The 55,778-nt window shown below is 64.1% G+C and carries 54 protein-coding genes (2 of these 54 only partly in view); 29 read left to right on the top strand and 25 right to left on the bottom strand.

Going from position 1 to position 55,778, the window contains the following annotated elements:
• Positions 1–174, bottom strand: partial view of a glutamine-hydrolyzing GMP synthase gene (gene guaA, locus FLO80_RS01935; RefSeq protein WP_111362021.1) — the 5' portion only. 1,383 nt of this gene lie to the left of the window's left edge; the window shows 174 of its 1,557 coding nt (coding positions 1–174); its start codon is at positions 172–174; its stop codon lies beyond the left edge, outside the window.
• A 269-nt stretch (positions 175–443) separates the two neighbouring features.
• On the opposite strand from guaA, the gene FLO80_RS01930 reads away from it, so the two are divergent.
• Positions 444–1,988 (top strand): trimethylamine methyltransferase family protein, encoded by a 1,545-nt coding sequence (locus FLO80_RS01930; RefSeq protein ID WP_111362022.1) that lies wholly within the window; start codon positions 444–446, stop codon positions 1,986–1,988.
• 69 nt (positions 1,989–2,057) lie between these two features.
• On the opposite strand, the gene FLO80_RS01925 is transcribed toward FLO80_RS01930, so the two are convergent.
• The gene (locus FLO80_RS01925) at positions 2,058–2,396 is read right to left on the bottom strand and encodes a DUF6477 family protein (protein ID WP_111362023.1); all 339 of its coding nucleotides are present in this window, start codon (positions 2,394–2,396) and stop codon (positions 2,058–2,060) included.
• Between the two features lie 262 nt (positions 2,397–2,658).
• On the opposite strand from FLO80_RS01925, the gene FLO80_RS01920 reads away from it, so the two are divergent.
• Positions 2,659–3,747 carry a DUF6456 domain-containing protein gene (locus FLO80_RS01920; RefSeq protein WP_111362380.1) on the top strand — a complete coding sequence of 363 codons (1,089 nt, stop codon included), beginning with the start codon at positions 2,659–2,661 and terminating at the stop codon, positions 3,745–3,747.
• A 23-nt stretch (positions 3,748–3,770) separates the two neighbouring features.
• Here the strand turns inward: FLO80_RS01920 and FLO80_RS01915 are convergent, their stop codons facing one another.
• Complete coding sequence (locus FLO80_RS01915) at positions 3,771–4,502, bottom strand: VIT1/CCC1 transporter family protein (protein ID WP_111362024.1); 732 nt, start codon at positions 4,500–4,502, stop codon at positions 3,771–3,773.
• 215 nt (positions 4,503–4,717) lie between these two features.
• On the opposite strand from FLO80_RS01915, the gene lipA reads away from it, so the two are divergent.
• Entirely contained in the window at positions 4,718–5,671 is a 954-nt protein-coding gene (gene lipA, locus FLO80_RS01910; RefSeq protein WP_111362025.1) for a lipoyl synthase, read from the top strand.
• A 52-nt stretch (positions 5,672–5,723) separates the two neighbouring features.
• Complete coding sequence (locus FLO80_RS01905) at positions 5,724–6,998, top strand: tetratricopeptide repeat protein (RefSeq protein WP_246156515.1); 1,275 nt, start codon at positions 5,724–5,726, stop codon at positions 6,996–6,998.
• A 61-nt stretch (positions 6,999–7,059) separates the two neighbouring features.
• On the opposite strand, the gene FLO80_RS01900 is transcribed toward FLO80_RS01905, so the two are convergent.
• Together FLO80_RS01900 and FLO80_RS01895 are read right to left on the bottom strand one after the other, a co-directional pair.
• Positions 7,060–8,349, bottom strand: coding sequence for an MmgE/PrpD family protein (locus tag FLO80_RS01900; protein ID WP_111362026.1), 1,290 nt, complete (start codon positions 8,347–8,349; stop codon positions 7,060–7,062).
• Between the two features lie 109 nt (positions 8,350–8,458).
• Positions 8,459–8,914, bottom strand: coding sequence for a type II toxin-antitoxin system RatA family toxin (locus FLO80_RS01895; RefSeq protein ID WP_111362027.1), 456 nt, complete (start codon positions 8,912–8,914; stop codon positions 8,459–8,461).
• A gap of 69 nt (positions 8,915–8,983) precedes the next feature.
• Between FLO80_RS01895 and hpt the strand changes: the two genes are divergently transcribed.
• From hpt to FLO80_RS01875, 4 genes are all read left to right on the top strand, one after another.
• The gene (hpt, locus tag FLO80_RS01890) at positions 8,984–9,538 is read left to right on the top strand and encodes a hypoxanthine phosphoribosyltransferase (protein ID WP_111362028.1); all 555 of its coding nucleotides are present in this window, start codon (positions 8,984–8,986) and stop codon (positions 9,536–9,538) included.
• Entirely contained in the window at positions 9,535–9,723 is a 189-nt protein-coding gene (locus FLO80_RS01885) for a hypothetical protein (protein ID WP_111362029.1), read from the top strand. Before hpt ends, FLO80_RS01885 begins: the two co-directional genes overlap by 4 nt.
• A 138-nt stretch (positions 9,724–9,861) precedes the next feature.
• Positions 9,862–10,341 (top strand): c-type cytochrome, encoded by a 480-nt coding sequence (locus tag FLO80_RS01880; protein WP_188078190.1) that lies wholly within the window; start codon positions 9,862–9,864, stop codon positions 10,339–10,341.
• A gap of 64 nt (positions 10,342–10,405) precedes the next feature.
• On the top strand, positions 10,406–11,293 hold the full coding sequence (locus FLO80_RS01875) for a c-type cytochrome (RefSeq protein ID WP_111362031.1): 888 nt from the start codon (positions 10,406–10,408) through the stop codon (positions 11,291–11,293).
• Positions 11,294–11,300: 7 nt separating this feature from the next.
• Here FLO80_RS01875 and FLO80_RS01870 read toward each other — a convergent pair whose 3' ends face one another.
• The 3 genes from FLO80_RS01870 to FLO80_RS01860 form a co-directional block, all read right to left on the bottom strand.
• Positions 11,301–11,768, bottom strand: a complete 468-nt coding sequence (locus tag FLO80_RS01870) for a CinA family protein (RefSeq protein ID WP_111362032.1) — start codon at positions 11,766–11,768, stop codon at positions 11,301–11,303.
• Entirely contained in the window at positions 11,765–12,265 is a 501-nt protein-coding gene (locus FLO80_RS01865) for a phosphatidylglycerophosphatase A family protein (RefSeq protein WP_111362033.1), read from the bottom strand. The genes FLO80_RS01870 and FLO80_RS01865 overlap by 4 nt, the downstream gene beginning before the upstream one ends.
• A 99-nt stretch (positions 12,266–12,364) precedes the next feature.
• On the bottom strand, positions 12,365–13,495 hold the full coding sequence (locus tag FLO80_RS01860) for a bifunctional 2-C-methyl-D-erythritol 4-phosphate cytidylyltransferase/2-C-methyl-D-erythritol 2,4-cyclodiphosphate synthase (RefSeq protein WP_111362034.1): 1,131 nt from the start codon (positions 13,493–13,495) through the stop codon (positions 12,365–12,367).
• 165 nt (positions 13,496–13,660) lie between these two features.
• Between FLO80_RS01860 and dusB the strand changes: the two genes are divergently transcribed.
• The 5 genes from dusB (at position 13,661) to ntrX (ending at position 20,920) form a co-directional block, all read left to right on the top strand.
• Positions 13,661–14,644: a tRNA dihydrouridine synthase DusB gene (dusB, locus tag FLO80_RS01855; protein ID WP_111362035.1), complete on the top strand. Its 984-nt coding sequence runs from the start codon at positions 13,661–13,663 to the stop codon at positions 14,642–14,644.
• The gene (locus tag FLO80_RS01850) at positions 14,641–15,741 is read left to right on the top strand and encodes a two-component system sensor histidine kinase NtrB (RefSeq protein ID WP_111362036.1); all 1,101 of its coding nucleotides are present in this window, start codon (positions 14,641–14,643) and stop codon (positions 15,739–15,741) included. The genes dusB and FLO80_RS01850 overlap by 4 nt, the downstream gene beginning before the upstream one ends.
• A 12-nt stretch (positions 15,742–15,753) precedes the next feature.
• A complete protein-coding gene (locus tag FLO80_RS01845; RefSeq protein WP_111362037.1) occupies positions 15,754–17,124 on the top strand; it encodes a response regulator in 1,371 nt (456 codons plus the stop codon).
• Between the two features lie 99 nt (positions 17,125–17,223).
• On the top strand, positions 17,224–19,491 hold the full coding sequence (locus FLO80_RS01840; protein ID WP_111362038.1) for a sensor histidine kinase NtrY-like: 2,268 nt from the start codon (positions 17,224–17,226) through the stop codon (positions 19,489–19,491).
• Between the two features lie 25 nt (positions 19,492–19,516).
• Positions 19,517–20,920 (top strand): nitrogen assimilation response regulator NtrX, encoded by a 1,404-nt coding sequence (gene ntrX / locus FLO80_RS01835; RefSeq protein WP_111362039.1) that lies wholly within the window; start codon positions 19,517–19,519, stop codon positions 20,918–20,920.
• 101 nt (positions 20,921–21,021) lie between these two features.
• On the opposite strand, the gene FLO80_RS01830 is transcribed toward ntrX, so the two are convergent.
• The 3 genes from FLO80_RS01830 to FLO80_RS01820 form a co-directional block, all read right to left on the bottom strand.
• Positions 21,022–21,438 carry a hypothetical protein gene (locus FLO80_RS01830; RefSeq protein WP_111362040.1) on the bottom strand — a complete coding sequence of 139 codons (417 nt, stop codon included), beginning with the start codon at positions 21,436–21,438 and terminating at the stop codon, positions 21,022–21,024.
• Between the two features lie 108 nt (positions 21,439–21,546).
• Complete coding sequence (locus FLO80_RS01825; RefSeq protein ID WP_188078189.1) at positions 21,547–22,419, bottom strand: LysR family transcriptional regulator; 873 nt, start codon at positions 22,417–22,419, stop codon at positions 21,547–21,549.
• Positions 22,420–22,780: 361 nt separating this feature from the next.
• Complete coding sequence (locus FLO80_RS01820) at positions 22,781–23,248, bottom strand: hypothetical protein (RefSeq protein ID WP_146610989.1); 468 nt, start codon at positions 23,246–23,248, stop codon at positions 22,781–22,783.
• 127 nt (positions 23,249–23,375) lie between these two features.
• Here FLO80_RS01820 and trkA point away from each other — a divergent pair, with 127 nt between their 5' ends.
• From trkA to FLO80_RS01790, 6 genes are all read left to right on the top strand, one after another.
• Positions 23,376–24,755 carry a Trk system potassium transporter TrkA gene (trkA, locus tag FLO80_RS01815; protein ID WP_111362043.1) on the top strand — a complete coding sequence of 460 codons (1,380 nt, stop codon included), beginning with the start codon at positions 23,376–23,378 and terminating at the stop codon, positions 24,753–24,755.
• A gap of 4 nt (positions 24,756–24,759) precedes the next feature.
• Positions 24,760–26,274, top strand: coding sequence for a TrkH family potassium uptake protein (locus tag FLO80_RS01810; protein WP_111362044.1), 1,515 nt, complete (start codon positions 24,760–24,762; stop codon positions 26,272–26,274).
• A gap of 132 nt (positions 26,275–26,406) precedes the next feature.
• Positions 26,407–26,646, top strand: a complete 240-nt coding sequence (hfq, locus tag FLO80_RS01805) for an RNA chaperone Hfq (protein ID WP_088648030.1) — start codon at positions 26,407–26,409, stop codon at positions 26,644–26,646.
• 2 nt (positions 26,647–26,648) lie between these two features.
• Complete coding sequence (gene hflX / locus FLO80_RS01800; protein WP_111362045.1) at positions 26,649–27,962, top strand: GTPase HflX; 1,314 nt, start codon at positions 26,649–26,651, stop codon at positions 27,960–27,962.
• Positions 27,963–28,314: 352 nt separating this feature from the next.
• Positions 28,315–29,517: a hypothetical protein gene (locus FLO80_RS01795; protein WP_146610990.1), complete on the top strand. Its 1,203-nt coding sequence runs from the start codon at positions 28,315–28,317 to the stop codon at positions 29,515–29,517.
• Entirely contained in the window at positions 29,514–30,071 is a 558-nt protein-coding gene (locus FLO80_RS01790; protein ID WP_111362047.1) for a hypothetical protein, read from the top strand. The genes FLO80_RS01795 and FLO80_RS01790 overlap by 4 nt, the downstream gene beginning before the upstream one ends.
• A gap of 77 nt (positions 30,072–30,148) precedes the next feature.
• Here FLO80_RS01790 and FLO80_RS01785 read toward each other — a convergent pair whose 3' ends face one another.
• Complete coding sequence (locus FLO80_RS01785; RefSeq protein WP_111362048.1) at positions 30,149–32,626, bottom strand: penicillin acylase family protein; 2,478 nt, start codon at positions 32,624–32,626, stop codon at positions 30,149–30,151.
• A 119-nt stretch (positions 32,627–32,745) separates the two neighbouring features.
• Here FLO80_RS01785 and FLO80_RS01780 point away from each other — a divergent pair, with 119 nt between their 5' ends.
• Entirely contained in the window at positions 32,746–33,618 is an 873-nt protein-coding gene (locus FLO80_RS01780; protein ID WP_111362049.1) for an NAD(P)-dependent oxidoreductase, read from the top strand.
• Positions 33,619–33,643: 25 nt separating this feature from the next.
• Complete coding sequence (locus FLO80_RS01775; RefSeq protein WP_246156514.1) at positions 33,644–34,084, top strand: ion channel; 441 nt, start codon at positions 33,644–33,646, stop codon at positions 34,082–34,084.
• A gap of 4 nt (positions 34,085–34,088) precedes the next feature.
• Here the strand turns inward: FLO80_RS01775 and FLO80_RS01770 are convergent, their stop codons facing one another.
• Positions 34,089–34,424: a DMT family transporter gene (locus FLO80_RS01770; protein WP_111362050.1), complete on the bottom strand. Its 336-nt coding sequence runs from the start codon at positions 34,422–34,424 to the stop codon at positions 34,089–34,091.
• Positions 34,425–34,642: 218 nt separating this feature from the next.
• Between FLO80_RS01770 and FLO80_RS01765 the strand changes: the two genes are divergently transcribed.
• Positions 34,643–36,829: an NADP-dependent isocitrate dehydrogenase gene (locus FLO80_RS01765; protein ID WP_111362051.1), complete on the top strand. Its 2,187-nt coding sequence runs from the start codon at positions 34,643–34,645 to the stop codon at positions 36,827–36,829.
• A gap of 55 nt (positions 36,830–36,884) precedes the next feature.
• On the opposite strand, the gene FLO80_RS01760 is transcribed toward FLO80_RS01765, so the two are convergent.
• Entirely contained in the window at positions 36,885–38,138 is a 1,254-nt protein-coding gene (locus FLO80_RS01760) for an MFS transporter (RefSeq protein ID WP_246156513.1), read from the bottom strand.
• A 122-nt stretch (positions 38,139–38,260) separates the two neighbouring features.
• On the opposite strand from FLO80_RS01760, the gene FLO80_RS01755 reads away from it, so the two are divergent.
• Positions 38,261–38,542 (top strand): hypothetical protein, encoded by a 282-nt coding sequence (locus FLO80_RS01755; RefSeq protein WP_111362052.1) that lies wholly within the window; start codon positions 38,261–38,263, stop codon positions 38,540–38,542.
• Positions 38,543–38,590: 48 nt separating this feature from the next.
• On the opposite strand, the gene FLO80_RS01750 is transcribed toward FLO80_RS01755, so the two are convergent.
• From FLO80_RS01750 to FLO80_RS01740, 3 genes are read right to left on the bottom strand one after another with little or no spacing between them, the layout of a single operon-like run.
• The gene (locus FLO80_RS01750; protein WP_111362053.1) at positions 38,591–39,235 is read right to left on the bottom strand and encodes a DsbA family oxidoreductase; all 645 of its coding nucleotides are present in this window, start codon (positions 39,233–39,235) and stop codon (positions 38,591–38,593) included.
• Positions 39,222–40,754, bottom strand: a complete 1,533-nt coding sequence (locus FLO80_RS01745; protein ID WP_111362054.1) for a class I adenylate-forming enzyme family protein — start codon at positions 40,752–40,754, stop codon at positions 39,222–39,224. The genes FLO80_RS01750 and FLO80_RS01745 overlap by 14 nt, the downstream gene beginning before the upstream one ends.
• Positions 40,755–40,805: 51 nt before the next feature.
• Positions 40,806–42,632 carry an extracellular solute-binding protein gene (locus tag FLO80_RS01740; RefSeq protein ID WP_111362055.1) on the bottom strand — a complete coding sequence of 609 codons (1,827 nt, stop codon included), beginning with the start codon at positions 42,630–42,632 and terminating at the stop codon, positions 40,806–40,808.
• 314 nt (positions 42,633–42,946) lie between these two features.
• Between FLO80_RS01740 and FLO80_RS01735 the strand changes: the two genes are divergently transcribed.
• The 3 genes from FLO80_RS01735 (at position 42,947) to FLO80_RS01725 (ending at position 44,984) form a co-directional block, all read left to right on the top strand.
• Positions 42,947–43,129, top strand: coding sequence for a hypothetical protein (locus tag FLO80_RS01735; RefSeq protein WP_111362384.1), 183 nt, complete (start codon positions 42,947–42,949; stop codon positions 43,127–43,129).
• A gap of 78 nt (positions 43,130–43,207) precedes the next feature.
• Positions 43,208–43,981 carry a 3-hydroxybutyrate dehydrogenase gene (locus tag FLO80_RS01730; protein WP_111362056.1) on the top strand — a complete coding sequence of 258 codons (774 nt, stop codon included), beginning with the start codon at positions 43,208–43,210 and terminating at the stop codon, positions 43,979–43,981.
• Positions 43,959–44,984, top strand: coding sequence for a patatin-like phospholipase family protein (locus tag FLO80_RS01725; RefSeq protein ID WP_111362057.1), 1,026 nt, complete (start codon positions 43,959–43,961; stop codon positions 44,982–44,984). Before FLO80_RS01730 ends, FLO80_RS01725 begins: the two co-directional genes overlap by 23 nt.
• A 19-nt stretch (positions 44,985–45,003) precedes the next feature.
• On the opposite strand, the gene FLO80_RS01720 is transcribed toward FLO80_RS01725, so the two are convergent.
• The 3 genes from FLO80_RS01720 to FLO80_RS01710 all read right to left on the bottom strand — a co-directional run bounded on the left by FLO80_RS01720 (position 45,004) and on the right by FLO80_RS01710 (position 47,758).
• A complete protein-coding gene (locus tag FLO80_RS01720) occupies positions 45,004–45,780 on the bottom strand; it encodes a DUF502 domain-containing protein (protein ID WP_111362058.1) in 777 nt (258 codons plus the stop codon).
• Positions 45,781–45,935: 155 nt separating this feature from the next.
• Positions 45,936–46,859, bottom strand: coding sequence for a pseudouridine-5'-phosphate glycosidase (locus tag FLO80_RS01715; protein WP_111362059.1), 924 nt, complete (start codon positions 46,857–46,859; stop codon positions 45,936–45,938).
• Positions 46,856–47,758, bottom strand: a complete 903-nt coding sequence (locus FLO80_RS01710) for a PfkB family carbohydrate kinase (protein WP_111362060.1) — start codon at positions 47,756–47,758, stop codon at positions 46,856–46,858. The genes FLO80_RS01715 and FLO80_RS01710 overlap by 4 nt, the downstream gene beginning before the upstream one ends.
• Before the next feature lie 365 nt (positions 47,759–48,123).
• Between FLO80_RS01710 and rpsB the strand changes: the two genes are divergently transcribed.
• Positions 48,124–48,936, top strand: coding sequence for a 30S ribosomal protein S2 (rpsB, locus tag FLO80_RS01705; RefSeq protein ID WP_111362061.1), 813 nt, complete (start codon positions 48,124–48,126; stop codon positions 48,934–48,936).
• 84 nt (positions 48,937–49,020) lie between these two features.
• Positions 49,021–49,902: a translation elongation factor Ts gene (gene tsf, locus FLO80_RS01700; RefSeq protein WP_111362062.1), complete on the top strand. Its 882-nt coding sequence runs from the start codon at positions 49,021–49,023 to the stop codon at positions 49,900–49,902.
• Positions 49,903–50,297: 395 nt separating this feature from the next.
• Here the strand turns inward: tsf and FLO80_RS01695 are convergent, their stop codons facing one another.
• The gene (locus tag FLO80_RS01695; RefSeq protein WP_111362063.1) at positions 50,298–51,053 is read right to left on the bottom strand and encodes a helix-turn-helix transcriptional regulator; all 756 of its coding nucleotides are present in this window, start codon (positions 51,051–51,053) and stop codon (positions 50,298–50,300) included.
• Positions 51,054–51,385: 332 nt separating this feature from the next.
• Entirely contained in the window at positions 51,386–52,606 is a 1,221-nt protein-coding gene (locus FLO80_RS01690) for an acyl-CoA dehydrogenase (RefSeq protein WP_111362064.1), read from the bottom strand.
• Positions 52,607–52,712: 106 nt separating this feature from the next.
• Here FLO80_RS01690 and FLO80_RS01685 point away from each other — a divergent pair, with 106 nt between their 5' ends.
• The gene (locus tag FLO80_RS01685) at positions 52,713–53,621 is read left to right on the top strand and encodes a LysR substrate-binding domain-containing protein (RefSeq protein ID WP_111362065.1); all 909 of its coding nucleotides are present in this window, start codon (positions 52,713–52,715) and stop codon (positions 53,619–53,621) included.
• A gap of 262 nt (positions 53,622–53,883) precedes the next feature.
• Here the strand turns inward: FLO80_RS01685 and phoB are convergent, their stop codons facing one another.
• The 3 genes from phoB to FLO80_RS01670 all read right to left on the bottom strand — a co-directional run.
• Entirely contained in the window at positions 53,884–54,573 is a 690-nt protein-coding gene (gene phoB, locus FLO80_RS01680; protein ID WP_111362066.1) for a phosphate regulon transcriptional regulator PhoB, read from the bottom strand.
• A gap of 4 nt (positions 54,574–54,577) precedes the next feature.
• Complete coding sequence (phoU, locus tag FLO80_RS01675) at positions 54,578–55,297, bottom strand: phosphate signaling complex protein PhoU (RefSeq protein ID WP_111362067.1); 720 nt, start codon at positions 55,295–55,297, stop codon at positions 54,578–54,580.
• Between the two features lie 307 nt (positions 55,298–55,604).
• Positions 55,605–55,778 carry the 3' portion of a sensor histidine kinase gene (locus FLO80_RS01670; protein WP_111362068.1) on the bottom strand. 870 nt of this gene lie beyond the right edge of the window, so only the last 174 of its 1,044 coding nucleotides appear in the window; its start codon lies off the right edge, out of view; its stop codon occupies positions 55,605–55,607.

Here is a 55,778-nt window from a genome sequence, read left to right as displayed (position 1 = left end):
CGGTCCGCCCGAGAGGATCACCGCGCGGGGCGCGAAATCGCGCAGGAAGGCGTCGGTCACGTTCTGGTAGGGGTGGATTTCGCAATAGGTGTCGAGCTCGCGCAGGCGGCGCGCGATCAGCTGCGTCACCTGGGAGCCGAAGTCGATGATCAGAAGGCGGTCATGTGTGCTCATGGCCCGGGATTAGGCCAAGCCCGCGAAAGGCGCAAGCGTGATGATCGTCAACCGACCCATTCTTCATCTTGCCCCAAATACTCCCGCCGGAGGCCCCCGAGGCCGCAGGCCGAGATGAAAAAGCGCGCGGGCCGCAAGGTCCGCGCCCATTACAGGAGCGGCCGGGATGTCGCATTTACCCGTCAAAGGACGCATATGCGCCGCAGGGTCGCCTTTCGCTGCGCTAAACCCGTGAAACAGCAGCGGCACAAAGGTCAGGACAACATCGCATGACAGACACCACCACGCGCAAGCGCGCCCGCTCGGGCGGCGGGGCGGCCCGTCGGGCCGAACGTGGCGCGGTTTCCTTCGAGACCGCGCGCTTCATCACCCGCAACATCCCCGATTACGAAGTCCTCGGCGAAGAGGCGCTCGATATCATCGAGGCCAATGCCGAGACCATCCTCGAAGAGGTCGGCGTCAATTTCGTGAACAATCCCGGCGCGCTGCAACGCTGGCGCGATGCGGGCGCGGATGTGAAGGGCGAGCGGGTGCATATCCCGCGCGGCCTTGCCCGCAAGCTCTGTGCCACCGCGCCGTCGCAATTCACCCAGCACGCCCGCAATCCCGAACGCGATGTCGAGGTCGGCGGGCGCAACCTCGTGCTGGCGCCGATCTATGGCCCGCCCTTCGTGCGCGACACGGCCGGGGGACGGCGCTATGCGACGATGGCGGATTTCGAGAAATTCGTGAAGCTGGGCTACATGTCGAAATGGCTGCATCATTCCGGCGGCACCGTCTGCGAGCCGACGGATATCGCGGTGAACAAGCGTCACCTCGACATGCTGCGCGCCCATATGACGCTGTCGGACAAGCCGTTCATGGGGTCGGTCACCGATCCCGACCGCGCCCGGGACAGTGTCGAGATGTGCGGAATCCTGTTCGGCAAGGATTTCGTGGCGCAGAACACGGTGATGACCTCGCTGATCAACATCAACTCGCCGCTGACCTTTGACGATGTGATGATGGGCGCGCTCGAGGTTTATGCCGAGGCCGGGCAGGCCTGTATCATTTCGCCCTTCATCGTGGGCGGGGCGATGGCGCCGGTGTCGATCGCGGGCACGCTCACCCAGGTTCTGGCCGAGGTTCTGGCGGGCGTGGCCTATAGCCAGCTCGTGCGCCCCGGCGCGCCGGTGATCTTTGGCGCCTTCGTTTCGTCGATCGACATGAATTCCGGCGCGCCGACCTTTGGCACGCCCGAGGCCAGCCACATCACCTATGGCGCCGGGCAACTGGCGCGGCGGCTGGGGTTGCCGTTCCGCTCGGCCGGGTCGTTCTGCGGCTCGAAACTGCCGGATGCGCAGGCGGCTTACGAGACGGCCAACAGTCTCAACATGGGGTTGTTGTCGGGGGTCAATTTCATGCTGCACTCCTGTGGCTGGCTCGAAGGCGGGCTGGTGGCGAGTTTCGAGAAATTCGTGATGGATGCCGATCAGCTTGGCACGCTGCACCAACTGGCACGCGGCATCGACATGAGCGAGGATGCACAGGCGATGGATGCGATCCGCGAGGTCGGCCCGGGCGGGCATTACCTTGGCTGCGCCCATACGCAGGCCAATTTCAAGACCGCCTTCTGGAAATCCGAGCTTCTCGATTACAAGCCGTTCGAGACCTGGGAAGATGAGGGCGCGCGCGATACACAGGCGCTGGCCGCGGCGCGGGTCGAGAAACTGATGGCCACCTACCAGGCGCCGGCGCTCGATCCGGCGATCGCCGAGGCGCTGGATGCCTATGTCGCGCAGAAGAAGGCGGCCGAGCCGGACGCATTCATGTGATTTCCACCTGAGAGATGGCGACAGGGCGGGCCCGCAAGGCCCGCCTTTTGCTGTGTCTGTCCCGGTCGGTTACTCGGCCGGGGTCAGCGTGGCCAGCGGCCCGGACATCTCCGTTGCCTCGGGCGAACGGCAATGCCGGGCGATACCTGCCTCGGCCAGCATCGCGATCAGCACATCGACGTGATGCACGATGGAATACCCCGCATAGCCCGCGACGCGCTGATCGTTGAGGTCGGATTCGATCTCGATCAGGCGGCGCAGGGCGGTGTCGGTCCGCGGCGTCTGACCCGGACCCATCACGCGGCGCAGATGCGGGGCGCGGCAATATTCCGTGGCGCCCGCGCGGGCCGCCTGGATCAGCAGCCGGGGACGTCTGAGACGGTCGATCACGCGAAGTAGGTCGGTCATGGCGGTCCTCGTTTTTTGCGTTGAAAGACCCATCCTTGGCACAACCTGAAAGGGCGTTGCGTCCACCGGGGGGCGAGCGCGCGGCGGGTTCAGGGTTGTTTATCTTTTAGAAACAATTCTGTCCCAGGGCGGCTTTGTTAACCAAACCGTAATAAATGCAGCCCTAGGTTGTGGATAACCCTGTGGATAAACATGGCACTGAAGAACCGGGGACGAAGGAAGGCAAATGTCTGGACATGCGAATGCGCAAGACCGGGGGGACATGCCCGGTTGGGTGCCCGAGGCGGCGCGTCACTACCTGGTCCATACCGAATGTGGGCTGTCGATCCGGGCGATTGCCCGGTCGGTGGCGCGGCATCCTTCGACGGTTCTGCGCCAGGTGCGCCGCTGGGAAAGTTTGCGCGACGATATCCTGATCGACGAGGCGCTGATCCGGCTGGCCCGGGTTGTTCCTCGCGATCCGCGGAGTCCCAAAGTCAAGGAGCCAAGTGACATGACCCTGCAAGACAGGCCCATCGCGGCCACCCCGGACGATGAAACATTCGAGGTCGAAGCGCGGCGCGTGCTGCGCCGATTGTGTGAACCCGGCGCCGTTCTGGCGGTGGCGCCCGAGATGGACAAGGCCGTCGTGGTGCGTGACATAGCGGGCGGCGGAACCACCCGCACCGCCGTGGTGGAGCGCGCGATGGCACAGGCGCTGGCGGTCAAGGACTGGATCGCCTGTGTCGAGCCGGGCCGCGTCGCGCGCTATCGCATCACGCAGGCCGGGCGTGCAGCCCTTGGCCGAATGCTGGCGGCGCAGGAGAACGCGGCGCATGGGGCGGCGCAGGGGTTTGCCGAGGCGCAGAGCGGTTTTGACGGCCCCGGGCTTGCGGTGGCGGGGCGACCGGCGGTGCGCAAGAAGCCGCGCTTTGCCCCGGGCGATTCGCCGATGGCGGCGCTGGCGCGGCGGCGCGACCGGGACGGGGTGCCGTTCCTTGGCGCGAATCTGGTGGCCGCGGGGGAGCGGCTGCGCGAGGATTTCGAACTGGCACAGATGGGCGCGCGGGTGAGCGGGAGCTGGGATCATGTGCTGAGCGGCGTGATCGACGGGGGCAGGGCAGGGGCGGGCGCCGATGCGACAGGCGGATCAAGCGCTGCGCGCGCCCGGGTCGAGGCGGCGCTGCGCGATCTTGGTCCCGGGCTGGGCGATGTGGCGCTGCGCTGTTGTTGTCATCTCGAAGGGTTGGAGCAGGCCGAACAGGCGATGGGCTGGAGCGCGCGGTCGGGCAAGATCGTGCTGCGCATCGCGCTGCAACGGCTCAGGCGACATTACGCGGAGCTGGGCGATGCGGCGGGGATGATCGGCTGAGGCGGGCCGGTAAGGTGGGCGGCTCAGCCGCCGACGATCCAGCCCACGGCATAGGCCACCGCGCCACAGGTTGCCCCGACAGCGAGGGTTTCGCCAAGGGCGCGCAGCGCCTGTTGCCCGGTTGCCCGCCAGCGCAGCACCCCGAGTGCGACAAGCGCCGATGCGCTGGTGATCAGCGACCAGGTGAAGGTCGCGGGTTCGGGGGGCATCAGGAAATAGGGCAGGAGCGGTGCCGCGCCGAAGACCACGAAGCTCGCGAAGGTGACGAGACCGTTGAGCGCGGGGCTGTGGCCTCTCGGGTCGGTCATGCCATAGCCATAGGTGATCGTGAGGTCGGCCAGCATCTGCGGATTGCGGCGGAAAATGGCGCCGGCCTCGGCCGCGTCGGCGGGTGACAGGCCCCGGCGTTCGAAAATGGCGGCGAGCGCGTCGGATTCGCGAGTCGGGTCGGCCGCGATCTCGTCCAACTCGGCGCGGCGGCGCGCGTGATAGAGGTCATGCGAGGACCGGGTCGAGAGAAATTCGCCGAGGCCCATGCTGACCGCGTCGGCAAAGAGATTGGCCAGCCCGAAGACCAGCACCGCGAGCGCGCCGATCTCGGCCACGCCCTCGGCCATGGCACCGGCAAAGCCCGCGACGATGGCAAAGGTCGTCACGATCCCGTCATTGCCGCCATAGGTGATCTGCTTGAGATATTCGCGCATGTGGCCACGCGCGAGCGTGTGATTTTCGGTCGTGCCGGAATGCTGGGTCATGGCTTTCCCCCGTGGGCCATTGCCTTGCTGGTCTTGGCTGGCATGTGCCTGCCCGTTCGGGGGCGGTTTGGCAAGATGCAGGATCGACGCGGGCGGCGCGGCAGGGCACCGGGTGGCCCATGCCCGGTATGCGCGAAACTCGGGTGGCAGCCGGGGCCGTAGGGGCGTATAAGGGCAGGGAAATCAATGACCGCCGCCCCAAAAGGACCCGGCCCATGCGTGATCTGAAACTGCCCGACCAACGCCACCCGGAAAAGGCCCATCGCCCCGACCGGGCCCAGCCCAAGAAACCCAGCTGGATCAGGGTCAAGGCCCCGTCCGGCAAGGGCTATGCGGAAACCCACCGGATCATGCGCGAGAACAAGCTGGTGACGGTCTGCGAAGAGGCCGGATGCCCGAATGCGGGCGAATGCTGGAGCCAGGGCCACGCCACGATGATGATCATGGGCGAGGTCTGCACCCGCGCCTGCAGTTTCTGCAACATCGCAACCGGAAAGCCGCCCGAGGAACTCGACGTGTTCGAGCCGGGCCGCGTGGCCGATGCCGTGCAGAAACTTGGCCTCAACCACGTGGTGGTCACCAGCGTCGACCGCGACGATATCGAGGATGGTGGCGCGGAGCATTTCGCCCAGACCATCCGGGCGATCCGCCACCGCAGCCCCGGCACGACGATCGAGATCCTGACCCCCGATTTCATCCGTTGCGCCCCCGAGGCGCTGGAGGTCGTGGTCGCCGCGAAACCCGACGTGTTCAACCACAACCTTGAAACCGTGCCGGGGCTCTATCCCGAAGTGCGCCCCGGCGCGCGTTATTTCCATTCCCTGCGGCTGTTGCAGCGGGTAAAGGAACTGGACCCGACGATGTTCACCAAGTCGGGGATCATGGTCGGCCTCGGCGAGGACCGGCAGGCGGTGTTGCAGGTGATGGATGATATGCGCGCGGCGGATGTCGATTTCCTGACCATCGGGCAATATCTGCAACCCACGCCCAAGCACCACGCGGTGGATCGATTCGTCCATCCCGACGAGTTCGCGGCCTATGAGAAATCGGCCTATGGCAAGGGGTTCCTGATGGTGTCGGCCACGCCACTCACCCGGTCATCCTATCACGCCGGGGATGATTTCGCGCGGTTGCGCGAGAACCGGTTGAAGAAGCTCGCGGGGGGATAGGCAGGGGCGGCGTTGCCCCCTAGTGTGGGGCAGACCCTGACACGAGGCGCCCATGCTGAGAGATCATTACGGAAATCCGTTGCACACCCAAAGCGACGCGGCGCGGGATGCCTATGTCGAGGGGCTGACCGCTTATCTCGAGGCGCAGCCGGGGGTCGAAGCGGCGGTGCGCCGGGCGATCGCGGCGGATGAGGGGTTTGCGCTGGCCCATGTGCTGGGTGCGCGCAATGCGCAGAGTTATGCCCGGATGGGCGAGGCCAGGGAGCGGATCGCGCGGGCGCGCGAGGCGGGCAAGGCGTTGAGCGGGCAGGCGGGTGCGCATCTGGCGGTCTTCGATCACCTGATCAACGGGCGGGTGCGCGAGGGGTATGCCGCGGTGCGCGCGCATCTGGCCGATTTCCCGCGCGATGCGCTGGTGGCGCAGACCTCATTGGGGGTGTTTTCACTGATCGGGTTTTCCGGGCGGCCCGGGCGCGAGGCCGAACACCTGGCGCTGGCCGAAGCGCTGGCCCCGGCCTATGGGACCGATGGCTGGTTTCTTGCGCAGCTTGCTTTCGCGCAGATGGAGGCCGGGCAGCTTGGTCCGGCGGAGACATCCATCGAGGCATCATTGGAGCGCAGCCCGCGATCCGGGCACGGGGCGCATATCCGAGCGCATCTTTTCTATGAGAGAGGCGAGACCGGGGCGGGGCTCGATTACCTGACGGAGTGGATGACGGGGTATGACCGGGCCGGCCTCATGCATTGCCACAATGCCTGGCATTGCGCGCTCTGGGCGCTGGCCAGCGGGGATGCGGCGCGGATGTGGGCGATTGCCGATGCCGATCTCGCCCCCGAAATGTCGCAAAGCCCGCCGCTCAACGTGCTGACCGACCTGGCCTCGCTCTACTGGCGGGCGGGGCTGGCCGGGATGGATGTCGCCCCGGAGCGGTGGGCACAGCTGTCGGATTACGCCACGCGGGCGTTTCCGGCCCCGGCGCTCGGCTTTGCCGATATCCACGCGGCGATGGCCCATGCGATGGCCGGGCGCGAAGAACCGCTGGGCCGGATCGTCGAGGGGGCCAAGGGTCCGGCGGCGGACCTTGTCTCGCCCTGCGCGCGGGCCTTTCGGGCGATGGCGGTGCAGGACTGGACAGGCGCCGAGGCCGAACTGGTGCCGCTGATGGCGTCGCATGAACGGCTGGGCGGGAGCCGGGCGCAACGCGATCTGCTAGAGCATACGCTGATGCATGTGCTGATCCGGCAGGGCAAACCGGATGAGGCGCGCCGCCTTCTGGCGATGCGGCGCCCGCTCATTGATGCGGCGCGCATGGTGGCGGGACACTGACCAGCAGGAGCGCACCGCTCGACCGCGGTGTCCGGGCACTTCATCACGGTTTTGCGCGCGCTCAGAGCGCCACTTCACGCGCGAGCCTGGCGGGCGCGGCGGCGCCTTCGACCAGATCACGCAACCGCGCGGCGCGGGTTGCCCCGACAAGCGAGTCGGCCTTGGCGATGATCTTTCGCGCCCGTTCCTTCAATGGCGGCACCGCGTCGAGATCGTGAAATGCCGTTTGCACGTCGCCCGAGGTCAACTCGACCTCGAGCCGGGCCTGCATCTCGCCCAGCGCTTCATCCTCGCGCACCTCGACCCGATTCCGCAGTGCCACAAGTGCCGGTTCGGCACAAAGCGCGTCGGTGTAACTCTCCAGCCGGGCGGTGTCGTGGCCGAGGAAATGCATCGGCAGGACGGTGGTATAGGAAAACTTGGCCCCGAGCCCGGTTTCGGGCGCGGGCTGGTTGCACACGCTCATCCAGCGCGGGTGGGTGGCCACCCGGATCGCCGCGATCTCGTCGGGTGCGGCCTCGATATCGGCGGCGGCTTCCAGCGCGGCATGGAGCCCGTGACAACAGGCATGGAACTTGTGACTGATCGTTTCGAACATCCAGACCGTGCCAAGCCCGTCAAACGCCGCCTCGTCCGCCACGCCGTGATGCGTGGGCCCGAAGCCGAGCGGCCCTTCGAGCGCGCCCAATCGCGCCTCGATGCCGAGCCGCGCGAGCATTGCCGCCTCGACGCCGTTGGCGGCGGAAAGTCCGGCGTTGAACGGCTTGCCCATGGTGCCGAACTGCGATTTGAGCCCCGAGGCCCGGGTCGCCACCAGCCCCAGCGCGGTCTCCATCCGGTCCTGCGAGAGGCCCATCAGCCGCCCCGCCGCGACGGTGGCGCCCACTGCGCCCGCCGTGGCGGTCTGGTGATATCCCACCTGGTAATGATCGCGCCCCAGCCAGACACCGAAGCGGATCGCGGCCTCCATCCCGATCAGCGCGGCCTCCTGCATCTCGGCGCCGGACCGGCCGCGATGCTCGCCCATGGCGAGCGCCGCCGGGATCACGCCCACCGAGGGATGCCCGATATGGGCGAAATGGGTGTCGTCGTAATCGAGCGCGTGGGAAATCGTGCCATTGACCAGTGCCGCCATCCGCGCCGGTGCCCGTCCGCCGCCGATAAGCCCCGCCTGTGCCGCGCCGCCTTCTTCGCGCGCCATGGCGCGCATGACGCCGGACACCGGCTCGCCCGCGCCCGCGATTCCCACGGCCATCCAGTCGATCAGCGACAGCCGCGCCACCGCGCGCACCGCCTCGGGCGCGTCACAGGGGGCCAGTGCAAATGCCGCAAGCTGTTCCGAAATTCCCATCTCACTCTCCCAAGCTCATGTGGTGACACTACCACCCGGATGGCGGGTCGAAAGCCCCATCCCCTTCATCTTGCCAAAAATACTCAAAAAATCCGCCTACAACCACGCCTCAGGGCGAACCGTAAAGCGCCTCTGCGCGGAGCTCGAAGGCCCGAACGATGCGTTGCATCGCCTCGTTGAAAACCAGTCCGATGGCCTTTTGCAGCATGAAGTTGCGGAATTCGAAATCGACGAAGAATTTCACCTCGCAGCGGCCCTCGCCGACGTCGCGGAAATTCCATGTCGAGCGCATGTAGCGGAACGGTCCGTCGAGATACTCGGTCTCGATCCGTTCCTCGTCGCGGTAGAGCCGCACCCGGCTGCCGAAGCGTTCGCGGAAGACCTTGAAGGAAATGACCAGATCGGCCTGCATCTCGTCACCGCCATCCGCCATCGGCGTGACCGAGCGCACCCGCGCAGCGGCGCACCATGGCAGGAACTGCGGATAGGATGCCACATCGGCCACCAGGTCGAACATCTGGCGGGCGGTATAGGGCAGAACCCTTGTTTCCGAGTGGGTCGGCATGTCGCCCCCAAATCGCGTGACACTGGGCGCCCGTTTCGTATTAATGGGGCGGGGATTCAAGAGGGTAACATGCCGCAACGCACATATGTGATCGACGAAATGATCTCGGCCAAGTCCATCGCCGCCCGGATTGAGGCGCTGGCCCGCGAGATCCGCGAGGAGTTCCGCGATACCGACAAGCTTGTCGTGGTGGGGCTGTTGCGCGGATCTTTCGTCTTTATCGCCGATCTCGTGCGCGAGCTTGACCTGCCGGTCGAGGTCGATTTCCTCGAAGCGTCGTCTTATGACAACGCCATGGAATCGAGCCGCGAGGTGCGCATCCTCAAGGATCTGCGCGGCCAGATCGAGGGCCGCGACGTGCTGGTGGTCGAGGATATCGTCGACACCGGGTTCACGCTCGATCATGTGCTGCACCTGCTGGGCAGCCGTCACCCCAAGAAGCTCAAGACGATCGCGCTGCTCGACAAGCCGTCGCGCCGCGAGGCACCGGTTCGGGCCGACTGGATCGGGTTCGAGATACCGGATGAATTCGTCGTGGGTTATGGCATCGACTTTGCCCAGCGCAACCGCAACCTGCCCTACATCGGCAAGGTGCGCTTTACCGGCGAGGATGTCCCGGCATGATCCCGACGCGGTTTTTCCTGCGCATGTCCCGCTGGGCGCGTCACCCGCCGCCCATGTGGAAGATCAAGCTGGTGTTTGCCATCGCGCTTGCCGGGCTCTTGATCGCCGGGATCGAGCATTTCATCGGCTGGCCGGATTTCCTGACCCTCGATCCGCGCCCGCCACGGGTGCCGCGGATGCAATGATCCTGTCATCACCCCATCACGATTGCGCGAGATATTGTTCGCAGGTGCACAGCGGGACTTGCAAAAATGCGCCTTCGCGCATTGGCTTGGCACGGTATACTGATTACAATTCAAGATTGCAGACTGGGAGGTCTAAACATGATGAAGACATTCACCGGATTGACGGCGCTGGTTCTGGCCGGGGCGGTGGCCACCACGACATTGGCGCAGGACGACGCCGCGATCAAGGCGGCGGTCGATGCGCGCCAGGCGCATATGTCGCTCTTTGCGTTCAACATCGGGCTGCTGGGCGGCATGGCCAAGGGCGAGATCGATTATGACGCCGATGCGGCCAGCGCGGCGGCGGGCAATCTCGCGGCGCTGGCGCGGGTCGATCAGTCGCGCTATTGGCCCCAAGGGTCGAGCACGCTCGACCTTGACGCCGAGCAGACCGCGGCCCTTCCGGATATCTGGGACGAAGGCAGCGATATCGGCGCCAAGGCCATGGCGCTTGTCGAATCGACCACCGCGATGGAAGCGGCAGCGGGCAACGGGCTTGATGCGCTGCGCGGGGCGATTGGCGCGGTCGGGTCGAGCTGCGGCGATTGTCACAAGGCCTATCGCCAGCCCAACAACTGATCTTCTGGCGCAACAAGCTGGAAATGGGGCGGCCCGGCGCCGCCCCTGTTTTACCTGAGGTTCGATGTATAAAGCGTTGAGATATATCGTCATTCTCGCTCTGATCGGCGTGGGGGTCTTCTGGGTCGTGACCCGCCCGGCACAGGTTGACGCAGCGCAGGTCGCACAGCTTTCGACGGATGCGGCGCGGGGCGAGACGGTGTTCTGGGCCGCAGGCTGCGCCGCGTGTCACGCGGCCCCCGGGGCCGAGGACGAGGAGCGGCGCGTCCTGTCGGGCGGCATGGCGTTCCCGTCGCCTTTCGGCACGTTTCATGCGCCCAACATCTCGCCCGATCCCGACCACGGCATCGGTGGCTGGTCGGTCGCGGACCTGGCAAGCGCGATGCTGCACGGCACCGCCCCGGACGGGGCGCATTACTACCCGGCCTTTCCCTATGCCTCTTACGCGCGGGCCACGCTTGATGACGTGGGCGATCTGCATGCCTACCTGATGACCTTGCCCGCCAGCGACACGCCGAGCCGGCCGCATGACGTCGGCTTTCCGTTCAACATCCGGCGCAGCCTTGGCGGGTGGAAGTGGCTCTTTGCCCATGATGACTGGATCGTGCCGGTCACCGGCGAGACGCTTGAGCGTGGGCGCTATCTTGTCGAGGCGCTTGGTCATTGCGGTGAATGTCACACCCCGCGCAACGCGCTTGGCGGGCTCGATTACGGCCGCTGGCTCCAGGGCGCGCCCAGCCCCGATGGCAAGGGCCGCGTGCCCGCGATCACCCCCGACAAGCTCGACTGGTCCGAGCGTGACATCGCGGCCTATCTCTCGACCGGGTTCACGCCGGAATACGATGTGGCGGGGGGGCATATGACCGAGGTGGTCAAGAACCTCGCCCATCTGCCCGAAGATGATCTGAGCGCCATCGCCGCCTATCTCAAGGCGGTGCCGCCCGGTTCGTGAGCCATGGTCAAGACAGCGCCGACAGGAGCATGAACAGCGCGTGATCGCGCGCGGCCTTGCGCACCCAGTCGCGACCGCGGGGGCCGAATTCCTGGGTTTCGGACTGCGTGGCGTGCCCCGCGCGCGCAAGACCGAAACAGACCCGGCCCTCGGGTTTGAACTCGGACCCGCCAGGACCGGCGATGCCGGTGATCGAGATGGCAAGCTGCGCGGCGGAATGTGCCAGCGCGCCTTGGGCCATTTCGCGCGCGACCTCTTCCGAGACCGCGCCGAATTGGGCGAGCGTCTCGGTGTGCACGCCCAGCATGTCCTGCTTGGCGGCGTTGGAATAGGTGACGAAACCGCGCTCGAACACGTCGGAGCTTCCGGCGATATCGGTCAGCGCGGCGGCGACCATGCCGCCGGTGCAGCTTTCGGCGGTGGCGATCATCAGCCCGTGGGCGCGGGCGGCTTCGAGGACATGGGCGGCGGTCATGCGCCGAGGATGCCATGCGAGAGATACGCCGCCAAGCCCACGGTGAGTGCGGCGGCGATCCCGGCAAGGATATCGTCGAGCATGACGCCCATCGGCCCGTGCTGGCGGTCGGCCCAACCGATCGGGCCGGGCTTGAGAATATCGAAGAATCGGAAAGCCACGAAAGCGGTCACCCAACCGGGCCAGAGCGCCAGCGCCTCCCAACCGGCATGGCCCGCATGGGCGGCGCCGATCAGCACCGGCAAAAGCGCGATCCACTGGCCTGCGACCTCGTCGATGACGATCTCGGACGGGTCGTGATCGGGTTTGTCCCGGGTCTCGACGGCGGTGGCCCACCATCCGGCGAGGATGGCAACGGGGATCAGCAGGGCGATCAGCAGCCAGCCGCCGAGGAAATTGAGCCCGAACGCGGCGATGACGGCGGCGGCCGAGCCCCATGTGCCGGAAAAGGGCCGGAGATAGCCGATATAGAAGAAGGTGGCGATGAGGCGGGTCATGGGCAGGGGGCTTTCGCGTCGGGCTTTGTGGATGGGGCGGAGGCGAGGGGCCAGCCCCTCGCGCTCCCCGAGGTATTTGGGGTCAGATGAAGCAGGGGGTCATGGTTTGACCAGCGTGGCGGTGGCAATGGCGGCGATGCCTTCCTCGCGGCCGGTGAAGCCGAGGCGTTCGGAGGTGGTGGCCTTGACCGAGACGCGGGCGGCGTCGATGCCGAGGATGTCGGCCATGCGGGCCTGCATCGCGGCGGCGTGGGGGCCGACCTTTGGGCGTTCGCAGATGAGGGTGCAGTCGACATTGGAGAGGGTGAAGCCCTGCTTGTGGGCAAGATCGGCGGCGTGACGCAGGAAGACATGGCTTTCGGCGCCTTTCCATTGCGGATCGGAGGGTGGGAAATGGCGCCCGATATCGCCCATGGCCAGTGCGCCATAGATCGCGTCGCTCAGCGCATGGAGGCCGACATCGGCGTCGGAATGGCCCTTAAGCCCGCGATCATGCGGCACGGCCACGCCGCACAGCATCACGTGATCGCCCGGCCCGAAGCGGTGCACGTCATAGCCATGACCCAGCCGGATATCCATCTGTCCCCCCAGGATGCGTTCGGCCCGCGCGAAATCCTCTGCGTGGGTGATCTTGAGATTGTCCTCATGCCCCGGAACGATTGCGATCTCAAGCCCCGCGGCGCGGGCGATCTCGACGTCGTCGGCGGCGTCGCCTGCGTGGGTGCGGTGGGCGGCGAGGATCGCGGCGAAGTGAAAGCCCTGCGGCGTCTGGGCGCGGTAGAGGCCCGCGCGGTCCCGCGTGCCGGTGACCTGTCCATCGGCGCCGTGCCAGAGCGCGTCGGTCACGGGCAGGGCAGGGGCCGCGCCGGGGCTGGTGTCGAGCGCGGCGATCACCCGGTCGATGACCGCTTGTGGCAGGCAGGGGCGCGCGACATCGTGGATCAGGACGAGATCCGGGGGATCGGCGGCCAGCGCCTCCAACCCGCGCCGCACCGAGGCGGCGCGGCTGGCGCCGCCCGCCGTCACCTCGATGCCCGGAGGGGGCGCGAATGTGGCGATGTCGTCGGGGCGGAGCGTGAGCATGATCCGGTCCACCCGTGGCGCGGCCTGAAACCGGGCCAGCGTCCAGTCGATCACCCGCCGCCCGGCCAGTGCGCGCCACTGCTTGGGCGCGCCGGGGCCGGCGCGGGTGCCGCGGCCAGCGGCAACGATGAGGGCGGCGATCTTCATGACTGTCGCAATAGGCACAGTTCGGGCAAAGGGCAATTCCCAAGAGCGGGCGCGGCTGCCTAAAACTTAGGCATTTGTCTGTGAGTGCCCAGTTTTACCCCGCTGTTTTGTTGTGATTTCGTTGGAGCCGCCTTAGGTGATACCCAATGCACAAGGATTAATCGCTTGACCCCGACCCGGCATGATATCGCACTCGACCCGCCCGTGGCGCTGGCCCCGTTGGCGGGCATCACCGATCTGCCCTTTCGCAATCTGGTGAGTCGCTTCGGGGCCGGGCTGGTGGTCTCGGAGATGATCGCGAGCGGGGAGTTTTTGAGTGCGCGACCCGGTACCCGCGAAAAGGCCGAGCTGGGTGTCGAGGTCGAGAACACCGCGGTTCAGATCGCGGGGCGCGAACCCGGTGCCATGGCCGAGGCCGCCCGGCAGGTGGCCGACATGGGTGCGCGGGTGATCGACATCAACATGGGCTGTCCGGCCAAGAAGGTCACCGGCGGGTTGTCCGGTTCGGCCCTGATGCGCGACCCGGATCATGCGCTGCGCCTGATCGAGGCGGTGGTGGGCGCGGTCGACCTGCCGGTGACGCTCAAGACGCGGCTCGGCTGGGACGACGACAGGCGCAACGCGCCGGATCTGGCCCGGCGGGCCGAGGCTGCGGGCGTGGCCCGGGTGGTGATCCACGGGCGCACGCGGTGCCAGTTCTACAAGGGTCGGGCCGATTGGGCGGCGATCCGGGCGGTGAAGGCCGCCGTTTCGATCCCGGTCATTGCCAATGGCGATATCGTGGACACGGCCACGGCGCGGGATGCGCTGGCGCAGTCACGGGCCGATGGCGTGATGATTGGGCGCGGCGCGCAGGGGCGGCCATGGGCACTGGCTGAGGTTGCGCATGACATCCATGGCGCGCGCGCCCCGGACATTCCACAGGGAGAGGCGCTTTGTGACATGATTTCAGATCATTACGATGCGATGCTCAGGTTCTATGGTGCGGATCTGGGCCTGCGCGTCGCGCGCAAGCACCTGGGCTGGTACATGGATCGGGCGGGCACACCGGCGCCGCTCCGGCGCGAGGTTCTGACCTGTCGGGAGGCGGCGAAGGTGACGCGGCTCATCCCTTTGATGATCCGGCATGGCGAAAGGGCGGCGGCATGAGCAAGGCGGTCCCCGATGACGCGATCTGGGCGTCGCTTCCCGTTCCGGCGCTGGTGGTCGGGCCGGATGACCGGATTGTCGATGTGAACCCGGCGGGCGAGGGGTTCCTGATGAGTTCGGCGCGCGCGCTCAGGGGGCAGCCGATCTGGGACAGGGTGATGATCGACGCGCCGCTTGAAGAGGCGTTCGAGCGCGCGCGCCACAATGCCACGCCGCTTTTCGTCAATGATGTGGATGTGGGCACCGGCGAACGTGCGCCGTTGCATTGCAACATCCAGATCGCGCCGATGCAGGAACGATCGGGCAGGCAGGCGGGGATGATGTTGTTCCTGATTTCCCCGCGCGAACTGGCCGGGCGCATGACGCAGAGCTTTTCGGTGAAATCGGCGGCGAAATCGGCGATCGGCATGGCCGAGATGCTGGCCCACGAGATCAAGAACCCGCTGGCCGGGATCACCGGGGCGGCCCAGCTTCTGAGCATGAATCTCGGGCCGGAAGACCTTGAACTTACGGATCTTATCGTGAGCGAGTCGCGGCGGATCGTGAAGCTCCTCGAACAGGTCGAACAGTTCGGAAACCTGACCGTGCCGGATTTCCAGCCGGTCAATGTTCACGATGTGCTCGACCGGGCGCGGCGCTCGGCGTTGCTGGGATTCGGGGCGCATATGCAGATCGTCGAGGAATATGACCCGTCGCTTCCGATGGCCTGGGGCGATCCTGATCAGCTTTTGCAGGTGATGCAGAACCTGCTCAAGAACGCGGCCGAAGCGGCGGACAGATCCGGCGGCAAGATTACCCTGCATACGTTCTATGAGCATTCCTTTCGCCTGCGCCGTTCGGATGGCAGCGGAGAAAGCCTGCCCTTGCAGATCGAGGTGATCGACGACGGGCCGGGCCTGCCGCCCGATATTGCCGACGACGTGTTCGACCCCTTCGTTTCGGGGCGCGAGAACGGCACCGGGCTGGGCCTCGCGCTGACCGCCAAGATCGTTTCGGATCACGGCGGCTGGATTTCCGTCAAATCGGTGCCCGGACGCACCGTGTTTCGCATTTCCCTTCCGCTCGCGCCCAAGCCGGGCGCCGAGCGCGACACATAAGGAGACCGCCCCATGGATGGCACCGTTCTTGTCGCCGATGACGACCGCACCATTCGCACCGTCCTGACTCAGGCGCTGACCCGGGCGGGGTGCAAGGTGCATGCCACCTCGAGCCTCACCACGCTCATGCGGTGGGTGGGCGAGGGCAAGGGCGACGTGGTGATCAGCGACGTGATGATGCCCGATGGCAATGGGCTCGAAATGCTGCCCAAGATCGCCGAGGACCGGCCCGGCCTGCCGGTGATTGTGATCTCGGCGCAGAACACGATCATGACGGCGATCAAGGCGGCCGAGGCCGAAGCCTATGATTACCTGCCCAAACCGTTCGACCTGCCGGACCTGATGAAACGCACCGCCAAGGCCTTGGAGACGCGCCGCCGTAGCGGGGTGCGCGCGAGCGCCACGACCGAGGCCGAGCGGCCCGACGACCTGCCGCTTGTCGGGCGCACCCCGGCGATGCAGTCGCTTTACCGGCTGCTGGCCCGGGTGATGAACACCGACCTCGGCGTGCTGATCTCGGGCGAGAGCGGCACCGGCAAGAGCCTGATCGCGCGGGCGATTCATGATTTCTCGGACCGGCGCACGTTGCCTTTCGTGACCGCGACAGCGGGCGACCTGCGCGAGTTGGAAGGCCCGGCACGGGTTCTGGCGCGGGCCAAGGGCGGGACGATCCTGTTCGATGAAATCTGTGATATCGAGCCCGATAGCCAGGCGCGTATCGTGCGCATGATCGACACGCCCGGCGACCATGTCCCGCGATTCATGGCCACCAGCCAGAGCGACCTCGCGCAGGCGATGGAGGACGGGCGGCTCAGGCATGATCTTTACTATCGGCTCGACGGTGCGGCGCTGCATGTGCCAGCCTTGCGCGAAAGGGTCGATGACATCCCGCTTCTGGCCGAGCATTTCCTCGCCCGCGAGGAACAGGGCGGCGCGCCGCGGCGCTATTTCTCGGACGAGGCGAGCGCCCTGATGCGCAAGTATAGCTGGCCGGGGAACGTGCGCCAGCTCGAGAACGCGGTGCGGCGTCTCGGCCTCACCGCGCGCAGCGACGAGATCACCCGCGCAGAGGTCGAACAGGTTCTGGGCAACCAGCCCGCGACCGAGCCGGTCCTCGGCCATGACGAGGGTGACAAGCTTTCGGCCAGCGTCGCGCGGCATTTGCGGCGTTATTTCGACCTGCATGGCAACATGTTGCCGCCCGCGGGGCTTTACGCCCGCATCCTTCGCGAGGTGGAGCTTCCGCTGATCGAGATCGCGCTCGATGCAACGGGGGGAAACCAGGCGAAATGCGCCGACCTTCTGGGTATCAATCGCAATACGCTTCGCAAGAAGATCGGAGATCTGGATATTCGCGTGACACGCCGCCGCAAATTGATGTAAAACCGCAACAGAACCGTGGCCGGGGTGCCGCAGTGCCGAAAGAGGTCACGGGATAATGCGGTGAGGCGCCAAGGCGCCACAACATCATGGGGGCGACGGGTGGCAACCCGGGCACGCAAGACAACAGGCAGATCGCGCGGCCAATCGACCTGGGATCGGCTTGTCCGGCTCAGGCGGCAGCGCCGTGCGCAGAATATCGCCACGCTCGGGCTGGTGATCCTGGGGCCGGTCCTGGTTCTGGCGACCTATTTCGTGCTGGGCCCGTTCGAGCGCGGGGCAAATTCCTCTGCCCTGCGCTTCGTGATGCTGGCCGACCTGGTCTATGTGCTTGTCGTTGCGGGGCTGGTGTTGCAGCGCGTGGCACGCATGGTGGCCGATCGGCGGGCGCAATCGGCGGGTTCGCGGCTGCACCTGCGCCTGACCGGCGTTTTCGTCATCATGGCGCTCATTCCCACGATCATCGTGGCGATTTTCGCGGTGTTGACCGTGAATGTCGGGCTCGAGGGCTGGTTTTCCGACCGCGTGCGGCAGGTGGTCGGCAGTTCCTTTTCGGCCGCGCAGGCCTATGAAGAGGAGCACCGCAAATCGCTTGACAGCTCGGCCCGGTCGCTGGCGCGGATGATCGACCTTGCGCGCAGCGCGACACCCTTCATGCAGGACCCGGAAATCCGCGAGGTTCTGACCATCGGCCAGCAACGGTTCCAGCCCGCCATGCGCGAAGCCTACGTCATCGACGGAACCGGAGAATTGCGGGCGCGGGGCGAACGCTCGTACCTGTTCGAGTTCGAGCGCCCGACCTCCGAACAGATCGCCGAGGCACGCGAGACCGGGATCGCTGTCATCCGCGATTGGGATCATGACGAGTTTCGCGCCATCGTGCCGCTTCAGAATTTTCCCGACCGTCTGGTCTATGTCAGCCGCGAAGTGGATGGCAATATCCTCAACCTCCTGGATGAGACCCAGGAGACCGTGCGGCTTTATCAACAGCTTGAAAGAGAACGCGGGCGGGTGCTGTTCGAGTTCGGTCTGCTTTATCTCGGTTTCGCGGTCATCCTGATCCTCGCCGCGATCTGGTTGGGCCTGTGGTTCGCCGAGCGGCTGGCGCGGCCGGTGGGGCGGTTGGCCGGTGCCGCGCAGCGGGTCGGCGCGGGCGATCTCGAAGTGCAGGTGATCGAGGAGGAGGGCGACGACGAAATCGCCATGCTCGGGCGCTATTTCAACCAGATGACGCAACAGCTCAAGGGTCAGCGCGATGCGCTTCTGGCCAATACCGAGCAGATCGAGCGCCGTCGGCGGTTGTTCGATTCGGTGCTCAGTTCGGTCACGTCGGGGGTTGTCGGGGTCGATCCACTGGGCCGGGTGGCCTTTGTCAACCGTTCGGCCGAGCGCCTGCTTGACTGGCAGGGGGATCAATCGCAACTGGCATTGTCGGTGGCGGTGCCCGAATTCGAACCGCTGTTTCACAAACTGCGCCAGCGCGGTGTCGAGGTCGCGCAGGAAGAGGTCAAGGTCAGCCGGGGCGGGCGGCTTGAGAACCTGTTGGTGCGCATGTCGGTACGGCGCAGCGAAGCGGGCGAACTCGAAGGTTACGTGGTCGCCTTTGACGATGTGACCGACCTCGTCAGCGCGCAGCGCATGGCCGCCTGGGGCGACGTGGCGCGGCGCATCGCGCATGAGATCAAGAACCCGCTCACGCCGATCCAGCTTTCGGCGGAACGCATCAATCGCAAGTTCGCGCGCCATCTGGACGAGGCCGAGGCGGCGAGTCTCGCCGATCTGACCGGGGTGATCGTGCGCCAGACCACCGACCTGCGCCGGATCGTCGACGAATTCTCGAAATTTGCCCGCATGCCCGAGCCGGACCGCAAGCCGGAAAGCCTGTGCGCGCTGGTCAGCGGTGCGGTGCTGTTGCAGCAATCGGGGCAACCGGATGTGACCATCACCGTCGATCTGACCGACGATCCGCTGACCGGGGCATTCGATGCGACGATGATCAGCCAGGCCCTGACCAACCTGATAAAGAATGCGGGCGAGGCGACGGAAAGCTATGCCGAAAAGCATGGAACCGAGGGCTATGCCCCCGAGATCCGGGTCACCGCCGTTCGCCGGAACGACGAGGCGCTGATCACGATCTCGGACAATGGCATCGGCCTGCCCGAGGACCGCGCCAAGCTCTTCGAGCCCTATGTGACGACTCGCGACAAGGGCACCGGGCTTGGCCTGCCCATCGTCAAGAAGATCCTCGAGGAGCATGGCGGCAGCCTCGCCCTCGAAGACGCGGCTCCGTTTTCGCAAGGCGCGCATGTGGGGGCGATGGCGGTGATCCGCCTGCCGGTCGATCCCACAACAGGACATTCAGAAGATTAGACGGAAGAAATCGTATGAGGGGAATATGGGTGACATTCTGATTATTGATGACGAACGCGATATTCGCGAGTTGATCGCGGATATTCTTGAGGACGAAGGCTATACCACGCGGCTGGCGGGAAATTCCGACGACGCGATGAAGGAGATCACGTCGGACCCGCCTGCCATGATGATCCTCGACATCTGGCTCAAGGACAGCCGGATGGACGGGATTGATATCCTCAAGACTGTCAAGCGTGACCGGCCCGAGATACCGATCATCATCATTTCGGGCCATGGCAATATCGAGATCGCGGTCGCGGCGATCAAGCAGGGTGCCTATGATTTCATCGAGAAGCCCTTTAATATCGACCAGCTTCTGGTGGTGATACGCCGCGCGATGGAAACTTCGCGCCTGCGCCGTGAGAACACGCAACTCAAGCGCAAGGAGATCATCAGTGCCGAGATGATCGGCCAATCGAGCGCGTATCGCGCACTCGTGGGGCAGCTCGACAAGGTAACGAAATCGAACGGGCGGGTGATGCTGTCCGGGCCGTCCGGCGTGGGCAAGGAAATTGCGGCGCGCTATATCCATGCCCATTCCGCGCGCAAGGACGCACCGTTCGTGGTGGTCAACTCCGCCTCGATCGAACCCGACCGGATGGAAGAGGTCCTGTTCGGCCGTGAAAGCCCCGATCGCGGGGTCGAGCCCGGTCTTCTTGAAGAAGCACATGGCGGGGTGATCTATTTCGACGAGGTGGCGGACATGCCGCCGGGCACGCAGTCGAAGATCCTGCGCGTTCTGGTCGATCAGCAATTCCTGCGCGTCGGCGGATCGGAGAAGGTGCGGGTTGATCTTCGGGTCATTTCATCGACCTCGCACGATCTCGAGGCGGAAATTTCTGCCGGGGGGTTCCGTGAAGAGCTGTTCCACCGGCTCAACGTGGTGCCGATCGCGGTGCCGAGCCTTGAGGAACGGCGCGAGGACATCCCGGTTCTGGCCGAGCATTTCATAGCCGATTTCAACCGCACGCAGGGTCTCCCCCTGCGCGCGCTTTCGGAAGAGGCGGTGGCGCTGATGCAGACCATGGCCTGGCCGGGCAATGTCCGCCAGCTCAGGAATGTGATCGAGCGGGTGTTGATCCTGGGCGAACCGTCGGGCGAGATCGAGGCGCGCGAATTGCCCGGGGAAAGCGAGCGCGATGCCGATGCGGATCGCGTGGTGCTGCCGGGGGTGTTGGCCACCTTGCCGCTGCGCGAAGCGCGCGAAGCGTTCGAGCGCGAATACCTGCTGACGCAGATCAACCGGTTCGGCGGCAACATAAGCCGCACCGCGCAATTCGTCGGCATGGAGCGCAGCGCGCTGCACCGCAAGCTCAAGTCGCTGGGGGTGGTGACGACGAACAAGACCGGCGCCCGGGTGGCGACCATGGGCGAGGAGCAGGAATAGAGGTTTTCGTCAGGGCGATTCAGGCAAGATCAAAAACAGCATGACCGGTTGCCCTTTGCGGGGAACCGGTCATGCTGTTCTTTGGATGTTCTGCGTTCCGATCAGGTGACGTTGCCAAAGCTCCACCCGCCGGGGAAGAGGCGCCATTTGCCGCCCCCCACGAGTGCCAGCATCAAGACGGCGGCGAGGGCGGCCATGCGATCGGGCGACCATGCCAGCGGCGATAGCGCCTCAAGCGGGGCGTCATGGCGCAGAATGGCGCTGCCGCTGCACAGCACGAATCCGATGAGGCCGACGATCCGGCTGCGGATACCCGCGATCAACCATAGCGCGATAATGAACAGCAAAAGGGCGACGGCTTCATCCTGCCAGTTCGGGGTGCCATTGAAGTGGGTGGGAAATGCCTTGGCCAACCACTCAGGGTGTGGGCCGAGTTTGAATTGCACAACATAGGCGAGAAAGAAGCCCGCCAGATACAGTCGACTGACCAATCCGACAATCGGTGAGAGATGTTTCATTCCTTGCCTCGATTAATTCTGGTGTTTTTTCAAGCATGCAATCATGGCGGGCAGGAAACAACTTCAAATTGTGCAAGTGCGGTCGTGCGAACCGCGCAATTCTTTCACTTATTCCGACGCGGACTCGCTCATCTTTTTCAGGTTCTGAATGACCCAGTCGACCGTCGCCCGGATGTCCGGATCATCGCTTCGGCTCTCGTGATGGATGACGAACAGATCGAGCGACACCTCCATTTCCCTGGCGTCAAGCCGCTTCAGCCCGTGAACAGTCCGGGCAATCGGAATGGGAAGAGGCCCGGCAAGACCTAGGAGACGCATCGCGCGGAGCGACTGATCGAAACTGTCGGTCTTGAGCGACGCCGCGCGCCCGAAAAACCGTTGGGCATCTTCGTTATGGGCCGCGGCGAACTTGTCGATGAGCGTGATCCAGCCATCGCCCGTTTCCCAGGTTTCCGGTGCGTAGAGCGCATAGTTATAAGCTGCACATCGCTGCACCTTTAACCGTCCCGCCTCGGGCGGGCGAAACGCAACGACAATGTCATGTAGCCCCAGCCCCTCGGCATTCAGGCGGCGCTCGAAAATGGGAATGACCTGCGGGTGCTTTTCGGCAAGGTCAGCGCATTCCGGGATCAGGATATGCGAAATGATCGAGGCGGGGCCGGCAATCTTGACCTCACGTTTAAGTCCGGCCTCGTCCTGGTTGAGGCACCGCAACTCGCTTGCCAACATGGCCTCGGCGGTCTCGAAAGCGTCGACCAGTTTCAAAAGGGAGGGATTGAGGCGCCAGCTTCCATCGGTCTTGACGAACGGGTAGAACCCCAGCGCTTCGCGCAGGCGCGAGACCTGCCGCGACACGGTTGAAGGCGTCACCCCGAGCTCTCGTGCCGCTTCGGCCATCGAGCCGCTGCGGTGAACGACGAGAACAGTGCGCAATTCTTCGAATATGCTGGGTATCGGGTTCGAACTATCGAATTGTTTCATTAATGCCGTGCTCGTTATCTCTTGCTGTCCCTTGTAAAAGGTATGCATTGCTTACCTTTCGCCCTTGGGGCAAAAATGGTGGGTACTCGGACGATTACAATGCCACCACGCAAATACCTGTCATGACGTGTGGTGAACCCTTCAGGCGGGTCACAACGCTCCACAATAGAATTTAGCCTGTGCAATCAAACGACTGGCTCGAGGCCAGGAAACTTGCAAAATGACAATCCCGAGGGGCCGTCCGCCAAGAGACCGTCGCGAAGCCTGTTCGGCTCCTTAACGTTGTTTTCACGGTGCCATAAACACCCTTGGCTTGTCCAGCATCGCTGTCGCAGCGTCGCGCGTGTTTCGCGAAAACGCCCTAGTCGCGATTGACCACCTGAAACGCACCGCGCCCATGCCGGATCACACAGGCCGAAGGCGAAAGGCGCTTTGGCATCACGGTGGTGATCGCGGGCGGCACCGATTGCGCCACCTCGCGCGGGCAGGGCGGCAGGCTGATCCTTGAATAGCCGCGATCCTGCATGCACAGCGCCGCGACACGGTTGCGCAACCCCAGATTGGCGTCCTCGGTGACGACACGCGAGGGCGTCATGTATCCGGGCGTGACATGGCATTGGCCCTTTTTCGGGCAGACCTTGTGCCCAGGAATCCATTGGCCCGGGATCACCCGGCTGACGTTGCGCACCGGCACCTCGCGCTCGGCCTTGAGGGTGCAGGCGATCTCGTCACGCTCGATCCCGGCCAGGCTGATCCCCGGTTTGTAATAGAGGCCCATGGGGCCGCAACCGGCCAACAGGGCGAGCGCGATCATTGTCAATTTCTTCATGCCATGATCCCTTTGCGACTGGTTCGTCACCCGCCTAGCCTAGCGCGCGGTGAACCGGCTGACAAAGCAATTGACCGTCGTAGCCCCATCTGCCATGCAAACCCTTGCAAAAAGAGGATTGCAGGCCATGAAGGTCATCATTTGCGGCGCCGGGCAGGTTGGCTGGCAGATCGCGCGGCATCTTTCAGGTGAAAAGAACGATGTGACGGTGGTCGACAACAACCCGGATCTCGTGCGCCGGGCGACCGATACGCTCGATGTGCAGGGTATTGCCGGCTTTGCCTCTTACCCGGACGTTCTCGAACATGCCGGTGCGCGCGATGCCGACATGATCATCGCCGCGACCTATTCGGACGAGGTCAACATGGTCACCTGTCAGGTGGCGCATTCGGTCTTTGCCATCCCGCGCAAGATCGCGCGGCTGCGGGCGCAAAGCTATCTCACGGCGATCTATTCCGATCTCTACCGTCGTGACCACCTGCCCATCGACGTGGTGATCAGCCCCGAACGCGAGGTGGCCGAGGCCGCGCTCAACCGCCTGCACGCCCCGGCGGCCTTCGATACCGAGAATTTCCTTGGCGGCAGGGCCAAGATCCTAGGGATCACGATCGACGCGGATTGCCCGGTGCTCAACACGCCGCTTCGCCAGTTGACCGACCTTTTCTCGACGCTCAAGGTGATCGTCGTCGGCATCCGTCGCAAGGGGCGGCTGTTCGCGCCCGAGGCGGGGGATCAGATTTTCGCGGGCGACGACTGCTACATCTGCGTCGCCACCGAGGATGTCGCGCGCACGCTCGATGTGTTCGGCAAGACCAATACCAAGCCCGAGCGCGTGGTGATCGTGGGCGGCGGCAATGTCGGGCTGGCCGTGGCCTCGGCGCTGGAGTCGCGTGAAGAGCGGATTCGCGCCAAGATGATCGAGAAAAGCCGGAGCGTGGCGGAACGCGCGGCTGACACGCTGGAACGCACCATCGTCCTGCATGGTGACGGGCTTGATGCGGCCCTCCTGAACGAAGCGGGCGTGGACCGGGCCAACGCGGTCCTGTGCCTGACCGACGACGACAAGACCAACCTTCTGGCCGCGGTGCGCGCCAAGTCAGAAGGGTGCCCGATGGCGATCGCACTGATCAACGACCCCTCGCTGGTGCCGTTGATGGCGCCGATGGGAATCGACGCCTATATCAACCCGCGGGCGACGACCGTCTCGTCGATCCTGCGCCATATCCGCCATGGGCGGGTGCGCGGTGTCTATTCGATCGGCGATGCCGAGGCCGAGGTGATCGAGGCCGAAGTCCTGTCGACCTCGCCGATCACCGGGCAGACGGTGCGCGAGATCGACTTTCCCGAGGGTGTCCTGATCGGCGCGGTGCTCAAACCGGGTGGCAAGCTGATGAAACCCACGGGCCGGTTGCGGATCGAAGAGGGCGACGTGATCGTGATCTTCGCCATGTCCAAGGATGTCCCCGAGGTCGAGCGGCTGTTGCAAGTCTCGATCGACTTCTTCTGAGCCGATGCACCGCTTGCGCAACATCCCGCTTTTCCTGGTGTTCTGGGCCGTGGCGGCGGCGGCGATGTATGTTCCGGCCATTCATGGGCTGGCGAACGAGCGGTTCGCCGAGGCGCGGGCGTTTTTCTATTCCGGCACGCTGGGGCTTTTCGTGGTGGCGTTGATCGCGATCACGCGGATCGGGCGGCGCCAACGCAAGCGGGGCGGGCTGGGCGAGCTTCTGGCACTGTTCGGGGCGTTCACGCTCTTGCCGGTGTTCCTGGCATTGCCGCTCTACGAGGGGCTGGGCACCACCAGCTATGTCAACGCCTATTTCGAAATGGTCTCGTCGCTGACTACGACCGGCGCCACGCTGTTCGCGCCTGCGCGCCTGTCGGACACGATGCATCTGTGGCGCGCGCAGGTGGGGTGGATGGGCGGCTTCATGATGTGGGTCGCGGCGGCGGCGATCCTTGCGCCGCTCAACCTCGGCGGGTTCGAGGTCACGACCTCGGCCGAACCGGGGCAGGGCGACATGGCGTTCGACCATTACGACCGGGCCGAGGCGATGCACCGCATCCTGCGCAGCGTGCGCCTGCTCCTGCCGATTTATACCGGGCTGACCGGGGTGCTGTGGCTGTGCCTCGTGGTGTCGGGCGATCGACCGCTCGTGGCGCTGGCGCATGCGATGTCGACCCTGGCGACGAGCGGCATCTCGCCACTCGGGGGGGTGCAGAGCGCAGGGTCGGGGCTGATCGGTGAAGCGGTGATCTTTCTCTTTCTCTTTTTCTCGCTCAGCCGGCTGACCTTTGCCTCGGACACGCTGACCACGGCGCGGCCCGGCCTGCTGCGCGATCCGGAATTCCGGCTGGGTCTCTTGATGATCATAGGCGTGCCGCTGGTCCTGTTCCTGCGGCACTGGATCGGCGCGTTCGAGTTCGACGAGATCGAAGATCTTGCCGCGGCGGTTCGGGCACTCTGGGGCGGGCTTTTCACGGTCCTGTCGTTCCTGTCCACCACCGGGTTCGAAAGCGCGGCCTGGACCGATGCGCGCGACTGGTCCGGGCTGGGCACACCGGGGCTGATCCTGCTGGGCCTGTCGCTCATCGGGGGCGGGGTCGCAACCACGGCGGGCGGGGTCAAGCTTCTCCGGGTCTATGCGCTTTACCTCAACGGGCTGCGCGAGATGGAGCGATTGATCCACCCCAATTCGGTCGGGCGCGCCTCGAGTCACAGCCGCAGGCTGCGCCGCAAGGGGGCGTTTGTCGCATGGGTCTTTTTCATGCTCTTCGCGCTTTCGCTGATCATTGTCATCGGGCTGATGGCGCTTGTCGGGGCGAATTTCGAACAGGCGACGATCCTCGCCATTGCCACGCTGTCGACCACAGGGCCACTGATCCAGGCGGCGGCGGAAACACCCATCGCGCTGGCGGATTTCGGCAATGCGGGCAAGCTGATCCTGTCGGCGGCCATGGTGCTCGGACGACTGGAAATGCTGGCGATCATCGCGCTGATCAACCCGGCATTGTGGCGCGATTGACGCGCCTTGCGTGGCGATGTTTTTCCGGCTTTACAATTAGCTCTGGAATCTCCCCCATGGTCACGACATACTCGGGCGCAATCGAAAAGGTGTCGCAGAGGGGCACCGGGCAAGAACAAAGGCATCTGACACATGGCTTCCGACAGACAGAACCTGCAAGACGCGTTCCTCAACCATGTCCGCAAGACCAAGGTTCCGGTCACGATTTTCCTGATCAATGGCGTGAAGCTCCAAGGGGTGATCACGTGGTTTGACAATTTCTGCGTGCTGTTGCGCCGGGATGGCCAATCGCAACTGGTCTACAAGCACGCGATCTCGACCATCATGCCGGCCCAGCCAATCAACCTTTACGAAGGCGAAGACGCCTCCTGATCATGGGTGAGCAAACCGGCGGTGACACCCATGAAACCAAGGCTCGCCTGACACGGGCCTGGGTTCTGCATCCCGACATCCGCAACGATCCCAGATCGGCCAAGGGGCGCCGCGACCCTGCGCGCGCTCTGGAAGAAGCCGTGTCGCTGGCCGTGGCGCTGCCCGGGCTCGAGGTCGTGGGCCAGGAGATCGTGCGCCTGCCCCGGCCGCATCCGGGCCTGTTGTTCGGCACCGGCAAGATCGAGGAACTCAAGGCGCGGATCGAGGCGGCCGAGGTCGATCTCGTGCTGGTCGACGGTCCGGTTTCGCCTGTCCAGCAGCGCAACCTTGAAAAGAAATGGGGGGTCAAGCTGCTTGACCGGACCGGGCTCATCCTCGAGATCTTTTCCGACCGCGCCGCCACGCGCGAAGGCGTGTTGCAGGTCGAGATGGCCGCGCTGTCCTATCAGCGCACGCGGCTGGTGCGGGCCTGGACCCACCTCGAGCGCCAGCGCGGCGGGTTGGGGTTTGTCGGCGGGCCGGGGGAGACCCAGATCGAGGCCGACCGCCGCGCCATCGACGAACAGCTCGTCCGCCTGCGCCGTCAACTGGCCAAGGTGGTCAAGACCCGCGACCTGCACCGCAAGGCCCGCGCCAAGGTGCCTTATCCCATCGTAGCGCTGGTCGGCTATACCAACGCAGGCAAATCGACGCTGTTCAACCGCCTGACCGGGTCGGATGTCATGGTCAAGGACATGCTCTTTGCCACGCTCGACCCGACCATGCGCCGGGTGCACTTGCCGGATGGTGGCCCCGAGGTGATCCTGTCGGACACGGTGGGCTTTATTTCCGACCTGCCGACCGAACTGGTCGCCGCCTTCCGCGCCACGCTCGAAGAGGTGCTGGCCGCCGATCTCATCGTGCATGTGCGCGACATCGCGCATCCCGAAACCCGGGAACAGGCCGAGGATGTGGAGGCGATCCTGGCGTCGCTCGGGGTGGCACGCGAAACGCCGCAGATCGAGGTCTGGAACAAGATCGACCTGTTGGACGAGGGCGCGCGGGGCGCGGCGGTGAATGCGGCGGCGCGCGATGAAAATGTTGTGGCTTTATCGGCGGTTACGGGGGAGGGGGTTGAGGTTTTGCTGGCTCGAATCTCGGATCGGCTGGGCGGGGTGCGTCACGAAAGCCGGGTTGTCCTGCCTTTTTCGCAAGGCCGCAAGCGGGCGTGGCTGCACGCGGAGGGCGTTGTCGAGCACGAGGAAGAAACCGAGGATGGCCATGCCCTTACCCTGCTCTGGACCGCCCGTCAGGAGCAACGCTTCCGCGACCTCTAGGGGCACCGTCCGCCCGGGTTAACGCCCGTCGAGCCCCGGATTTCAGGGGGGTGACATCCGGCTGCCCCCCGGCTGACATCCGGCTGCCGGGGAAAACGGCGGTGGTTTACCATTTATTAGGTTAATGGGGTGTTCGGTGGGGGTGGGAGAGGGATGAGGTTTCTGTTGCGGGTGGGGAGTATGCTGACCTGAGCGGTGGCAATGCGCAGCGAAAGGCCTTTGCAAAGTCTGAGCAGACAGCACGGACAATCGGTATTTTGCGCCGACCGCCTGCGCTTTAATTGTCATTTGGTTGAGTGCGCACATAACTCCTCGGGATACATCATCTGGGCTGAATAATTTTGGATGTGGCGTGGAACCGGTTTGGTTGCTAAACATCCAAGGAAACCAACTACCGGAGAGCTTTTTGACTCGTTTCCGAATTGATTTGAACACGAAAATCATTGCAAATGATGTGCGCGTCTTTCTGGCGAGGGCCGGAAAGCAAGGGCATATGTTTGAGCAAGTACTCGAACATCGGGCAATTGGCCCCGACCTGCCAATGCTTGGCCTTGACTTGCGGAATGGCCTCGATGGTGATCCAAATGTTGAGGCGAAGGTGAAACGGGCGCGCGCTTACAGCAGTTGGTTGCGGCAGTCGCAAGAGCCACGGGGCGACAGGCCTTCGGAAAGCGTCAACGACTACCACGACGTTAATAGGCGCCCAGGACATGCTCAGATCGACGGCATCGTCCGGACTTATTTCCAAGAATTGACCGCGGGCGACGTTTTAATCATCCCCAATCCGTCCTACTTCGGGGACGCGATCATCGCAGAGTTGCTACCGGTCGGTAACGCGACCGCTAAAATTCCGGGCACGCGCCGTTTCGAAGGTTTCGAGTTCGATGGTCGCCGCTTCGGCCATTTCAAGAAAGTAAAGATGGCTGATCTGCCCAGAACGGTGATTGACTTGGCAAAGGCTCCAACGGGCCTTGCTGAGATCAGAACACCCGTCGTGAAGCATCGCATCTTTGAACTCGGATATGACGACTTCGTTCTCGACGATAAGTTCGTGTCGCGGATCTTCACTACCGAGCGTGACTTCACATCCTTTGACGGGAACGTGCTCAACGCGCTCGTCACCATGGTGGCAAAAAATGTTGATCGCCTTGAAATGGACGGCGCGGATGCACACCTCCTTAACTTGGTGCAAGCGGTGTTCGAACAGCTTGACCATGACGATCTGCAAGTGAAGATCGACATCAACTCGCCAGGCTTTTTGGCTGTGTTCGACCGGTCGGTTGTGCCTTTGGTAATAGCTTCCACGCTATCGGTTTTCGTGTCAGTTGGATTTGACGCGACGGCTTTCGCTCAGAATACCGTGGTCGAGGCGACAAACAGCAGGGCGGCAGAGGTCGCCGACGTGTGCAGTCAGGATGTCGGACGACTCACAGAAAATATGCTAAAGTTGCTCTCAACGGCGGAGGAAGATTTCCAGCGCACCTGTGACCTTCTGCGCGAGGCGCACGATAACACTGGCGCGCGGACAAATGTGACAGTCGAGGTTGAAAGGTGATCAAAATTCCGCACACTCGGCAGGAATGGACGAAGCTCGGCCAAACGGTCGGGTGGACACTTGTGCGCTTTCAAGTTCTTGGGATGATCATTGGTATGGTGTTGACCATATTCACCCAGTTGCTCACGGGGTTCTGGGAGTTTCGTGCTACCCACGAAGATATGCTGCGTCAGCAGTGGAGCGCGGTCGTTGATGCTCAGGAGCAGTTCGAGAGTAAGTTGGGGCAGATCGACACTGTGTTACGCGGCCAACCGTCGCCGACTGCTGGGACCGAGTATGCGAGTGCGGCACAGACTTACATTCGCTCAATGGAAGCAATCAGCCGGTCGTTGCCGGAAACCTCGACGGAGATAGCAGACTACATCGATACGATCGCTGCGCTGCGAAAGTACTACGACGCGAATAGTCCCCCGGCTCCGAACACGGACGAGTGGCAGATCTTCTACGGTGAGTATCGGCAGGATTTTGACCGGTATGTCGAAGCCAGAGAGCGGTACTTCAACGTGTTGGCGGCTGAACTCGGCGACTACGCTCGATACATTACCAACTCCTAAGCCATATAGCGCTCGACCAGTGCTAAGGCGCATGAGCTCATCCCCAGCGGCAGCTTTGGCCACACCTACGTCCCCCCTCACTCCCCCTTCGGCAGCAACCGCGTCACGCCGACCGAGGCGGCGCGGGCCAAGTCGGTGTCGAGCGACATGGGGATGTATTCGCCGCGGCGCCAGAGGGTGGCCATGTCATCGTAGTGACGGCTCAGGACGTGGCCGGACTGACCCGTGGAGATGACGAAAACGGAGCTGTCGGGATCGGCGAAATCATAGACGCCGCGAAAGCCCGCGCCGTGGACATTGCGGAACGGGTTGGCGCCCTTGCCTGCCGTCTTGGCTCGGTTGAGGGTGTTGTCGCCGCCGCTCGTCGATTGGCGGATGTTGACGAAATAGCGCAGGAGCGGCACTTCGCCCAGCACGGCATGATCATGCGTGGCCTGGTGCAGATCGCCCCAGGCGAGGGATTCGATCGCGGTGCCCTGCGTTTCGGTAAGCCAGGTCAGCGCGTCGTCGAGCGCCATGCGCGCGATATCGGAACAGGTTTCGCGCGGGGTCGAGTGGATCACGTCGCACCATGCCCCGGCGCCATCGACATCGCGAAAGACGCGCTCGATGAAGAGCGGCTCGACATGGGTGAGTTCATCGGCGAGCGGGCCGAGCTCGTCGCGGACGAGGCGCTCCTGCAGGGCGCGCATCCAGGCCATGTAGATGAGCGGCTCGGGGAGGTATTCGTTCATCTCGCCGTTCCAGTCGGCGAGCAGTTCGAGCGCCATGTGGCGGCGGCGTTCGGTGGTGCCGTCGGGCGCGGCCTCGCCGGTGAACCACAGATCCTTGCCAACGAGGGGCAGGAGGGTGCGGGCGGTCACGCTCACGGTGTCGAGCTGGGCCTCGACGAAGCTGTCGCGGCTGTGGACGTGGCGCAGTTGCATGAGGCGGGTCCAGCGTTGCACGCGCTGGGTGTCGCCCCAGTCGAAGCTGACATGCAAGGGGAAGGGGCGTTCCACCAGCTTGTTGTTGGTGTTGCCGACGATGCCGCCGGAGGGGGCGATGAATTCGGGATTGGCGTCATAGCTGAGCCGGCCCTGCCAGCGGTTGTGCTCGACGGCGCCGAGCGCGGGCATGCGGCCCTGGCTGTCGTGGTTGGCGTTGCGGCGGGGCATGGCGCCCACGGTCTTCATCGCCACGTCGAGGCGGTCGGCGAGGATCAGGTTCTGCGAGGGGGCGACGAATTTCTCGCCCGCGACCATCGCCTCGCGAATGCTGCGCGCGCGCATCAGGCCGAGTCCGGCGCTCATCGTCGTGTCCTGATCGTCGAGCGCGGTCCATGACACGGCGGCGACGTGGCCCGGGGGGGTGATGGTGCCGAGATCGGCATGGGAGCCGGGCAGGACCGGGCCGTTCTCGCTCCAGCGCAGGGTGAGGGTGACCGGCGCGCTGTCCTTGATCTCGATGATCGAGCGGCGGGTCTCGAACGGCTGGAAGCCGTCGGGGGTGCGGTATTGCTCGGGGTTGTCGGGGTTGAGCTCCTCGATCATCACGTCGAGATCGTCGAGATAGGACGAGGTCAGCCCCCAGCCGAGGCGATCGCTGCGCCCCGAGAGGACCAGCGGCATGCCCGGGATAGTGCCGCCGATGACCCCGCCGGAGGAGAGTTCCAGCCGGGCCAGGTACCAGATCGAGGGCGCGGAAAAGCCGAGATGCGGATCGTTCGCCAGAAGCGTGCCGCCAGAGGCCGAGCGGCTGGGCGCCGCGGCCCAGCCGTTCGAGGCATTGGCAAGGCCCGGGCCGCGAAACGGCGAGAGCGGATCATTGGCCGCGCCGCCCATGCCCCCGGCAAAGCGCAGGGTGTCGGCCCCCGGCATGAGCGCGGCGTAATCGGGCAGGGCGCCCACGCCGGTTCCGGGCGCGTCGGGCAGGATGTCGGCGAGCCGCGCCTTGTCCGGCAGCGCCAGCGACAGGCGTGCGCGCAGCACCTCGCGGTCGAGCTGCGACATCATCTGCACCGCCATCAGCTTGATCACCGCGATCGAATCCGCCGGGTGCCACGGGGCGATCGGCATGTCGAAGAGGAACATCTCGGGCGCCCCGCGCCCCAGCGCGTCGCGGTTGATCTCGTCCAGGCGCGCATTGACCCCGGCGGCATAGGCTTCGAGCGCGGCCAGCGTATCGGCATCCTGCGCCGCAACCGAGGTCCGCGCGAGGCGGTAGAGGTCGAAGCGCCGCAACAGCTTGTCGATCTCGACCGTGCGCGCGCCGAACACCTCGGAGAGGCGGCCCTGCACGGTGCGCCGCATCACCATCATCTGCCACAGCCGGTCCTGGGCATGGGCATAGCCCAGCCCGAAAAACACCCCCGCATCATCGTCGGAGAAGATATGCGGCACATTGGCATGATCGCGCAGGATCTCGACCGGCGTGTCGAGCCCGTCGACCGTCAGCCGCTTGTCGTAATCCGGGAGCGAGCGCGAGGCGAAATAGTAAACCGCGCCCACGACCAGCCCGACCAGAACCAGCACCGCGACCGTAATCCGCATGAGCCACCGAAATATCCTCACCATAGACTGAATGCCCCGCCTTCTCTTGCCCTGCTGCTCGCCTGGGTCGTTTTGTCCAAAGTCCTTGCCATTCCGGGCCGTGCCAGACAAACCTTAAGCGGAATGAAGACGAGGGGAAAGACATGGCAAAGCTGGCATTTCTTGGATTGGGCGTGATGGGATACCCGATGGCCGGGCATCTGCGCGCCAAGGGACACGAGGTCACGGTCTATAATCGGACCGCGAGCAAATCCGCGGCATGGGTCGAGGCGCATGGCGGCGCGTCCGCCCCGACCCCGCGCGAGGCCGCGGAAGGGGCCGAGTTCGTGATGGCCTGTGTCGGCAATGACGACGATCTGCGCGGTGTCTGCCTTGGGCCGGACGGGGCATTCGCGGGCATGGGCAAGGGCGCGATCTTTGTCGATCACACCACGGTTTCCGCAGCCGTCACCAGCGAGCTTTACGAGGCCGCGCGCGAGATCGGGGTGAGCTTTGTCGACGCGCCGGTCTCGGGCGGACAGGCGGGGGCCGAGAATGGCGTCTTGTCGATCATGTGCGGCGGCGATCAGGCCGCGTTCGACGCGGCCGAGCCGGTGATGGCGGCCTATGGCCGCTCGATCAAGCGGCTGGGCGAAAGTGGTGCGGGACAATTGACCAAGATGGTCAACCAGATCTGCATCGCGGGGCTGGTGCAGGGTCTGGCCGAGGGGCTGCATTTCGCCCAGAAGGCCGGGCTTGACGGGCGCGCGGTGATCGAGGTGATCGCGGGCGGCGCCGCCGGAAGCTGGCAGATGGCCAACCGTCACGAAACCATGCTTGACGACGAGTTCGAGCATGGCTTCGCGGTCGACTGGATGCGCAAGGATCTGGGCATCTGCCTTGCCACCGCGAACGAGAACGGCGCGTCGCTGCCGGTGACGGCGCTGGTCGATCAGTTCTACAAGGACGTTCAGAAAATGGGCGGCGGGCGCTGGGATACCTCGTCATTGATCAAGCGGTTGACGGCGATGGGATGACCGGCGCTGCGGCGGCGAGGGCATCATGACCTGGAACCTCGTTTCGCAAATCGCCATTGGATCGGGGCTGGTGATCGTCTCGGTCCTGTTGTCGGCTTCGATCTTCATGGCGCTCGAAATCACCGTGGCGCGGGCGCACAGGTGGTTGATACGCCGCCCGCACCTGCCCAAGCTGATTATCGTGCTGCTGGCGGCGGTCATTGCCGCGCTCGGGATGATCACGGTCAGCGTCTGGGTCTGGGCACTGGCTTTCCTGTGGCTCGACATTTTCGCGACACTTGAGGAGTCGCTTTATTTCGCGCTGGTCTGTTTCACCACGCTTGGATTTGGCGATGTGATCCTGCCGCAGAACTGGCGCATCCTGTCGGGCATGACGGCGGCCAACGGGTTCCTCAATATCGGGATGATGTCGGCCATCGTGATCGAAACCCTGCGCCTCGTGCGCAAGAACCAGCTCGATTCATGAGGGATCAATGCGTGGTGGTGTTGGAAAACAACTGGATCACCACGATCCCGGCCATGATCATCCCGATCCCGATCACCGCCGGAAGATCGAGCTTCTGCTGGAAGACGAGGTAGCCGATCACCGCGATCAGCACGATCCCCAGCCCCGACCAGATCGCATAGACCAGCCCCACCGGCATGAACTTGAGCGCCAGCGCCATGAACCAAAACGACGCGCCATAGGCCAGAACCACCAGGATCGACGGCCAGAGCCGGGTGAACTGCTGGCTGGCCTGCAACGCGGTCGTGCCGATGGTTTCGGTCAGAATGGCAATGAACAGATAGACATAGGCAAGCTGCATGACGGGCACTTTCAGAGGGAAACCTTGAGGGGAACTGCCCCGGATGTGCCATAGTTGCCGATCCCGGCAAAGCCCAAAACGCCGTCAAACCCTGTTCCGATGTGCGAATTCAGCATTGTATACCATCGCACACATTGACGAACCGCCCCGGTTGGGATACCGCAACGGGCGAGAGGGCAGACCAGCCCGCGCTTACCTCAAAGAGGAGAAACCGACCCATGGCCGACAAGACCCCCGATATCATCTATACCATCGTTGACGAGGCGCCCGAGCTTGCCAGCGCGTCGCTCTTGCCGATCGTGCGCACCTTTGCGGCGGCGGCCGATATCAGTGTCGGCACGAGGGATATCTCGCTGGCCGGGCGCATCCTCGCCGCCTTTCCCGATTTCCTGAACGAGGATCAGCGTCAGGGCGATGACCTGGCCGAGCTGGGCGAGTTGGTCAAGACGCCGGATGCCAACGTGATCAAGCTGCCCAATATCTCGGCCTCGACACCGCAGCTTGAAGAGGCCATCGCCGAGCTGCAGGCGCAGGGCTACGGGATTCCCGATTATCCCGACGCGCCGCAAAGCGACGCCGAAAAGGACATCCGCGCGCGCTATGACGCGATCAAGGGCTCGGCGGTGAACCCGGTCCTGCGCGAGGGCAATTCGGATCGCCGTGCGGCCAAGGCGGTCAAGGAATACGCCAAGAAATATCCCCACTCGATGGGCGACTGGTCAGCCGACAGCAAGACCACGGTCGCCGCGATGCCCGGCGACGATTTCTTTGCCAATGAAAAATCGACCACCATCACCGCCGATCAGGCCGGGGCGGCGAAGATCGTGTTCACGGCGCGCGATGGCGGCGAGTCGGTGCTCAAGGACGGGCTGAACTATGGCGAGGGCACGATCGTCGATGCCACCTTCATGTCGGCCAAGGCGCTGCGCGCGTATATCCGCAAGGAAATGGAAACCACCGAGCCGGGCGTGCTGTTCTCGGTGCACCTCAAGGCCACGATGATGAAGGTCTCGGACCCGATCATCTTTGGCCATTTCGTGTCGGTCTGGCTTGAAGATTTCATCGCCAAGCATGGCGCGGGCCTCGACTGGAACCCCAATGACGGGATTGCCGACCTCGAAAAGCAGATCGAGGGCAACAGCGAGGCGCAGGCCGATCTCAAGGCGGCGCTGGCGTCGCGCCCGCCGCTCTACATGGTCAATTCCGACCGGGGCATCACCAACCTGCACGTGCCCTCGGACGTGATCATCGACGCCTCGATGCCGGCGCTGATCCGTGCGGGCGGCAAGGGCTGGGGCCCCGATGACAAGCAGGCCGACGCCAAGTGCTGCATCCCCGACAACAGCTATGCCGGGGTCTATGACGAGACGATCAGTTACTTCAAGCAGCATGGCAAGCTTGACGTGACCACCTGCGGCGCGGTGTCGAACGTGGGGCTGATGGCGCAGAAGGCCGAGGAATACGGCTCTCACCCGACCACGTTCGAGGCGCCGGGCGACGGCACGATCTCCGTTGTGCTGGCCTCGGGCGAGGTGCTGCATTCGCATGACGTGGAAAAGGGCGACATCTGGCGCTCCTGCACGGTCAACAAGGCGCCGATCGAAGACTGGATCGCACTTGGTGTCCGGCGGATGAAGGCCACGGGGCAAGCCGCCTTCTGGCTCGACGAAACCCGCGCGCATGACGCCGAGCTGATCAAATATGTCGAGCCCGCGCTGAAAGCGGCCGGGGTCGACATTCCGATCATGGCCCCGCGCGAGGCCACGCGCTTTACCCTCGACAAGATGCGCGACGGGCAGGACGTGGTGACCATCACCGGCAACGTGCTGCGCGATTACCTCACGGACCTGTTCCCGATCCTTGAACTCGGCACCTCGGCCAAGATGCTGTCGATCGTGTCGCTGATGCAGGGCGGCGGATTGTTCGAGACCGGCGCGGGCGGATCGGCGCCCAAGCATGTCGAGCAACTGGTCGAGGAAAACCACCTGCGCTGGGACTCGCTGGGCGAATTCTGCGCGCTGGGAGAAAGCTTCAAGTTTCTCGCCGACAAGGGCAATGCAAGCGCCGTGATCATCGGCGAGGCGGTCGAAACGGCCACCCAGCGCGTGCTCGAAGAAGAGCGCAGCCCGAAACGCAAGGCCGGTCAACCCGACAACCGCGATTCGCATTACTGGTTCGCGCGCTACTGGGCCGAGGCGCTGGCCAGCCAGAGCGCCGATGCGGGGCTGGCCGAGCATTTCGCGCCCATCGCCAAGGCACTGGCCGAGAAGGAAGAAGAGATCCTTGCCGAGCTGATGGCGGGGCAGGGCAAGCCGGTCGACTTGGGCGGCTACTACCATGCCGACCCGGAAAAACGCTCCGCCGTGATGCGCCCCAGCAAGACGCTCAACGCGATCATCGGCTGATCATCGGTCCGAAGTAACAGTGAAAGCGCGTCGCCCCGGCGGCGCGCTTTTCTCGTCAGGGCAGGCTGCGCTGCTCGACCCGGCGCAGCCACAGCATGAGCGCCAGCGCCACCACGGCGAGTCCGAACACGCCCTGAGCCAACGGCGCGAATGTTCCGTCAAAACCCAGCCCGATCGGCATGGCGAGCCCCATCGACAGCACCGTCGCCAGCCCCGCGATCACCGAGGCGGCAGTGCCCGCGATATGGCCGAGCGGCTCCATCCCCATCGCGTTGAGATTGCCCAGCGTCATCCCGGCCTGAAAGAACAGCGTCGTCTGCCAGATCAGGAAGAAGACGAACCCGATATCCGGGGACAGCGCCAGGTGCGACAGGATCACCATCACCCCGGAAAACAGCACCTGCGCCACCAGCATCACCGTCACGAGGAAGCGCATCCCGAGCCGCACCACCAGCGCCGCGTTGACGAAACTGGCGCTGGCCGAGACAAGGCAGATACCGCCGAACCACCATGGAAAGCTCTCGGCGCGGTCATAGGTGACGTCATAGATCTGCTGCACGCTGGCGATGGTCGCGAACAGCATCGCGAGACACAGGGTCTGCACCACGATCGTGATCCGCACCATCGGATGGCCGAGGATCTCGCGCAGCGCGCGCAGGATCGGGCGGATGCGAAGCGGCCGCCGCCGCTCGCGTGGCAACGTCTCTTCGAGCCGCAGCCCGACCCATCCCGCACCGATCAGCGCGAACAACACGAAGGCGACGAAAATCCCGCGCCAGTTGGACAACGCGATGATTCCGGCCCCCAGCAGCGGGGCAATCGCCGGGACCAGCGCAAAGATCATCATCACGATCGACATCAGCCGCGCCATGAGCCGCCCGGAATAAAGATCGCGAATCACCGCCATGCCCACGACCCGTGGACCCGCCGCGCCCAGCCCCTGCACCAGCCGCGCCGCCAGCATCAATTCGAGACTCTGCGCCGCCCAAGCCGCCGCCGCCCCGGTGATATAGACCGCCGCGCCCACGATGATCACGCGCTTGCGCCCGAACGTGTCCGAAAGCGGGCCGGTGACAAAGGTGCCCAGCCCCAACCCGATCACGAAGGCCGTCAGGATAAGCTGCGCGCGATTGAGATTGTCCGGCGACAATTCGGCCCCGATCTCGGGCAGCGCGGGCAACATCGCGTCGATGGAGAAGGCCACCGTGGCAAACAGCATCGCCATGAGCGCGACAAACTCGGCGCGCGCCATGGGAAAGCGTGGCGGGCTTTCGACCTCGGGGGGCAGGGGGGCAAGACTGTCGTTCATCCCGGGGCATTAGCATGCCCGCCAACCCGCGACCAGATGTCACTTTCCTTTACCTGAGTGAATTAGTAAGCAAAAGATATAATACCTGATAAAAGGAATCAATTATGCCAAGACTCCTCGATATGACACCCGCTCTCGCCGCCTGTGTCCTGACGCTCGGCACCGTGGCACAGGCCGATACGACCACGCTCGACAAGGGCCAGATGACCTATGAGATTTTCGAACACAGCATCGGCCATGTCGATCTCGCGACCTGTCCCGACGGGTTCGACGATGACAAGGTGTTCTGCCGGTTGACCGTCGCCGATGAGCGCGCGCATGTCTTCGCCTTCGCTTACGAGGGCGACCAGGTGTTGCAGGCGGTCCGCTCCTACGAATTCGACGAGGGTTTCCTGAACTTCTGATCCCCCGGCGGGTGCCGCGTCTCCGGCCCGGTGCCGGGGGCGTGGCGCTCAGGTTTCGCCGGCAACCTGCGCGTCGATGTCGTCGATCACCTTTTGCCAAAGCTCGACCGGCTGTGCGCCCGGCACCGCGTGCTGGCCCGCGACGATGAAGGTCGGCACCGCCGTGACGCCCATCTTGCGTGACTGCGCATCGCGGGCGAGGATGTCGTCGCGGTCGGCCTCGCTCTGCAAGAGCTTGAGGATCACCGCCGCATCCAGCCCGGCACTGTCGGCGATATCGCCAAGAACATCATGCGCACCGATATCGCGCCCGTCCTGGAAATAGGCGCGAAAGAGGGCCGAAACGATCGGCGTCTGCCGCCCCTCGATCCCCGCCCAATGGATCAGGCGATGCGCATCGAGCGTGTTGGGCGTGCGCGCGATTTGATCGAACGCGATGTCGAGCCCGGCCTCCTGCGCTCGCGCGACCACGGGTTTGTAGGCTTCGAATGCCGCGTCCTTGCCGCCGAACTTGGATTCGAGATAGGTCCGCCGGTCCATCCCCTCGGGCGGCATGTCGGGGTTGAGCTGATAGGGGTGCCATTCGACCGTGAACGGGTGGTCCGGGCGGCTTTCAAGCGCGCGGTCGAGCAGTGTCTTGCCGATGTAGCACCACGGGCAGATCGGGTCGGAGATGATGTCAAGCTTGACCATGTTGCGCCTCGTATACTTGTTTCAATGCCTGGCGCTGGAGCTTTCCGTTCGGGTTGCGCGGCAGGGCGTCGACATGCACGAACAGGCGCGGCTGCTTGTAACGCGCCAGCCGCTCACCTGCATAGGCCGCCAGCGCGGCCGCGTCCAGTGGCGCGGGAGAGGTGTAGAAGGCGACGATCACCCGCGCGTCGGCCTTGACCTCGACATCGGTGACGCCGATCTCGGTCAGGCCGGGAAAATCGTGGAACGCCGATTCCACTTCGAGCGGCGAGACACGATAGCCGCCGGCGTTCATCATGTCATCGACCCGCGCGTGATACTCGATCTGGAAATCTTCGCCCATCGCGCCGTGATCGCCGGTCAGGAACCATTCGCCCCGAAACCGTGCGGCGGTTTCCTCTTCGGCGCCGAGATAGCCGAGCATCAGCCCCGGATCGCGGTTCGAGACGGCAATCGTGCCATCCTCGCCCAGCGGCACAGGCTCGCCCGCCTCGTCGACGATGGCGACGCGCCGCCCCTTTTGCGGCCGCCCCAGCGTGCCGGGGCGCGCCGGGCGGGACGGGCTGGCCGAGATGAAGGTCGAACATTCCGACATGCCGAACGCCTCGTAAAGCATCGTGCCCGTCGCCGCGTGCCAGCCCGCGCGGATCGCCTCGGAGAGCTTTTCGCCCGCGCTCAGCCCGTGGCGCAGGCGGGGCAGGTCGATCTTCGTGCTTTGGCTTAATATCTTCCGGTAAACCCCTGGTGCGGCGGCAAAAATCGTCGCATCATACCGCTTGAGCAAGAGCGGGATCATCTCGGGCGCCGTGCCCGGTTCGGGGATGAGCGCCGTCGCGCCCACGCTCCACGGGTCCATCAGCCCGGTGCCGAGCGTATAGGTCCAGTTGAACGCCCCCGCATGGCAGAGCCGGTCGCCCTCGCCGAGCCCGTACCAGCCCTCGTGCATCATCTGCCGCGCCCAGATCGCGCGATGGGCGTGGCAAACCGCGCGCGGCTTGCCCGATGTGCCGGAGGTGAAGATGATATAGGCGAGCCGGTCGGGATCGCCCATGTCATACTCACAAGGCCCCAGATCGCGCATCGCCTCGAGATCATCCTGCCCGATCACCGGCACGCCCGGCTCATCCGGGCAGGCAATGCCGTCGCCCCGCAGGATCGCCGCGGGTTTCAGCGTGTCGATCATCGCCGCCACCTCGTGCGCGGTCAGTTGCGAGGAGGTCGGCACCGGGACACAGCCCACCGCGATCGCCCCGAGATAGGCAATCGGAAACTCGACCGTATTGCCCAACCGCATCAGCACGATATCGCCCGGCTTCAGCCCGGCTTGCAAAAGTCCGGTTCCGGTGCCGCGCACCGCCTGCTCAAGCCGCGCATAGGACCAGCGTTCGGCCCGCGCCGGACCCAGCACCGCCAACGCGATCTTGTCGGGCAGGTCTGCGGCCCGGCCCAGCACATGGGCGGTGAAGTTGAACGGGTTGGGGCAGGGGGCAAACGGCCCCTCATCATGGATCGAGCGCATGGCGTCTTGCTACGCCCGGTCGGGGCGCGTTGCAAGCGCGCGCCGCGCAGATCACTCCTGCCACCACCAGACATCGGGCAGGAACCAGTACCCGTCACCATAGACCGGAAGCCGCTCGGGATAGCGCAACTGCCGGACATGGGCGATGCGCGCGACGCCGAATGCATAGGTCGGGATCACGTAGCGCCCGGTCATCAACACCCGATCGAGCGCGCGCACGGCGGCGGTGAATTCGTCCTGGTCGCCGGTCTCGAGCATCCGCGCGATCATTGCCTCGATGGCGGGCGATTTCACCCCCATGAGGTTGCGCGATCCCGGCTGATCCGCCGCCGCGCTGCCCCAATAGGCGCGCTGTTCATTGCCCGGCGAGAGCGAGAAATCGCGCCTAAAATCGGTCATGTCGAAATCGAAGGTCTGAATCCGCGCGAAATATTGCGCATTGTCCACCACGTCGAGCGTGGCGCGCACCCCGATCCGCTCGAGCGCGCGGATGAAGATGTTGGCGAAGGCCTGTTTCTCGGTCGACCCCTGCGGCAGCAGGATCGAGAACGCGAGCGCCCGGCCCGCCGCATCGCGCATCACCCCCTGATCGGCGCGATAGCCCGCCTCCTGCAAAAGCCGCATCGCCGCGCGCAGGTTCTTGCGGTTGCGCGCCGTGCCGTCGGATTCGGGCAGCGCATAACCATCGAGCGCGCCGGGCAAAAGCGTGTCGGCAAAGGGCGCCAGCAGATCGCGCACCCGCCCCTCGGCCGGGCCGGGCCGCATCCCGAGATCGGTGCCCGAGAAATACGAGGTGATCCGCTTTTGCCGCCCGCCGGTGATCGCGTCGTTCATGTATTCAAAGTTGAAGGCATGGATCATCGCCTGCCGCACGCGCCAGTCATCGAATGGCGCATGGCGCGTGTTCATCACGAATCCGGTCATCCCCGAGGGCTTGCCGCTGGGGATTTCCGATTTGATCACGTCACCCGCCTGCACGGCCGGGAAATCATAGGCGCTTTGCCATTTCTCGGCATTGGTCTCGCGATAGACGGTCAACTCGCCCGCCTTGAACGCCTCGAACATCACCGCCGCATCGCCGTAGAATTCGATGCGGATCTCGTCGAGATTGGCCCGCCCCCGCATCAGCGGCAAATCGCGGCCCCAATACTCGGGGTTGCGCCGCATCACCACGTTGCGCCCCGGCTCGAACCTCTCGACCACGTAAGGCCCGGTGCCGATCGGCACGGTGTCGAGCCCGGAATCGGTGAATGCGCGCGCCTCCCACTGGGCCTTTTTCAGGATCGGGCGCAGCCCGGCAATCAGCGCCAGCTCGCGGTCGTCGGTATTGAAAGTCAAACGCACGCTGCGCGGGCCGGTCTGCTCGATCCCCTTAACCTTGGTCCAGAAGGTGAGGTAGATGGGGTGCCCCCGCGTGCCCAGCGTCTCGAAACTCCAGATCACATCCTCGACCGTGACCGGGCTGCCATCCGAGAATCGGGCCTCCTCGCGCAGGGTGAATTCGACCCAGTTGCGATTCGGCCCCGTCTCGACCGATTCGGCCAGCAGCCCGTAAAGCGCGAAGGGTTCGTCCCAGTTGCGCCCCAACAGCCCCTCGTAGCCCAGGAAGCGCAGCTGCCACGGCGCGGTGCCTTTCAGGATGAACGGGTTGAGACTGTCAAAGCCGCCGGTATTGCCGGTGACGATCCGCCCGCCACGGGGCGCCTCGGGGTTGGCATAGGGCAGCGACACAAAATCAGGTGGCAGGCCCGGCGCACCATACATAGATATCCCGTGCTGCGGTTCCGCCTGCGCCATGGGCGCAAGGAAAAGACCGCCCAGAACCAACGCCCGACACACCATGTTTCGCACCGACGAGGGGAAATAATCCAATCCCATTTTTGCAACAATTCCGCTCTGCTCTTGTTTTCTTGAAACCCACGCTAACGGGGGTTTTACGTGTTATCAAACTTTTAGCTTGGACAAGCGCTCCAAATTGCTTATAAAGAGGGCACTGCTCGATAGGTTTCTTGCCTGTATGAAACCTGCCTCAATAACTGGACGCCGGCCTTGTGCCGGCGTTTTTTTTGCGCGGAACCTTGCCGCTTGGGGCGCCGTTCGGCGGCTGTCATCAAAACGCGCTTGCTGCCGTGTTATGGTGTCGCTCCGGTCAGGCATTGGCCGGCGATGAAACACCAAAGCAGGAGATTATCATGGACGCCGTCAAGATTGCAGAACTGGCCCGTGCCCTGCGCACGGCACACGGGGCCAAGGCCCCGGTCGAGGCCGCCCGCAAGATCCGCGAATACAAGGTGTCGGGCAACAACACCGAGGTCGAGAACTGGCAGCGAATCAGGAACGCGCTCGACACCACCAGCGCCCCGCATCAGGGCTGATCGGCCGCGAATCGCGGTTTCGCCCGCGTGAAGGTCATGGCAAGGTAAGCTCATCCCATCTCAGGAGGCAGACAGACCATGACACTTGCAGGCAAGACCGCCGTTATCACCGGATCGAATTCGGGCATCGGCCTTGGCATCGCGCGGGAACTGGCGCGCACGGGTGCCGATGTGATTCTCAACTCCTTCACCGATTCGGACGAGGATCACCAGATCGCGCGCGACGTCGCCGCCGAATTCGGCGTCTCGGCCCGCTACGTGTCGGCCGACATGTCGAAACCCGATCAATGCCGCGCGCTGATCGAAAAGGCCGGGGGCTGCGATATCCTCGTGAACAACGCCGGGATTCAGCATGTTGCCCCGATCGACGAATTCCCGACCGAGAAATGGGATGCGATCATCGCGATCAACCTCAGCTCGGCCTTTCACACCACCGCCGCCGCGCTGCCGGGCATGCGCAAGGCGGGTTGGGGCCGGGTGGTCAATATCGCCTCGGCCCACGGGCTGACCGCGTCGCCCTACAAATCCGCCTATATCGCGGCCAAGCACGGCGTCGTCGGCCTCAGCAAGACCACGGCGCTTGAAACCGCGGGGCAGGGGATCACCTGCAACGCGATCTGCCCGGGCTATGTGCTGACCCCGCTGGTCGAGGCGCAAATCCCCGACCAGATGAAGGCGCATGACATGGACCGCGACACCGTGGTCAGGGAGGTGATGCTGGCGCGCCAACCGTCAAAGGAATTCGCCACCGTCGAACAGTTGGGCGGCACCACCGTGTTCCTGTGCTCGCCCGCCGCCGATCAGATCACCGGCACCACGATCTCGGTGGATGGCGGCTGGACGGCGCTCTGACGTGACCCGCCGGATCAATCTCGCGCTTCAGGGGGGCGGCGCGCATGGCGCGTTCACCTGGGGCGTGCTCGACCGGCTGCTTGACGAGGAAGATCTAGAGATCGCCGGCATTTCCGGCACCTCGGCGGGGGCGCTCAACGGGGCGGCGCTGAAATCCGGCTGGCTGATCGACGGGCGCGATGGTGCGCGCGAGAATCTCGACTGGCTCTGGCGCCAGATGGGTGCCATCGACGCCCCGGCCTTCCCCGAGTGGATGGGGATTGCGCAGATGTCGAACTCGGTCGGAAGTTCGCTGCCCTATCTCTGGGCGGAAAGCCTTGAGCGGATGATCTCGCCCTATGCGACGGGTCCGTTCTATACCAACCCGCTGCGCCGCGTGGCCGAACGTTTCGACTATGACCGCGTCTGCGCCCATGACGGGCCGCGGCTTTTTGTCGGGGCGACCAATGTGCGCAGCGGCAAGATCCGCGTGTTCGAGGGCGGTGACATCAGCACCGATGCGCTGCTTGCCTCGGCCTGCCTGCCGACGCTCTTTCGCGCGGTCGAGATCGACGGCGAGGCCTATTGGGACGGCGGCTATACCGGCAACCCGGCGCTCTTTCCGCTGTTCGCGCCCGACCTGCCCGGCGATATCGTGATCGTGAACATCAACCCGCTCGAACGCAACGAGGTGCCCCGCACGCCGCAGGACATCCGCAACCGCATCAACGAGATCAGCTTCAATTCCTCGCTCCTGCGCGAGATGCGCGCGATCGCCTTCGCGCAGCGCCTGCTCGACGAGGGCCGGATGAAGCGTGGCGAGATGAAGCAGCTCAACCTGCACATGATCGCCGATGACGCGCTGATGAACGAGCTGTCGGTCGCAACCAAGATCGTGCCCATCCCCGATGTCATCGCCCGCCTCAAGGCGGCCGGAAGACAGGCGGCGCAGGCATTTCTCGATGCCCATGGCGACGACCTCGGCCAACGCGGCTCGGTCGATCTCGCGGGCATATACGGGTGAGCCGCGGGCAGGCCCGGCCTTACTGTGCCGCCTCCGGCTCTGGCTCTGCCTTTGCCAGCGGCTGCGTCGGGTCCTGCTTGTTGGGATAGACGAGCCCCGCCGAAATGACGAGCTTGGCGGCATCCTCGACCCCCATCTCGAGCTCGATCACCGAATGGCGCGGCACGAACAAGAGGAACCCGCTGGTCGGGTTGGGCGTCGTGGGCAGAAAGACCGAGAGGATTTCCTCGTCCACCGGGACACGCCGGTCGATCTCGCCCTTGGCCGAGGTCGAGATGAACGCGATCGCCCAGATCCCCTTGCGCGGGTATTCGACGAGGCAGGCCTTGTCGAACTGCGATTCGGTCTGTGCAAAGATCGTCTCGGCGATCTGCTTGACCCCGCCATAGACCGACCGGACAATCGGCATACGGTTCACGATCCGCTCGCCCCAGCCGAGGAAACTGCGCCCGATCAGCCCCTTGGCGATCCAGCCGACGGTCACGGTAAAGACGAGGAACAGGATCACCCCGACACCGCGGATGTTGACGCTCACATCGCTCGTGCCGAACAGCCAGCGAAACCACTGCGCTTCCCCGAACCAGCGATTGATCAGCACATCGGGATGATATTTCTGCGGCACGAAGGGCAGAACCCAACTGTCGATCCAGCCAACGAAGGTCCAGATCAGCCAGAGCGTGATGGCAATCGGCACCACCACCACAAGACCGGCAAGGAAATTGTTGCGCAGCCCCGCAAAGGGGCGCCAACGGCGATGCTGCTTGTCGCTGTCGTTCTCGTCAAAGGGCGATGTCATAGAGTGACCATTATATCAAACTCGACTCGTGACATAGGCACATTTGTCGTGCCGGGCAATGCGGGCCGGTATCAACGCCCCATCGCGAACACCCCGCCGCATTTGATCGCAAACACCCGCCCCGGCCAGATTCAACAGACCAGATTCAACAGGCGCTAGGCTGCGGTCTCCCCGATCCGCACCAGTTCGCCCGCGATCCGGGCGGCCAGCCGCGCATTGTTGCGCACGAGCGCGATATTCGTGGTCAGCGACCGCCCCTCGGTCAACTCGAAGATCCGGCCCAGCAGGAAGGGCGTGACCGCCTTGCCCGTCACGCCCTGCGCCCGCACCTCGCCAAGCGCGCGGGCGATGATCGGCTCGATCTCGCCGCGCGGGATCTCGTCGGCCTCGGGCACCGGGTTGACGATCAATTGCCCGCCATCAAGACCCAGCGCGCCACGCATCCGGTGCGCCCGGGCGATCATTTCGGGGCCATCCATCCTGAGCGGCGCCAGCAGGCCCGACTCGCGCGACCAGAACCCGGGGAATGCGTCCTGCCCACAGGCGATGACCGGCACGCCGAGGGTTTCCAGCACCTCAAGCGTCTTGGGCAGGTCGAGAATGGCCTTGGCCCCCGCCGCCACCACGCTCACTGGGGTGCGGGCCAGTTCGTGCAGGTCGGCGGAAATGTCGAACGTCTCTTCGGCGCCGCGATGCACGCCGCCGATCCCGCCGGTGGCGAAAACCGCGATCCCCGCCATGCGCGCCGCGATCATGGTCGCCGCCACGGTCGTGGCCCCGGTGCCGCCCTGCGCGATACAGGCCGCCATGTCGGCGCGCGACAGCTTGGCAACATTGTCGGCCTGCGCAAGTTGCTCCAGCGCCCCGGCCTCAAGCCCGACATGCAGCCGCCCGTCGATCACCGCCATCGTGGCGGGCACCGCGCCGCTTGCGCGCACATCTTCCTCGACCAGGCGGGCGGTCTCGACATTCTGCGGCCAGGGCATGCCATGGGTTATGATCGTCGATTCCAGCGCCACGAGGGGCCGACCCTCGGCGCGCGCCACCGCGACCTCTTCGGAAAACTCGATCATGCTCATGTCGCATCCTCTATTGCTACGTAACGCGCCGCCGCCGCGAGCGCCTGTTCGAAGGCCGCGATCCGGCCTGCGCCCCCCATCTCGGCGGCAATATGGGCCGCCATGAAGGTATCGCCCGCCCCCGTCACCCGGCGCAGCATGACCTGTGGCGGGTGGCGCTGGATCACGCCGTCCGGCCCGCCCTCGGCGGCGGCCCCGGCCCCGTCGGTCACCAGAACCCGGCGCGCGCCGCGTTCCAGCATCGCGCGCGCCGCTGTCGCCGCATCGGCGAAACGCGCCCCGCAAAGCAGGCCCGCCTCTTCACGGTTGACATAAAGCACCCCGCGCCCGCGATCCAGAAACGGCCTCAGCCGTTCGGCCTTGCCGGGCGAGGCCGGGGCAACCCGCAAATCGGCCCGGGCAAAAATGTCGGCCCCGGCGATCCGTGCCAGAAGCGCCGGTGTCAGGTTTCCATCCAGTGCCACCACCCCGTCATAGGGCGCGGTGGCATCGCCCAGCCGCCCGTCGTGCAACGGTGCGAGGATGCGCGCCCCCGCCGTTTCGAGCGAATGTGCATCCGCGATCGACGCGATCAATCCGCTCGGCCCCTCGATCGCCATGTATTGATCGGTCGGCAGATCGGCGGGACGATAGAGGAACCGCACCTCCAGCCCCAGCCCGGCGCAGGCCGCGACCAGCGCCTCGCCCTCGGCATCCTGCCCGACCGCGGACAACAGCGCCGGTTGTCGCCCGTACCGTTGCAGCGTCATCGCGATGTTGAGCGCCACGCCCCCCGGCCCCCGGGTGATCCGCCCCGGCACATCCGATCCAAGGCCAATGTCGCGCCCGGTGCGCCCGATCACGTCCCAATGGACACTGCCGATGCACAGGATGTCGGGGCGTGGTAGCGAGGCGGACATCGGGTATCCTTGGCGACGGGGCTGGGTGCTCGAAACAGGATCGGTTCTAGGCGGATTTTCATCGCAAAGTCCACTGCACCGCACGCCGTCTTAACACTTTTCGGGCCGGCGCGGCGCGTCATGACCCGGCAGCCGGGCGACAGCCGGGCAACAGCCGGATGTCACCCCCCGGATTCGGCGGGGCGGGCAGCGTTAACACATGCGGCGGGGCAGGGGTTGCCAACCGCCCTCAACCCCTCTATACGCGCGACATTCAAACCGCAGGCAAGGGCGGGTCTATGGGGGAGACATCCCCATCGGTCCACCGGTTGAGGCATCCGCCTTGCACCCCTTGTCGAGGCGAAAACCGGAAAGGAAACAACGACATGGCTCTTCCCGAGTTCACCATGCGCCAGCTTTTGGAAGCAGGCGTTCACTTTGGCCACCAGACGCAGCGTTGGAACCCCCGCATGGGCGAGTTCATCTATGGCGCGCGCAACGGCATCCACATCATGGACCTCACCCAGACGGTCCCCATGCTCGACGCCGCCCTCAACGCGATCCGCGAAACCGTCTCCAAAAGCGGCCGCGTCCTCTTTGTCGGCACCAAGCGCCAGGCGAGCCAACCCATTGCAGACGCAGCAGAAAAATGCGCGCAATACTACATGAACCACCGCTGGCTGGGCGGCACCCTGACCAACTGGCAGACGGTTTCCAAGTCGATCAACCGGCTCAAGGAATACGACGAACGCCTCGCTGAAGGTGCCGAGGGCCTGACCAAGAAGGAACGCCTTGGCATGGAACGCGAACAGGCCAAGCTTCAGGCTTCGCTCGGCGGGATTCGCGAAATGGGCGGCGTGCCCGACATGCTCTTCGTGATCGACGTCAAGAAAGAGGCCCTTGCCGTCGCCGAGGCCAACAAGCTCGGCATCCCGATCGTGGCCGTGGTCGACACCAACTGCTCGCCCGATGGCATTGATTATGTTATCCCCGGCAACGACGACGCCGCCCGTGCCATCGCCCTTTATTGCGATCTGGCCAGCCGCGCCGCCCTTGACGGCATGCAGGCGCAACTTGGTGCCGCAGGCGTGGATATCGGCGAACTGGCCGAAACGCCAGTCGAAGAGGTGACGGTCGAGGCTGTCCCGGCCGCCCCGGAAGACGCGGGCACCGATGCCGGTGAAAAAGGCGAGGCGTAAGCCCGTCACGCAATTGTCGCGCGGGCGTGGCAGGCACGCGCCCGCAGCGGCAACCAATATGAAACAAATCCAGGAGAGCCTGACATGGCGATCACAGCAGCAATGGTAAAGGAACTGCGCGACAGCACTGGCGCAGGCATGATGGACGCGAAGAAAGCACTGACCGAGGCCGATGGTGACATGGATGCGGCCGTTGACTGGCTCCGCACCAAGGGTCTGGCCAAGGCCGCCAAGAAGTCGGGCCGCACCGCGGCCGAAGGTCTTGTCGGTGTCGCGGTCGATGGTGGCAAAGGTGTCGCGATCGAGCTGAACTCGGAAACCGATTTCGTGGCCAAGAATGAAGAGTTTCAGAAGCTCGTCGGCAATATTGCACAGGCCGCTCTTGGGGTCGGTGATATCGAGGCTCTGAAAGCGTCTGATATGGGTGGCAAACCGGTCGAGACCGCCGTGACGGACGCGATTGCCAAGATCGGCGAGAACATGACCTTGCGCCGCATGGAATCGCTCGAAGGTGGTTCTGTTGTCACTTACGTGCACAACGCCGCCACGGCTGGCATGGGCAAGATCGGCGTTCTGGTCGCCTTCAATGGCGATGACGAAGGTTTTGCGCGCCAGGTCGCGATGCACGTCGCAGCCGCCGACCCGCGCCCGCAGGCGTTGGACGCGGATGCACTCGATCCCAGCGTTATCGAGAAAGAACGTCAGGTTCAAATCGAGATCGCACGGGAATCCGGCAAGCCCGAGAACGTCATCGAAAAGATGATCGAAGGGCGGATGAAGAAATTCCTGGCCGAGATCACGCTTCTCAATCAGGCTTTCGTGGTCAACCCTGACCTGACCGTTGCTCAGGCTGCCAAGGAAGCCGGTGTCGAGATCACCGGGTTCGTGCGCCTTGAAGTTGGTGAAGGGATCGAGAAAGAGCAGGAAGATTTCGCAGCGGAAGTGGCCAAGGTGGCTCAGGGCTAAGCCCATTCGAGCAACATCAAGTTTGCCCTCCAAACGCCTGTAAAACAAAGAAAACGGTGCCAGCACGTGGGCTGGCACCGTTCCTTTTTGACCCCGCCCCGGCAATGGGGATGAGAAGGGGCGGTTCAAATGTCGGTCTTCCAGCCGAGGAATAGACCTTCAGACCGACTCCGGCGTGAACCGGACAAAGCAAAGAGCCTTGAAATTCCAAGGGTTTGCCCTGTGTGTTCCCAGGCTTAAAAGCCACCACTCACGGAACAGCGCCAAGATGACAGCCGGACGGGGATTCCGAAAGTAAGGGAATCCTTACCTCGCGGAAATTTCTTCGCTTGAGGTCATAACGTCATGATTTTGTTTCCCAATCCAGGTTTCTGGCATCGGGTCGGCTGATCGGTTCAGTACTCAACCACGAACATCTGATTATGGAGCGCCGCTTTCAGCACCGCCTGGGCCGTCGTTTCGACACTCAAGACTTCACGGGCAAGGCGCAGGTGCTTTTCAACGGTTGCCGGCGTCAATCCCATCAGGATCGCAATATCGGCCGTTGTTTTTCCGTCACCGACCCAGTGCAGCGCTTCCAGCTGTCTTTTGGTCAAACCACGGGCCGGGCTGGAATAGGGCAGGGACAGGATCTTGAGATGCGCCACGTTGTTCATGACGACAAGATCCGTTCCGTGCTCTGCCCAGACCTCATCCGCTTCGGTTTGCGTCATATCCTCGTGACCGGTGAGGGCGATTGCACCTTTCGACCGTGGCGAGATCGATTTGAAACTGATGGTATAGCCACTTGTCACGCGCATTTTGGCATTAAATTCAACGACTTTCATCTCGCTCTCTGACAAAAGGCCGCTTTCCATCATGTCCTTCACGATGCTCCAACTGGCGACACCTTCGTTTTCAAGCGACCACTTGACCATCGGTGCGTGGAAATACATCGACTGGCCGAGAAACCAATCGGTGTATTCCTTCTTGTGATTGGTCAGGATGACGAAATCATCGGGATCGCCGAGCGATCTGCCGGTGCGGTAGTTCGTGTAGCCGTAAAACAGCCTGGTGAACCCGTACTCGGCCATCTTGCGGCAATGCATGTCCCAAAGCATTTCCATGGACGGTGTGTTGGTCAAGTCATCGAGGTATTCTGCCAAAGCCATGTGCCCGTCTTTCCCGTAAGTTGAACGGTGAGACCGCGACCGACCGCATGATCAAGACGTGTGAAAGAACTTCACGTTAGACCCAGAGGGCCTTGTATGTGGTCGGAATATTCCGTTCGAGTGGTCATAAAGACTTACCGGTCAAAATCGGCTCTGTCGAGAGCAAGCGGATTGATTGAGGCAAAGTGCGGCTATTTATTAACATAATACTTATTATGCGCCATATGGTGCCGTGTTGTTCAGCAACCTCCCCCTGTCGCGTCACAAGGTTAACCACGCAAAGGCCGGTTTCCAACCCTTTGAAAACCGGCCTTCTAAAGAGCGCAGGGTTATCAGAAGAAGGCCTGCAATCCTGTCTGCGCGCGGCCAAGGATCAAGGCATGAACATCATGCGTGCCCTCATAGGTGTTAACCGTTTCGAGATTGATCATGTGGCGGATGACGTGGAATTCGAGGCTGATCCCGTTTCCGCCATGCATGTCGCGGGCCATGCGTGCAATATCGAGCGCCTTGCCGACGTTGTTGCGTTTGACGATCGAGATCATCTCGGGTGCGGCATTGGCTTCATCCATCAGCCGCCCGACACGGAGCGATGCCTGAAGCCCGAGTGCGATTTCGGTTTGCATGTCGGCCAGTTTCTTCTGAAACAGTTGGGTTTGCGCCAGTGGCCGCTTGAACTGATGCCGATCGAGCCCGTATTGCCGCGCGGCGTGCCAACAGGCTTCGGCGGCGCCAATCGCGCCCCAGCTGATCCCGTAGCGGGCCCTGTTGAGGCAGCCGAAGGGGCCTTTGAGGCCTTCGACGTGGGGTAGCAGGGCGTCTTCGCCGACTTCGACACCATCCATGACGATTTCGCCGGTGATCGAGGCGCGCAGGCTCATCTTGTTCATGATTTTCGGGGCGCTGAGACCCTTCGCGCCCTTCTCGAGGACAAAGCCGCGGATCTTGCCGTCATGGGCCTCGGATTTGGCCCAGACCACGAAAACATCCGCGATGGGTGCGTTGGAAATCCACATCTTTGAGCCGGTAAGCCTATAGCCGCCTTCGGTTTTCTCGGCCCTTGTCTTCATGCCCGCCGGGTCGGAGCCGGCATCGGGTTCGGTCAGGCCGAAACAACCGATCCATTCGCCGGAGGCCAGCTTGGGCAGGTATTTCTGGCGCTGCTCTTCCGAGCCATAGGCATAGATCGGATACATCACCAGCGAGCTTTGCACGCTCATCATCGACCGATAACCGGAATCGACGCGCTCGACCTCGCGCGCGACCAGGCCGTAGGTCACGTAACCGGCGGATAATCCACCATATTCCTCGGGTGTCGTGGTGCCGAGCAGGCCCATCTCGCCCATTTCGCGAAAGATGTCGGGGTCGGTCTCTTCGGTGGCGAATGCCGCTGTCACGCGCGGCAACAGCTTTTCCTGCGCATAGGCACGGGCGCTGTCGCGGATCATCCGTTCTTCTTCGGTCAACTGATCTTCGAGGCGGAACGGGTCGTCCCAGGTGAATTGACCAAGGTTAGGGGCATCCTTGGCGCGCAGGGCGGGTTTGTCGAGCATGATCGGGTCTCCATCGAACGGTGGGTTTGAGATTGATTAAGTTTACCTTGAGAAAACCGCATGATAAATCGACTAATCCGCATAGTTACATGAGATATGGGAATAGATGATCGCACCACGAAGATTCCTGCCCTCGGTCCCTGCCCTGCAAGCGCTTGAAGCGGTCGAGCGGCTGGGCAGCGCGACGGCGGCGGCGGAAGAGCTTGCCCTGACCCAAAGCGCGGTGTCGCGCCAGTTGCAGGCACTTGAGGCGCAGCTTGGGGTGCCGCTGCTCAATCGTGCCCGCAAGCGGCTGGCGCTGACCTCGGCGGGTGCGCGCTATGCGGCCGAGATCAGGGGCGCGCTGCAACAGATCGCGCAAGCCTCGCTTCGCTTGCAGACGGATATGGGCGGCGGCGCGGTGAACCTTGCCATCCTGCCAAGTTTCGGGATGCGCTGGCTCGTGCCGCGACTGCCGGGCTTTGCCAAGGCCTATCCCGACATCACGATCAATATGACCACCCGTCTTGAGCAGTTCAACTTTGCCGCGCAACCTTTTGATGCAGCGATTACTTTTGGCGATGGAGAGTGGTCGGGAACGGACAAGCTCCTGCTGGCGCGGGAATATGTGCTACCGGTCGCCCTGCCCTCGCTTGTCGCCGGTCAGACGCTGCGTGGGCCGCAAGACCTGCAACGGTTTCCGCTGTTGCATATCCAGACGCGGCCCCGGGCCTGGACGGAATGGTTTGGCGCCCACGGCGTTGAGACGCCGCATGTGACCGGCACCTATTACGATCAGTTCACCACGATGATCCAGGCGGTTCTGCACGGGTTGGGGGTGGCGCTTTTGCCGGATTACCTGATCGGTCAGGAGCTGTCCGATGGGCGGCTTGTCAGCGCCTATGGCGGGCCGACCGAGAGCCGCGGGGCCTATTGGCTGGTCTGGCCGGAGGACAAGACCGCGGACCCTGCCCTGCGTCAATTTCGCGACTGGTTGCGCGATGAGGTCGAGGGCGAGGACATGCTGCCGCGTTAACCCCATCCATGAGCGTTCCGCATGTTAATTTCTTAACGCATGGCGGGAACCGGGGGGTGATCCGCGTATGACTCCCGGCTGCTGCCCGGCTGCCGGGCGACACGTTAACCTTTGGTCGGCACAGGTCTTGCCCGGGCGCGCGCGGGGTTTCGAAAGCGGTAAGGGTTTCACATCACTATGGCGGTCTTCGATTCGGGCGCAACGCGGAGGCCCCGGGTCAGGCCCGGGGCGGGGGTGTTCCGAAATCCGGGGTTGGCCCCCCCTACCCCAGCGCGTAACCGGCGCCGCGCACGGTGCGCACCGGGTCGGCCCCGCCATGGCGCGTCAGCGCCTTGCGCAGGCGACCGATATGCACATCGACCGTGCGGGTGTCGACATAGATGTCACGCCCCCAGACCCGGTCGAGCAATTGTTCGCGGCTCCAGACGCGGCCCGGTTTTTCCATGAACGTCGCAAGCAGGCGAAACTCGGTCGGGCCGAGCTTCAACGACTTGCCATCGCGTGTCACGCGGTGGGTTTCACTGTCGAGCACGATATCCTCGAACGACAGTTGAATGCCGACCGTCGAGGGGCGGACGCGGCGGAGTTGGGTGCGGACGCGGGCCATCAGTTCGATCACCGAGTATGGTTTGATGACATAATCGTCGGCGCCGGTCTCCAATCCCCGGACCCTGTCAACTTCTTCCGAGCGGGCCGACAGCATGATGACCGGAATATTGCGCGTCTCGGGTCGTATCTTGAGTCGGCGGCAGATCTCGATCCCCGAGATGTTGGGCAGCATCCAGTCGAGCAGGATGATGTCGGGGGATTCTTCATCCACCATCACCATCGCCTCTTCTCCGTCGCCCGCCCGGGCGACGCGGAAACCTTCGGCCTCGAGGTTATAGGCCAGCACTTCACGCTGTGCCGGTTCGTCCTCGACCAGAAGTACGGTGGGCTGTTCTGACGACATCGGATCAGTCCCCTTCCGTGATGGACGCATCGGTGGATGTGCGATCCGCCTTCTGGCGGTCCTCGTCGGGGAATTCGCCGGTGACGAGATAGACCACCTGTTCGGCGATGGATGTGACGTGATCGCCCATGCGTTCGGTGTTCTTGGCGATGAAATGCAAATGCATGCAGGGCGTGATCTTGCGCGGGTCTTCCATCATGAAGGTGATGAATTCGCGGAACAGCGCATTGTAGAGCTGGTCGATGTCGCGGTCGCGGCGGATCACGTCCATGGCCAGTTCGGCGTCGCGTTGAACATAGGCGTCGAGCGCGTCCTTGAGCATGAGTTGCACGTCGCGCGCCATGCGCTTGAGCGAGACATTGGCCCCTTCGATCGGCGCCATCTCGACGAGGACGCTGGTGCGCTTGGCCATGTTCTTGGCGTAATCGCCGATCCGTTCGAGGTTGCCGGCGATCTTCATCACGCTCAGCACCAGCCTGAGATCGGTGGCGGTCGGGGCGCGCAGCGCGATGACGCGGGCGGCATCGTCGTTGATCTGCTCTTCGAGATCGTCGATGGCACTGTCGCGCCGGCGCACTTTGCGGGCCAGTTCCTCGTCGCGCGCGGCAAGGCTGTCGGCGGCGTCGAGAATGGCCTGTTCGACCAGCCCGCCCATTTTCATGATCCGGGCCTGAATCGTTTCAAGGTCGCGGTCAAAGGCTGCGACGATGTGTTCGTTGGTCATCGTTAACTCCTTGGGGGCAGTTGAAGCCGATGCGTCATGAGGCGGTATCCGGTTTGGTATCTACCTGCACGGTTTCGCCTGGCATCACAAGTTTGCCCAAGCCCAAGGGACCCGGCAGGCCCGCCATGACCCGCGCGCGGCGAACCGCTCGGGTTGGCGGATCGGATGGGATGGTTCACATGGATCAAGCAAGACACCTGTTCGTCGTGGTTGCGCCGCCTCTGACCGGTGGCCCCGCGCCGTCCTAGCCCCGGCGTGCAAATCTTCTGTGACACTCATGTAACGAATACATGACAGTCACAGGATCTCAGGCCGCGGCGGGAAGGGTCACGGTGAAGGTGCTGCCCTGCCCCGGCACGCTCTCGACCCGCAAGCGACCGCGGTGGCGGCTTACGATATGCTTGACGATGGCAAGGCCGAGCCCGGTGCCGCCGACCTGTCGCGAGCGGTGCGAATCGACCCGGTAGAAGCGTTCGGTGAG

The organism is Aquicoccus porphyridii (assembly GCF_008369105.1).
In the GTDB taxonomy this organism is placed as follows: domain Bacteria; phylum Pseudomonadota; class Alphaproteobacteria; order Rhodobacterales; family Rhodobacteraceae; genus Aquicoccus; species Aquicoccus porphyridii.
Note: the sequence above shows the minus strand (reverse complement) of the source record. Positions and strands in the feature narration are given on the sequence as shown.

Excerpts from the sequence above, each read along its gene's own strand:
- FLO80_RS01905 (WP_246156515.1), top strand. The coding sequence starts at position 5,724 with ATGCTGAGAGATCATTACGGAAATCCGTTGCACACCCAAAGCGACGCG.
- FLO80_RS01750 (WP_111362053.1), bottom strand. The coding sequence starts at position 39,235 with ATGGTCAAGCTTGACATCATCTCCGACCCGATCTGCCCGTGGTGCTAC.
- FLO80_RS01765 (WP_111362051.1), top strand. The coding sequence starts at position 34,643 with ATGGCCGACAAGACCCCCGATATCATCTATACCATCGTTGACGAGGCG.
- FLO80_RS01925 (WP_111362023.1), bottom strand. The coding sequence starts at position 2,396 with ATGACCGACCTACTTCGCGTGATCGACCGTCTCAGACGTCCCCGGCTG.
- hflX (WP_111362045.1), top strand. The coding sequence starts at position 26,649 with ATGGGTGAGCAAACCGGCGGTGACACCCATGAAACCAAGGCTCGCCTG.
- FLO80_RS01720 (WP_111362058.1), bottom strand. The coding sequence starts at position 45,780 with ATGACATCGCCCTTTGACGAGAACGACAGCGACAAGCAGCATCGCCGT.
- FLO80_RS01915 (WP_111362024.1), bottom strand. The coding sequence starts at position 4,502 with ATGACCCAGCATTCCGGCACGACCGAAAATCACACGCTCGCGCGTGGC.
- FLO80_RS01825 (WP_188078189.1), bottom strand. The coding sequence starts at position 22,419 with ATGAAACAATTCGATAGTTCGAACCCGATACCCAGCATATTCGAAGAA.
- FLO80_RS01775 (WP_246156514.1), top strand. The coding sequence starts at position 33,644 with ATGACCTGGAACCTCGTTTCGCAAATCGCCATTGGATCGGGGCTGGTG.
- FLO80_RS01920 (WP_111362380.1), top strand. The coding sequence starts at position 2,659 with ATGCCCGGTTGGGTGCCCGAGGCGGCGCGTCACTACCTGGTCCATACC.
- FLO80_RS01830 (WP_111362040.1), bottom strand. The coding sequence starts at position 21,438 with ATGAAACATCTCTCACCGATTGTCGGATTGGTCAGTCGACTGTATCTG.
- FLO80_RS01710 (WP_111362060.1), bottom strand. The coding sequence starts at position 47,758 with ATGTCCGCCTCGCTACCACGCCCCGACATCCTGTGCATCGGCAGTGTC.
- FLO80_RS01755 (WP_111362052.1), top strand. The coding sequence starts at position 38,261 with ATGACACCCGCTCTCGCCGCCTGTGTCCTGACGCTCGGCACCGTGGCA.
- FLO80_RS01930 (WP_111362022.1), top strand. The coding sequence starts at position 444 with ATGACAGACACCACCACGCGCAAGCGCGCCCGCTCGGGCGGCGGGGCG.
- FLO80_RS01875 (WP_111362031.1), top strand. The coding sequence starts at position 10,406 with ATGTATAAAGCGTTGAGATATATCGTCATTCTCGCTCTGATCGGCGTG.
- FLO80_RS01770 (WP_111362050.1), bottom strand. The coding sequence starts at position 34,424 with ATGCAGCTTGCCTATGTCTATCTGTTCATTGCCATTCTGACCGAAACC.
- FLO80_RS01885 (WP_111362029.1), top strand. The coding sequence starts at position 9,535 with ATGATCCCGACGCGGTTTTTCCTGCGCATGTCCCGCTGGGCGCGTCAC.
- FLO80_RS01685 (WP_111362065.1), top strand. The coding sequence starts at position 52,713 with ATGATCGCACCACGAAGATTCCTGCCCTCGGTCCCTGCCCTGCAAGCG.
- FLO80_RS01745 (WP_111362054.1), bottom strand. The coding sequence starts at position 40,754 with ATGCGCTCGATCCATGATGAGGGGCCGTTTGCCCCCTGCCCCAACCCG.
- FLO80_RS01740 (WP_111362055.1), bottom strand. The coding sequence starts at position 42,632 with ATGGGATTGGATTATTTCCCCTCGTCGGTGCGAAACATGGTGTGTCGG.
- FLO80_RS01850 (WP_111362036.1), top strand. The coding sequence starts at position 14,641 with ATGAGCAAGGCGGTCCCCGATGACGCGATCTGGGCGTCGCTTCCCGTT.
- FLO80_RS01870 (WP_111362032.1), bottom strand. The coding sequence starts at position 11,768 with ATGACCGCCGCCCATGTCCTCGAAGCCGCCCGCGCCCACGGGCTGATG.
- FLO80_RS01780 (WP_111362049.1), top strand. The coding sequence starts at position 32,746 with ATGGCAAAGCTGGCATTTCTTGGATTGGGCGTGATGGGATACCCGATG.
- rpsB (WP_111362061.1), top strand. The coding sequence starts at position 48,124 with ATGGCTCTTCCCGAGTTCACCATGCGCCAGCTTTTGGAAGCAGGCGTT.
- tsf (WP_111362062.1), top strand. The coding sequence starts at position 49,021 with ATGGCGATCACAGCAGCAATGGTAAAGGAACTGCGCGACAGCACTGGC.
- FLO80_RS01695 (WP_111362063.1), bottom strand. The coding sequence starts at position 51,053 with ATGGCTTTGGCAGAATACCTCGATGACTTGACCAACACACCGTCCATG.
- FLO80_RS01895 (WP_111362027.1), bottom strand. The coding sequence starts at position 8,914 with ATGCCGACCCACTCGGAAACAAGGGTTCTGCCCTATACCGCCCGCCAG.
- FLO80_RS01860 (WP_111362034.1), bottom strand. The coding sequence starts at position 13,495 with ATGAAGATCGCCGCCCTCATCGTTGCCGCTGGCCGCGGCACCCGCGCC.
- FLO80_RS01730 (WP_111362056.1), top strand. The coding sequence starts at position 43,208 with ATGACACTTGCAGGCAAGACCGCCGTTATCACCGGATCGAATTCGGGC.
- phoU (WP_111362067.1), bottom strand. The coding sequence starts at position 55,297 with ATGACCAACGAACACATCGTCGCAGCCTTTGACCGCGACCTTGAAACG.
- FLO80_RS01845 (WP_111362037.1), top strand. The coding sequence starts at position 15,754 with ATGGATGGCACCGTTCTTGTCGCCGATGACGACCGCACCATTCGCACC.
- lipA (WP_111362025.1), top strand. The coding sequence starts at position 4,718 with ATGCGTGATCTGAAACTGCCCGACCAACGCCACCCGGAAAAGGCCCAT.
- FLO80_RS01760 (WP_246156513.1), bottom strand. The coding sequence starts at position 38,138 with ATGAACGACAGTCTTGCCCCCCTGCCCCCCGAGGTCGAAAGCCCGCCA.
- phoB (WP_111362066.1), bottom strand. The coding sequence starts at position 54,573 with ATGTCGTCAGAACAGCCCACCGTACTTCTGGTCGAGGACGAACCGGCA.
- trkA (WP_111362043.1), top strand. The coding sequence starts at position 23,376 with ATGAAGGTCATCATTTGCGGCGCCGGGCAGGTTGGCTGGCAGATCGCG.
- FLO80_RS01785 (WP_111362048.1), bottom strand. The coding sequence starts at position 32,626 with ATGGTGAGGATATTTCGGTGGCTCATGCGGATTACGGTCGCGGTGCTG.
- ntrX (WP_111362039.1), top strand. The coding sequence starts at position 19,517 with ATGGGTGACATTCTGATTATTGATGACGAACGCGATATTCGCGAGTTG.
- FLO80_RS01725 (WP_111362057.1), top strand. The coding sequence starts at position 43,959 with ATGGCGGCTGGACGGCGCTCTGACGTGACCCGCCGGATCAATCTCGCG.
- FLO80_RS01865 (WP_111362033.1), bottom strand. The coding sequence starts at position 12,265 with ATGACCCGCCTCATCGCCACCTTCTTCTATATCGGCTATCTCCGGCCC.
- hpt (WP_111362028.1), top strand. The coding sequence starts at position 8,984 with ATGCCGCAACGCACATATGTGATCGACGAAATGATCTCGGCCAAGTCC.
- FLO80_RS01810 (WP_111362044.1), top strand. The coding sequence starts at position 24,760 with ATGCACCGCTTGCGCAACATCCCGCTTTTCCTGGTGTTCTGGGCCGTG.
- FLO80_RS01690 (WP_111362064.1), bottom strand. The coding sequence starts at position 52,606 with ATGCTCGACAAACCCGCCCTGCGCGCCAAGGATGCCCCTAACCTTGGT.
- FLO80_RS01880 (WP_188078190.1), top strand. The coding sequence starts at position 9,862 with ATGATGAAGACATTCACCGGATTGACGGCGCTGGTTCTGGCCGGGGCG.
- FLO80_RS01900 (WP_111362026.1), bottom strand. The coding sequence starts at position 8,349 with ATGGGAATTTCGGAACAGCTTGCGGCATTTGCACTGGCCCCCTGTGAC.
- FLO80_RS01735 (WP_111362384.1), top strand. The coding sequence starts at position 42,947 with ATGGACGCCGTCAAGATTGCAGAACTGGCCCGTGCCCTGCGCACGGCA.
- FLO80_RS01715 (WP_111362059.1), bottom strand. The coding sequence starts at position 46,859 with ATGAGCATGATCGAGTTTTCCGAAGAGGTCGCGGTGGCGCGCGCCGAG.
- hfq (WP_088648030.1), top strand. The coding sequence starts at position 26,407 with ATGGCTTCCGACAGACAGAACCTGCAAGACGCGTTCCTCAACCATGTC.
- FLO80_RS01820 (WP_146610989.1), bottom strand. The coding sequence starts at position 23,248 with ATGAAGAAATTGACAATGATCGCGCTCGCCCTGTTGGCCGGTTGCGGC.